General features: G+C 46.6%; 60 protein-coding genes, 1 tRNA gene and 1 pseudogene. 31 read left to right on the top strand and 31 right to left on the bottom strand.

What is annotated here, in order from left to right; genetic code table 11:
* The first annotated feature begins 96 nt into the window (after positions 1-96).
* Both PY479_RS05975 and PY479_RS05970 read left to right on the top strand, forming a co-directional pair.
* Complete coding sequence (locus PY479_RS05975) at positions 97-1,002, top strand: LysR family transcriptional regulator (protein WP_212594070.1); 906 nt, start codon at positions 97-99, stop codon at positions 1,000-1,002.
* A complete protein-coding gene (locus PY479_RS05970) occupies positions 996-2,213 on the top strand; it encodes a DUF819 family protein (protein ID WP_212594069.1) in 1,218 nt (405 codons plus the stop codon). The genes PY479_RS05975 and PY479_RS05970 overlap by 7 nt, the downstream gene beginning before the upstream one ends.
* On the opposite strand, the gene PY479_RS05965 is transcribed toward PY479_RS05970, so the two are convergent.
* The gene (locus PY479_RS05965; RefSeq protein WP_212594068.1) at positions 2,196-3,116 is read right to left on the bottom strand and encodes a 2-dehydropantoate 2-reductase; all 921 of its coding nucleotides are present in this window, start codon (positions 3,114-3,116) and stop codon (positions 2,196-2,198) included. The two genes, PY479_RS05970 and PY479_RS05965, sit on opposite strands and share 18 nt — an antisense overlap.
* The gene (locus tag PY479_RS05960; protein ID WP_275483188.1) at positions 3,113-3,478 is read right to left on the bottom strand and encodes a VanZ family protein; all 366 of its coding nucleotides are present in this window, start codon (positions 3,476-3,478) and stop codon (positions 3,113-3,115) included. Before PY479_RS05960 ends, PY479_RS05965 begins: the two co-directional genes overlap by 4 nt.
* Before the next feature lie 143 nt (positions 3,479-3,621).
* Between PY479_RS05960 and PY479_RS05955 the strand changes: the two genes are divergently transcribed.
* Entirely contained in the window at positions 3,622-4,107 is a 486-nt protein-coding gene (locus PY479_RS05955) for a YajQ family cyclic di-GMP-binding protein (RefSeq protein WP_275483187.1), read from the top strand.
* Positions 4,108-4,110: 3 nt separating this feature from the next.
* Here the strand turns inward: PY479_RS05955 and PY479_RS05950 are convergent, their stop codons facing one another.
* From PY479_RS05950 to PY479_RS05935, 4 genes are all read right to left on the bottom strand, one after another.
* Complete coding sequence (locus PY479_RS05950; RefSeq protein ID WP_212594065.1) at positions 4,111-5,514, bottom strand: MFS transporter; 1,404 nt, start codon at positions 5,512-5,514, stop codon at positions 4,111-4,113.
* A 113-nt stretch (positions 5,515-5,627) separates the two neighbouring features.
* Positions 5,628-5,954 carry a hypothetical protein gene (locus PY479_RS05945; protein WP_212594064.1) on the bottom strand — a complete coding sequence of 109 codons (327 nt, stop codon included), beginning with the start codon at positions 5,952-5,954 and terminating at the stop codon, positions 5,628-5,630.
* 67 nt (positions 5,955-6,021) lie between these two features.
* Positions 6,022-6,606: a peptidylprolyl isomerase gene (locus tag PY479_RS05940; protein WP_275483186.1), complete on the bottom strand. Its 585-nt coding sequence runs from the start codon at positions 6,604-6,606 to the stop codon at positions 6,022-6,024.
* A 19-nt stretch (positions 6,607-6,625) separates the two neighbouring features.
* Complete coding sequence (locus tag PY479_RS05935; protein WP_212594062.1) at positions 6,626-7,195, bottom strand: YajG family lipoprotein; 570 nt, start codon at positions 7,193-7,195, stop codon at positions 6,626-6,628.
* Positions 7,196-7,352: 157 nt separating this feature from the next.
* Here PY479_RS05935 and PY479_RS05930 point away from each other — a divergent pair, with 157 nt between their 5' ends.
* Positions 7,353-8,414, top strand: a complete 1,062-nt coding sequence (locus PY479_RS05930; protein WP_275483185.1) for a DUF2804 family protein — start codon at positions 7,353-7,355, stop codon at positions 8,412-8,414.
* An 80-nt stretch (positions 8,415-8,494) separates the two neighbouring features.
* Entirely contained in the window at positions 8,495-9,145 is a 651-nt protein-coding gene (gene grxB / locus PY479_RS05925) for a glutaredoxin 2 (RefSeq protein WP_275483184.1), read from the top strand.
* Positions 9,146-9,189: 44 nt separating this feature from the next.
* Here the strand turns inward: grxB and PY479_RS05920 are convergent, their stop codons facing one another.
* The 4 genes from PY479_RS05920 to PY479_RS05905 form a co-directional block, all read right to left on the bottom strand.
* Positions 9,190-10,617 carry a DUF3300 domain-containing protein gene (locus PY479_RS05920; RefSeq protein WP_275483183.1) on the bottom strand — a complete coding sequence of 476 codons (1,428 nt, stop codon included), beginning with the start codon at positions 10,615-10,617 and terminating at the stop codon, positions 9,190-9,192.
* Between the two features lie 107 nt (positions 10,618-10,724).
* Positions 10,725-12,113, bottom strand: coding sequence for an ATP-binding protein (locus PY479_RS05915; RefSeq protein WP_275483182.1), 1,389 nt, complete (start codon positions 12,111-12,113; stop codon positions 10,725-10,727).
* Positions 12,110-12,799: a response regulator transcription factor gene (locus tag PY479_RS05910; RefSeq protein ID WP_212594057.1), complete on the bottom strand. Its 690-nt coding sequence runs from the start codon at positions 12,797-12,799 to the stop codon at positions 12,110-12,112. Before PY479_RS05910 ends, PY479_RS05915 begins: the two co-directional genes overlap by 4 nt.
* Before the next feature lie 13 nt (positions 12,800-12,812).
* The gene (locus PY479_RS05905; protein ID WP_275483181.1) at positions 12,813-13,136 is read right to left on the bottom strand and encodes a PepSY domain-containing protein; all 324 of its coding nucleotides are present in this window, start codon (positions 13,134-13,136) and stop codon (positions 12,813-12,815) included.
* A 207-nt stretch (positions 13,137-13,343) separates the two neighbouring features.
* Here PY479_RS05905 and PY479_RS05900 point away from each other — a divergent pair, with 207 nt between their 5' ends.
* Positions 13,344-14,108, top strand: coding sequence for a choice-of-anchor H family protein (locus PY479_RS05900; RefSeq protein WP_275483180.1), 765 nt, complete (start codon positions 13,344-13,346; stop codon positions 14,106-14,108).
* A gap of 47 nt (positions 14,109-14,155) precedes the next feature.
* Here the strand turns inward: PY479_RS05900 and PY479_RS05895 are convergent, their stop codons facing one another.
* The 4 genes from PY479_RS05895 to PY479_RS05880 all read right to left on the bottom strand — a co-directional run bounded on the left by PY479_RS05895 (position 14,156) and on the right by PY479_RS05880 (position 17,304).
* Entirely contained in the window at positions 14,156-14,734 is a 579-nt protein-coding gene (locus tag PY479_RS05895; RefSeq protein ID WP_275483179.1) for a prolyl oligopeptidase family serine peptidase, read from the bottom strand.
* Positions 14,722-15,585 carry a hypothetical protein gene (locus tag PY479_RS05890; RefSeq protein ID WP_275483178.1) on the bottom strand — a complete coding sequence of 288 codons (864 nt, stop codon included), beginning with the start codon at positions 15,583-15,585 and terminating at the stop codon, positions 14,722-14,724. Before PY479_RS05890 ends, PY479_RS05895 begins: the two co-directional genes overlap by 13 nt.
* 87 nt (positions 15,586-15,672) lie before the next feature.
* Positions 15,673-16,068, bottom strand: a complete 396-nt coding sequence (locus tag PY479_RS05885; protein ID WP_275483177.1) for a hypothetical protein — start codon at positions 16,066-16,068, stop codon at positions 15,673-15,675.
* Between the two features lie 105 nt (positions 16,069-16,173).
* Positions 16,174-17,304, bottom strand: coding sequence for a methyltransferase (locus tag PY479_RS05880; RefSeq protein ID WP_275483242.1), 1,131 nt, complete (start codon positions 17,302-17,304; stop codon positions 16,174-16,176).
* Positions 17,305-17,414: 110 nt separating this feature from the next.
* On the opposite strand from PY479_RS05880, the gene PY479_RS05875 reads away from it, so the two are divergent.
* From PY479_RS05875 to dinB, 15 genes are all read left to right on the top strand, one after another.
* Positions 17,415-18,029 carry an alpha-ketoglutarate-dependent dioxygenase AlkB gene (locus PY479_RS05875; protein WP_275483241.1) on the top strand — a complete coding sequence of 205 codons (615 nt, stop codon included), beginning with the start codon at positions 17,415-17,417 and terminating at the stop codon, positions 18,027-18,029.
* An 83-nt stretch (positions 18,030-18,112) separates the two neighbouring features.
* Positions 18,113-18,412 (top strand): BolA/IbaG family iron-sulfur metabolism protein, encoded by a 300-nt coding sequence (locus PY479_RS05870; RefSeq protein WP_275483176.1) that lies wholly within the window; start codon positions 18,113-18,115, stop codon positions 18,410-18,412.
* 65 nt (positions 18,413-18,477) lie between these two features.
* Complete coding sequence (luxS, locus tag PY479_RS05865; protein ID WP_212594052.1) at positions 18,478-18,987, top strand: S-ribosylhomocysteine lyase; 510 nt, start codon at positions 18,478-18,480, stop codon at positions 18,985-18,987.
* Between the two features lie 564 nt (positions 18,988-19,551).
* Positions 19,552-20,886: a Na(+)-translocating NADH-quinone reductase subunit A gene (locus tag PY479_RS05860; protein ID WP_275483175.1), complete on the top strand. Its 1,335-nt coding sequence runs from the start codon at positions 19,552-19,554 to the stop codon at positions 20,884-20,886.
* Positions 20,883-22,082 (top strand): NADH:ubiquinone reductase (Na(+)-transporting) subunit B, encoded by a 1,200-nt coding sequence (locus PY479_RS05855; RefSeq protein WP_212594050.1) that lies wholly within the window; start codon positions 20,883-20,885, stop codon positions 22,080-22,082. Before PY479_RS05860 ends, PY479_RS05855 begins: the two co-directional genes overlap by 4 nt.
* Positions 22,075-22,860, top strand: coding sequence for a Na(+)-translocating NADH-quinone reductase subunit C (locus tag PY479_RS05850; RefSeq protein WP_275483174.1), 786 nt, complete (start codon positions 22,075-22,077; stop codon positions 22,858-22,860). The genes PY479_RS05855 and PY479_RS05850 overlap by 8 nt, the downstream gene beginning before the upstream one ends.
* The gene (locus PY479_RS05845) at positions 22,860-23,492 is read left to right on the top strand and encodes an NADH:ubiquinone reductase (Na(+)-transporting) subunit D (RefSeq protein ID WP_212594048.1); all 633 of its coding nucleotides are present in this window, start codon (positions 22,860-22,862) and stop codon (positions 23,490-23,492) included. The genes PY479_RS05850 and PY479_RS05845 overlap by 1 nt, the downstream gene beginning before the upstream one ends.
* Before the next feature lie 5 nt (positions 23,493-23,497).
* Positions 23,498-24,106, top strand: coding sequence for an NADH:ubiquinone reductase (Na(+)-transporting) subunit E (gene nqrE, locus PY479_RS05840; protein ID WP_275483173.1), 609 nt, complete (start codon positions 23,498-23,500; stop codon positions 24,104-24,106).
* A 44-nt stretch (positions 24,107-24,150) separates the two neighbouring features.
* Entirely contained in the window at positions 24,151-25,407 is a 1,257-nt protein-coding gene (nqrF, locus tag PY479_RS05835) for an NADH:ubiquinone reductase (Na(+)-transporting) subunit F (RefSeq protein ID WP_212594046.1), read from the top strand.
* A 182-nt stretch (positions 25,408-25,589) separates the two neighbouring features.
* Positions 25,590-25,814: a (Na+)-NQR maturation NqrM gene (nqrM, locus tag PY479_RS05830; protein WP_212596643.1), complete on the top strand. Its 225-nt coding sequence runs from the start codon at positions 25,590-25,592 to the stop codon at positions 25,812-25,814.
* Between the two features lie 212 nt (positions 25,815-26,026).
* On the top strand, positions 26,027-26,500 hold the full coding sequence (gene bfr, locus PY479_RS05825; RefSeq protein ID WP_212594045.1) for a bacterioferritin: 474 nt from the start codon (positions 26,027-26,029) through the stop codon (positions 26,498-26,500).
* A gap of 10 nt (positions 26,501-26,510) precedes the next feature.
* Positions 26,511-26,978 carry a bacterioferritin gene (gene bfr / locus PY479_RS05820; RefSeq protein ID WP_275483172.1) on the top strand — a complete coding sequence of 156 codons (468 nt, stop codon included), beginning with the start codon at positions 26,511-26,513 and terminating at the stop codon, positions 26,976-26,978.
* A gap of 118 nt (positions 26,979-27,096) precedes the next feature.
* On the top strand, positions 27,097-27,267 hold the full coding sequence (locus PY479_RS05815) for a hypothetical protein (RefSeq protein WP_275483171.1): 171 nt from the start codon (positions 27,097-27,099) through the stop codon (positions 27,265-27,267).
* Between the two features lie 126 nt (positions 27,268-27,393).
* Positions 27,394-29,400: a methyl-accepting chemotaxis protein gene (locus PY479_RS05810; RefSeq protein WP_275483170.1), complete on the top strand. Its 2,007-nt coding sequence runs from the start codon at positions 27,394-27,396 to the stop codon at positions 29,398-29,400.
* Between the two features lie 107 nt (positions 29,401-29,507).
* Positions 29,508-30,578 (top strand): DNA polymerase IV, encoded by a 1,071-nt coding sequence (gene dinB / locus PY479_RS05805; RefSeq protein WP_275483169.1) that lies wholly within the window; start codon positions 29,508-29,510, stop codon positions 30,576-30,578.
* Positions 30,579-30,588: 10 nt separating this feature from the next.
* On the opposite strand, the gene amrA is transcribed toward dinB, so the two are convergent.
* Both amrA and amrB read right to left on the bottom strand, forming a co-directional pair.
* Entirely contained in the window at positions 30,589-31,188 is a 600-nt protein-coding gene (amrA, locus tag PY479_RS05800) for an AmmeMemoRadiSam system protein A (RefSeq protein WP_212594039.1), read from the bottom strand.
* Complete coding sequence (gene amrB / locus PY479_RS05795) at positions 31,160-31,945, bottom strand: AmmeMemoRadiSam system protein B (protein ID WP_275483168.1); 786 nt, start codon at positions 31,943-31,945, stop codon at positions 31,160-31,162. Before amrB ends, amrA begins: the two co-directional genes overlap by 29 nt.
* Before the next feature lie 65 nt (positions 31,946-32,010).
* On the opposite strand from amrB, the gene amrS reads away from it, so the two are divergent.
* Positions 32,011-33,048: an AmmeMemoRadiSam system radical SAM enzyme gene (amrS, locus tag PY479_RS05790; protein WP_275483167.1), complete on the top strand. Its 1,038-nt coding sequence runs from the start codon at positions 32,011-32,013 to the stop codon at positions 33,046-33,048.
* Between the two features lie 166 nt (positions 33,049-33,214).
* Here amrS and PY479_RS05785 read toward each other — a convergent pair.
* The 7 genes and pseudogenes from PY479_RS05785 to rpsU all read right to left on the bottom strand — a co-directional run bounded on the left by PY479_RS05785 (position 33,215) and on the right by rpsU (position 40,169).
* Positions 33,215-34,403 (bottom strand): annotated as a pseudogene (locus PY479_RS05785) (IS256 family transposase).
* Between the two features lie 79 nt (positions 34,404-34,482).
* Positions 34,483-35,148, bottom strand: a complete 666-nt coding sequence (locus PY479_RS05780) for a hypothetical protein (protein WP_275483166.1) — start codon at positions 35,146-35,148, stop codon at positions 34,483-34,485.
* A 311-nt stretch (positions 35,149-35,459) separates the two neighbouring features.
* Positions 35,460-35,536, bottom strand: a tRNA-Ile gene (locus PY479_RS05775).
* Between the two features lie 175 nt (positions 35,537-35,711).
* Positions 35,712-37,565, bottom strand: coding sequence for an RNA polymerase sigma factor RpoD (gene rpoD, locus PY479_RS05770; protein ID WP_275483165.1), 1,854 nt, complete (start codon positions 37,563-37,565; stop codon positions 35,712-35,714).
* A gap of 136 nt (positions 37,566-37,701) precedes the next feature.
* Positions 37,702-39,420, bottom strand: a complete 1,719-nt coding sequence (gene dnaG / locus PY479_RS05765) for a DNA primase (protein WP_212594036.1) — start codon at positions 39,418-39,420, stop codon at positions 37,702-37,704.
* An 81-nt stretch (positions 39,421-39,501) separates the two neighbouring features.
* Entirely contained in the window at positions 39,502-39,945 is a 444-nt protein-coding gene (locus PY479_RS05760) for a GatB/YqeY domain-containing protein (protein WP_275483164.1), read from the bottom strand.
* A gap of 8 nt (positions 39,946-39,953) precedes the next feature.
* Entirely contained in the window at positions 39,954-40,169 is a 216-nt protein-coding gene (rpsU, locus tag PY479_RS05755; protein ID WP_006080725.1) for a 30S ribosomal protein S21, read from the bottom strand.
* Positions 40,170-40,373: 204 nt separating this feature from the next.
* On the opposite strand from rpsU, the gene tsaD reads away from it, so the two are divergent.
* Complete coding sequence (gene tsaD / locus PY479_RS05750) at positions 40,374-41,387, top strand: tRNA (adenosine(37)-N6)-threonylcarbamoyltransferase complex transferase subunit TsaD (RefSeq protein ID WP_212594034.1); 1,014 nt, start codon at positions 40,374-40,376, stop codon at positions 41,385-41,387.
* A 7-nt stretch (positions 41,388-41,394) separates the two neighbouring features.
* Here tsaD and plsY read toward each other — a convergent pair whose 3' ends face one another.
* On the bottom strand, positions 41,395-41,994 hold the full coding sequence (gene plsY, locus PY479_RS05745) for a glycerol-3-phosphate 1-O-acyltransferase PlsY (protein ID WP_267459527.1): 600 nt from the start codon (positions 41,992-41,994) through the stop codon (positions 41,395-41,397).
* A 231-nt stretch (positions 41,995-42,225) separates the two neighbouring features.
* Here plsY and folB point away from each other — a divergent pair, with 231 nt between their 5' ends.
* From folB to PY479_RS05730, 3 genes are read left to right on the top strand one after another with little or no spacing between them, the layout of a single operon-like run.
* Positions 42,226-42,576, top strand: a complete 351-nt coding sequence (gene folB / locus PY479_RS05740; RefSeq protein ID WP_275483163.1) for a dihydroneopterin aldolase — start codon at positions 42,226-42,228, stop codon at positions 42,574-42,576.
* Between the two features lie 10 nt (positions 42,577-42,586).
* Complete coding sequence (gene folK / locus PY479_RS05735) at positions 42,587-43,084, top strand: 2-amino-4-hydroxy-6-hydroxymethyldihydropteridine diphosphokinase (RefSeq protein ID WP_212594032.1); 498 nt, start codon at positions 42,587-42,589, stop codon at positions 43,082-43,084.
* A gap of 16 nt (positions 43,085-43,100) precedes the next feature.
* Positions 43,101-43,907, top strand: a complete 807-nt coding sequence (locus PY479_RS05730) for an undecaprenyl-diphosphate phosphatase (protein WP_212594031.1) — start codon at positions 43,101-43,103, stop codon at positions 43,905-43,907.
* A 118-nt stretch (positions 43,908-44,025) separates the two neighbouring features.
* Here PY479_RS05730 and PY479_RS05725 read toward each other — a convergent pair whose 3' ends face one another.
* Both PY479_RS05725 and PY479_RS05720 read right to left on the bottom strand, forming a co-directional pair.
* Positions 44,026-44,292 (bottom strand): Lpp/OprI family alanine-zipper lipoprotein, encoded by a 267-nt coding sequence (locus PY479_RS05725; protein ID WP_212594030.1) that lies wholly within the window; start codon positions 44,290-44,292, stop codon positions 44,026-44,028.
* A gap of 182 nt (positions 44,293-44,474) precedes the next feature.
* Positions 44,475-45,719 carry a multifunctional CCA addition/repair protein gene (locus PY479_RS05720; protein ID WP_275483162.1) on the bottom strand — a complete coding sequence of 415 codons (1,245 nt, stop codon included), beginning with the start codon at positions 45,717-45,719 and terminating at the stop codon, positions 44,475-44,477.
* A 160-nt stretch (positions 45,720-45,879) separates the two neighbouring features.
* On the opposite strand from PY479_RS05720, the gene PY479_RS05715 reads away from it, so the two are divergent.
* Together PY479_RS05715 and PY479_RS05710 are read left to right on the top strand one after the other, a co-directional pair.
* Positions 45,880-47,499 carry an ExeA family protein gene (locus PY479_RS05715; RefSeq protein ID WP_275483161.1) on the top strand — a complete coding sequence of 540 codons (1,620 nt, stop codon included), beginning with the start codon at positions 45,880-45,882 and terminating at the stop codon, positions 47,497-47,499.
* A complete protein-coding gene (locus PY479_RS05710) occupies positions 47,499-48,449 on the top strand; it encodes a general secretion pathway protein GspB (protein WP_275483160.1) in 951 nt (316 codons plus the stop codon). Before PY479_RS05715 ends, PY479_RS05710 begins: the two co-directional genes overlap by 1 nt.
* Positions 48,450-48,497: 48 nt before the next feature.
* Here PY479_RS05710 and nhaD read toward each other — a convergent pair whose 3' ends face one another.
* The 3 genes from nhaD to PY479_RS05695 form a co-directional block, all read right to left on the bottom strand.
* Positions 48,498-49,745 (bottom strand): sodium:proton antiporter NhaD, encoded by a 1,248-nt coding sequence (gene nhaD, locus PY479_RS05705; protein ID WP_275483159.1) that lies wholly within the window; start codon positions 49,743-49,745, stop codon positions 48,498-48,500.
* Between the two features lie 321 nt (positions 49,746-50,066).
* Entirely contained in the window at positions 50,067-51,350 is a 1,284-nt protein-coding gene (hemL, locus tag PY479_RS05700) for a glutamate-1-semialdehyde 2,1-aminomutase (RefSeq protein ID WP_275483158.1), read from the bottom strand.
* Between the two features lie 27 nt (positions 51,351-51,377).
* Positions 51,378-52,397 carry an aspartate carbamoyltransferase gene (locus PY479_RS05695; RefSeq protein WP_212594024.1) on the bottom strand — a complete coding sequence of 340 codons (1,020 nt, stop codon included), beginning with the start codon at positions 52,395-52,397 and terminating at the stop codon, positions 51,378-51,380.
* Between the two features lie 343 nt (positions 52,398-52,740).
* Between PY479_RS05695 and clcA the strand changes: the two genes are divergently transcribed.
* The 3 genes from clcA to erpA all read left to right on the top strand — a co-directional run bounded on the left by clcA (position 52,741) and on the right by erpA (position 55,669).
* On the top strand, positions 52,741-54,309 hold the full coding sequence (clcA, locus tag PY479_RS05690; protein ID WP_275483157.1) for a H(+)/Cl(-) exchange transporter ClcA: 1,569 nt from the start codon (positions 52,741-52,743) through the stop codon (positions 54,307-54,309).
* Between the two features lie 210 nt (positions 54,310-54,519).
* A complete protein-coding gene (locus PY479_RS05685) occupies positions 54,520-55,326 on the top strand; it encodes a DUF6776 family protein (protein ID WP_212594023.1) in 807 nt (268 codons plus the stop codon).
* Positions 55,319-55,669 carry an iron-sulfur cluster insertion protein ErpA gene (erpA, locus tag PY479_RS05680; RefSeq protein ID WP_212594022.1) on the top strand — a complete coding sequence of 117 codons (351 nt, stop codon included), beginning with the start codon at positions 55,319-55,321 and terminating at the stop codon, positions 55,667-55,669. The genes PY479_RS05685 and erpA overlap by 8 nt, the downstream gene beginning before the upstream one ends.
* Before the next feature lie 69 nt (positions 55,670-55,738).
* Here the strand turns inward: erpA and PY479_RS05675 are convergent, their stop codons facing one another.
* Together PY479_RS05675 and PY479_RS05670 are read right to left on the bottom strand one after the other, a co-directional pair.
* The gene (locus PY479_RS05675) at positions 55,739-56,152 is read right to left on the bottom strand and encodes a hypothetical protein (protein ID WP_212594021.1); all 414 of its coding nucleotides are present in this window, start codon (positions 56,150-56,152) and stop codon (positions 55,739-55,741) included.
* Positions 56,153-56,162: 10 nt separating this feature from the next.
* Complete coding sequence (locus PY479_RS05670; protein WP_212596639.1) at positions 56,163-56,504, bottom strand: DUF2750 domain-containing protein; 342 nt, start codon at positions 56,502-56,504, stop codon at positions 56,163-56,165.
* Between the last annotated feature and the right edge of the window lie 40 nt (positions 56,505-56,544).

Genomic DNA, 56,544 nt, shown 5'->3' with positions numbered 1-56,544 from the left:
TGTTTTTTAGGGGGTAGATGCATTCGTCGCATTGATCAAGGTTTGTCGGCAGATTTACAGGTAGGATCTGTCGACAAACAAATGTGGAAATGACTCATGAAAGTCACGTTAAAGCAGTTGCTAGTTTTTAAAACTATTTATCAAGAGGGGCAGATATCAAAAGCCGCCAAGCAACTGCATATGTCGGTTCCAGCAGTAAGCATGGCATTAAAAGAGTTGGAAAGCGTACTAGAGAGTCGCTTATTTCAGCGCACAGGAAGTGGTTTACAGCTTAATGGCCAAGGTGAACTGTTGTTGCCATATGCAAATGAAATGCTGACAACGGGAGAGAAAATGGAGCAAGTTTTCTCTGCTTCTGCATCTGGTGTCAGCGGAACATTGACCATTGGCGCCTGTAAGACGGCGGGTAACTACGCGCTTTCAAGGTTGTTGCCGGTATTTCATAAGCGGTTTCCATCTACACAACTGCGTTTAGTGATTAAAGATTCTAATAGTGTTGAACGAATGCTAGTAGAGCGCGAAGTTGATCTTGCGTTTGTTGATGCCAAGCCAAGTTTACCATCAATTGCGAGTGCGTTTTGGCTGAAAGATCGTATCTGTATTGTCTGCGGTGCAGCTAATCCATTGGCTCATAAGGTAATGACTACTGAGTTATTATCCCAGCAGGTTTGGTACCTTGATGAATCTGCCACTGTATCCCGTGTACGAGCAATTCAGCTGTTACACAGTTGCGGTATCGTGCCTTCGCAAAATATTACCATGACAACACTTGGCGCGATAAAAAGAGCGACTGCAACTGGTTATGGTGTCAGCGTATTGCCTTATATGGCTATTGACGCAGAACTTGCGCGAGGTGATTTAGTTGAGTTGTCACTCGACGGATGGGACTTTGAACGAAATTATTGGATGATTTGTCGGGCAGATGGACAGGTATCTCCGGTAAGCTGCAATTTTAAGGCGTTTGCTGTCGATAATTCAGATAATCTTCGCCAGTTATGTTAAAAATCACAACTGATTATCAGCTATTCGGCATTCTTAGCGTGATCCTTGGTGTTATCTTTTACACTTCAGGGATCAAGCGTCGATTTTTCATTACGTTATACAAAGTTATGCCAGTGATGGTGGCGTGCTATTTTCTGCCGTCACTCCTTAACACCTTCCATTTGATCCAGATAGAGAATTCTCAGTTGATCTATTTGGTGCGCGATTATTTAATGCCCTCCTGTCTTTGTCTCTTACTCTTAGGATTGGATATTCGCGCCGTTATTAGTAGCGGTGGTAAGTTATTTCTTTTGTTTCTGATTGGCAGTCTCGGGGTGTTTATTGGTGGGCCACTGGCATTGCTATTTGTCACTCATTTTTCCCCGTCAATGTTACTGGATCATGGCAGCAATAGTCTTTGGCGAGGCATGGCAACGTTGGCTGGAAACTGGGTGGGCGGTACCGCTAATCAAATGGCTATCAAACAGTTATTTAACGTAGGCGACAATATTTTTGGCGTTTTTGTTACCGTAAACGTCTTGTTGTCCGGGATTTGGATGTCGTTACTATTGTTTCTGGCACCTCACGAACCTCAAATTAATCGTTGGTTGGGCAGTCGTTCCCCAGCAATATTAACAAATACTGTCGCTCCGGCAGAACGTTTGCCCGACTTACGTCACCTGATGCTATTGATATGTCTGCCTTTGGTTCTAAGTGGTTTGGCTCACGCATGCTCTGGCTGGCTGGCAACATGGTGTTCCACTCTTTGGCCTGGGGCTTCTCAATATCAGCTACATTTGCCGTTTTTATGGAGAATTGTGTTAATCACCACTGGCAGCGTGATGTTGTCACTTAGCCCTGCGAGAAAACTTGCGATGTATGGCGCTGATAAAATAGGTACCGTATGTTTGTATTTTATGTTGGCAATTATGGGGTTAAAGATGAATATTGCCATGTTGCTATCATTGCCGTGGTATTTTGTGATAGGCGCTGTTTGGTTATTTATTCACATAATACTGATGTTGTTCGCAACTTGGCGTTTGCGCCTACCTTTCAGTTACATGGCTATCGCTAGCCAGTGTAATCTCGGTGGTGCAGCATCTGCACCTGTGGTGGCAAGTGCCTACAATAAAGCTTTGGTACCCTTGGCGGTTTTGATTGCAGTGTTTGGTTATGCTTGGGCGAATTTTGTTGCTTGGGCATGTGGACAATGGTTACAACGCATCAGCTAAGTGAGATAGCTGTTTAATCTTTTGGGTCAGCAACTGGTTCATTGGCGCCTCAATTCCATGCTGTTGGGCCAATTGCACGAGGTAGCCATTAATGGCATCAATCTCTGTCGGGCGACCATGTTGCAGATCTTGCTGCATGGAGGAATAGTTCTTGGCGGTGAGTTCGATAACCTTGTTCACTCGCAGCAGCAACTTGTCACAATGAAGTGATATCCCTTCCAAGTGAGCAATACTAACCAGCTCATTAATAACCATTTTGATGGTTTGTTGGTAGCGCTCCGCTGCTAGTGTGCCGTTTGGCACGTTATCAATCGCCGTTAGTGGGTTAATGGCAGCATTAACGGCCAGTTTTTCCCACAGCGCCTGCAAAATATCATCACACCACTCACTGTCAGGAATGGCTTTCAACAATAAAAGTTTTAATGGGGCTGACATCATGGGCCCGGCAATTGGGCCGAATTGTGTTAATCCTTTCCCGGTATGACGTATTTGTTGCGGGGTTTGCCTGAGTGCGCCTTGGCTGGTGGTACCGAGCGAAAGACCTCTACCATTGAGCAGCGGAATGATTTTACTGTGGGAGCCCAGCCCGTTGTGCAACAGCAGCACATGACAACTTAATGGCAGCTTAGGAAGTAATTCCGGCAATACCGTTGGAACTTGATAAGCTTTGAGCGTCACTATCAGTAGCTCAATTTCGCTGAATGCCTGGTTATCAGCGGTGGTGGACAGCCACTGAAAGGTATGCGCGCGGCGTTGCTGATCTGACTCAATATGATACGTGTCCTGTCCACGGCACGGTGTATGCTCCGGCCGCACTAGCAATAACGGAAACTCTCCGCAATCTGCCAATTGATGCGCGAGTAACTGACCGATTGCGCCAGCGCCTAAAATCGCTATTCTCATGCCTTGTTGCTCGATTGTCGCCTCTTACGCAAACCGCGCCAGCTTCCAAGTAGCAGATAGAATAGAGCGACCCCTGCCATATCGGCCATAAAATCTTTTACGTCGCAACTGCGGTAAGGCAGAAAGTATTGCACTGCTTCAATAATGAATCCGTAACACGCGAGTTCCAGTACAATCCAGTACCAGCGCGGACGGTAGGCCAGATAAGCTAGCCACGCCAGCAGGAAGAAGCTACCAACATGACCAACTTTGTCGATATTCGGGATATTCTGCGGATAACTGGGCTTGGAAAAAACCAGATAATTGATCAACAGTACTGCGGCCAGTAATGCTACCCGGAAAACTAGCTGTTTCTTAATCACATTCACTTCGGCGTCAGGGAAAATCTGCTCTCCATAATATGCAAAAGTACCTTAGGCTGTCATCCGTAAACACACTTCAGTTCAGCTGATCTTCAACATGCAGTAAACTCACAGACAGAATTAAGCCATGGTAAAGAAAAATTATGCCTTCATTTGATATTGTTTCTGAAGTAAATGCCGTTGAACTGCGTAATGCAACCGATAATAGCCGCCGTGAGCTGGATTCACGCTTTGATTTCCGTGGCGTGGAATACGATGTGGAGCTGAAGGATTTTGTCATAACGCTCTCATCAGAATCTGATTTTCAGTGTAAGCAAATGGTCGATATCCTGCGGACTCAGCTAAGTAAACGCAATGTGGATCCGAAGGCGATGGAGGTCGATGAAAAAATTATCCACACCGGAAAAACCTTTGCGTTGAAAGTACGCTTTAAGCAGGGCGTTGAGACTGAAACGGCCAAAAAGCTGGTGAAGCTCATCAAGGACAGCAAGCTAAAGGTCCAAGCCCAAATTCAGGGCGATTCCGTGCGGGTAACGGGCAAGAAGCGTGATGATTTACAAGCGGTAATGGCGCTAGCCCGAAATGCGGAGCTAGGACAGCCGTTCCAGTTCAACAACTTTCGTGATTAATCTTTATGGCTGTTCAGAGGCTTTGTCGTCTGCTGTAACTGTCTCCGCTAGCGCTGGTGGTTTGCGATCCACAAGTTTGATGAGCAGCAATACTGGTAAGCCAATAATGCTGGCACTGACAAAGAAATTTACATAGCCAAAGGCGTTAACCCATTCACCGGAGAATCCGGCGATGAATTTGGGAAATAACAGCATGATCGACGAAAGCAGCGCATATTGTGTCGCGCTGTAACCGGCCCCCGTTAGCCCTGATAAATAAGCGATAAATGCCGCTGTCGCAATACCACCACTGAAGTTGTCGGCAGAGATGGCCACCGTCAACAGCGGCACGTTATAGCCAACATAGGCTTGGAGGGCGAACAGCAGGTTAGTCGTAGCGACCAGAAACGCGCCAATGTAGAGGATTTTCATGGTGCCATAGCGGGCGACCAATAAGCCGCCAACACCGGAGCCTATCAGCGTCATAATCAGCCCGTAGACCTTGCTGAGGGTGGCAATCTCCTCTTTGGAAAATCCCATATCGACATAGAACACGTTAGCCATAATGCCCATCACTATGTCTGAGATGCGATAACAGGAAATCAGTAGCAATATGACAATGGCATGCGTGCCATAGCGACGGAAAAAATCAATGAATGGCAAGGCCACTGCGGCATAGAGCCAGGCAAGTAGCCCGGCAACCGGGCGTGAATGTTGTTGACGTAGGTGTTGCTTCATCCGAATTTCTTCACCACAGGCATCGCGTACATCTACGCAAGGTTCACTGGCAAAGAAGCTGGTGATGAGCCCGATTAACATCAACCCTGCCATCGCTAAGTAGGCCGTTTGCCAGCTATTAAGATCATAACCTTCAGGATTAGGTGAGATCCAGGCGGCAATGGTCAGTGCGCCAGCGGTCGCAATAATCATGGCACTGCGATAACCGACCTGATATGCCGCGGCTAGCGCGGCTTGCATACCTTCCGGGGCCGATTCAATGCGAAAGGCATCGATGACAATATCCTGAGTGGCGGAGGAAAATGCCACCAGTGCTGCAAATAGTGCTAAGTGCGTAAGGTCGCTACGAGGATCGCTGGCGGCCATGCCAAGAATGGCCATTATCAAGAGTGACTGCGAAAAGATCATCCAACCACGGCGGCGCCCGAAATAGTGACTGAGAAAGGGGAGCGGCATGCGATCAACTAACGGCGACCAAGCCCATTTAAACGCATACATCAGAGCAATCCAGCTGAAATAGCCAATTTCTGCGCGATCAACTCCTGCTTCTCGTAACCAGAATGACAGCGTGGAAAACACTAACATTAGTGGCAGTCCGGATGAAAAGCCAAGTAATAGCAATACCAATACCCGCCGATGCAGATAGATGCCAAAGGTATTTTTTAACGTAGATAGATGGCTTTTAGACATGACACGACAGCTGGAGAGGAAAGTCCCTAGCTTAAAAGTCTGGCGAAGTGACTGCAAGCAACAAGCGGCTTAATTACGCCGCTTGTATAGAAAAATGCGAAGCACTTGTTGGCTCAGGCCGCAGGACGAACACCTTGGCATCCTTGTGGATATAGGCCTTCGCCATCAAGAAAATCACAACATTGCTGCAGTTGTTTACGCAAATACTGATTGCCTCGTAACGCCCATTCAGGCCATTTATCGAAACTATAGAGCAGAAACCAAAAGACTTTTTCAATATCAGATTGCGCTTCGCCTTGTAGACGAAGCGTAAACCATTCTTCGAGGGTATCCCACAGATATAGTCGGAGTTCTGATAGTGGAAGTTGTTGTTGATAAAAGGCTTTTCCATAATTGGCCAATTGTGGTGCCTTTAACCGGATGAAGTCATCCGTTGTCATCAATCCTTCTCCTGAAGATTATTTTTGTTCTTAGTATAGTCACTGCTCCGAGCAGTGTAGCCCCAGATCAATTTGCTGGGAGCAATGTCGCCTTTTTCAGAATAATGGGCGTTAACGGCACATCTTCCCATTGCAATGCAGTATTCGGTCCAGTAGGTGCCTGTGCCATTTTTTGCAGCACCTCAAGCCCTTCGCTAACTTTACCAAAAACTGCATATCCCCAGTGTTTCGAGGAAGGGTCGAGCTTAGTATTGTCCGCCACATTGAAGTAAAACTGCCGCGTAGCCGTATGTGGATCTTTCTCCCGAGCCATGCCGATAGTACCTAACGTGTTGGATAGGCCATTACCCGACTCATTAACAATTGGCTTATCTTCCCGCAATGTCTTGAGCTGTGGATCATAACCTCCACCTTGAACAACAAAGTCTTTGATAATTCGGTGGAATACAGTGTTGTTATAATCGCCTCTTACCACATAAGTCAGAAAATTATCCACCGTGATAGGGGCCCGGCTACGGTCAAGATCTACCACAATTTTGCCCATTGTGGTGTCCAACTCCACGCGAGGAAACAGATTGTCTTTTTGAATGTCGAGCGCCAGTGCTAACTGACTGCACAGCAACAACGGCAAAACAATAATCCAACGGGTCATGGTGGTTTCCTTTTTAATGTTACTTCGCTTGTTTCAGAAACTGATTCAGCTCGGGATCGTTAATAATTTCCCCGGATAATTGGGTCAAAAGCTTATTAATATCCAGTTCCAACGTTGCAAAATCCGCACTGAAGGGGCCTTTTAATCGGCTGGTAGCGGAATAGCGTTTACTAAACGTGTGGCTGCTATTGCTGGCCTGCACACTAATAGCCAAATTGGTGATGGCCTCAAACCCCAACATGGAGTTCTCAACATCTGTCTGCAACTGCTCTAGACGCATATCTAATGTAGTGCCGCTGGCGGGGTCTATCTGATAACCGGCACTGGCAAAGCCTTTGCGGAAGAGTTGTTCAGTTACGCTACGCATATCTTGAAAAGTCCCCACCAACCGTTGCGGCTTGGTATCGACATAACGCACGACGTAATTTACGGTTCGCAGATCACTCGCTGTCAGCGCTAGTGGTGTTAGCTGGCTGGTTTGTACCTGCACTTGCGGCTGTTCCGGTCCCAGTGCAATTTTGTCAGGAGAGTGACTGGCACAACCCATCAGCAACGTGCTGACAGCCAGAAAGGTGACAATAATTTTCATTTTAACGGGTCATCCATTAAGACACAGGCGAACAGCATAACAGATTTCAGACATTGCTGAAGCACGGATGAACTGCTGGATTGATTGTGCTCTTTTCATGCTGGCGGTCCCGCGTTAGAGTGGCAGGGGCGTATAGTCAGTAACAGAGGTGGTACTGATGTGGACTGAAGAATCTTCCCCGGTTAAAAACCCTGCGAGCGGGGTTTTTACTCGTGAAGCACCGCCGACGCTCGTCGTGGGTGGTATGCCGGTATATGGGCATTTCGATGGTATGGTGCACTCGTTGGGGTTAAGAAATTTTCGCCTGACGGACGAAATGGATCGTCCCTTGTCTGGCTTGCAACAACGTATGCAATTCCGGCAACAGGAGTTTGTGTCGATTCATAGTCGTCGCTACATGTTGGGACTAGGCTTGATGGCTTCGGGCTTTGCTAACAGCGGCTTTTGTTATTTATACGATTTAGTGTCCGGCAAGCTGTACCACCAGCAATGGCAATGGCCTTTATCATTATCTGAAAATTTGGCCCACTCTCCCTGGCAGGGAACTAGCAGTGCCAAGGGCATCAAGATTAAACGAGAAAATGGCCTCTGGCATTTGACGTTGGCGTTATCAGTGCAGGGAGTAGAGATTTCTGCACAACTGTCTCTGGAACCTAGTGCGCTGAGTCTGCCAATGACTTTGTGTTGCCCCAATGGGTATAACGGCTGGGGTTATGCGCAGCAACACAGCGGTTTGAAACTCAAAGGCGCACTGTCTATTAATCACGAACCTCAGCCGTTGTCACGGGCTATGGGGGGCTACGGTTTTTGGGCGGGCTATGCGTCTGGACAAAACCGCTGGCGTTGGGCGTGCATTAATGGTGAACCTAATGGGGTTCCGATAGCATTAAATCTTGCCTGTGGCATTAATGACACCGGGTCCTGTCAGAATGTGTTGTGGCAGGACGGCGCACGTCATCTACTGACCCCCGTTCACTTTAATGTGGATCATCGCCCGGCTAGAGAAGGTCGCTGGCGGATCTGGTCTGAACGGGAAGAACTGGACCTATGGTTTACGCCTACTAACCATGTTCAGCATCGCCAAAAAGGGTTACGTACTCGCGTATTACGTCGTCATTATATGGGGGTGTTTGATGGCTGGGTTCGTGATGGTTCTGGGCAACAACAGCCAATCAAACAACAACTAGGTATCGCGGAAGACTTTTTTGCGCGCTGGTAATAATGCCGACCTCGTGAGCTTGACCACACACTTAGTTAAGCTGATTTTTTTGTGCCAAATTGGACATTATGGAGTATCCAATGAAGCTATTTATTTTTGACCACTGTCCGTATTGTGTCAGAGCCATGATGGTGACTGGACTTAAGCAGCTGGACGTTGAATGGGTTTATTTGCAAAACCAGGATGTGCAGGCACGGTTGGATAAAGTGGGAGCCAATCTGGTGCCAATTCTGCAAAAGCCTGATGGTAGTTATATGGCTGAGAGTCTTGATATTGTAGCTTTCCTCGATAAGCTTGAAGGTGCCCCTGTTTTACTGCCAGCAACACAACAGGAAGTGATTCAAAATTATCTTAAGGAATCATCCTATAGCACCAGCCGATTGCTGTTCCCACGAAATGTGAGGTTAGGATTACCGGAGTTTTCTAGTGCAGAAGCTATCGACTGGTTTACTCAAAATAAAACCGCGTTAATTGGTATGAGTTTCGAAGACGCGTTTGCTAATACTCAGACCTACTTACAAGGCTTGTATCAGTGCTGGTCGATGCTTGACGATGTTATCTTGCCGTCGGCCAGAGACAATCAGCTGAGTTATGACGACATTATTCTGTTTCCCGGACTACGCAATTTAACCATGGTGAAAGGGATAACCTTTAGCCCGCGTATGGTTAAGTATCTTGAGGAAGTGACCTCACTGACTAAGGTGCAGTGCTATACCAACATTGCCGTCTGACCGCCGCATTAAAAAAAGAGGCAGTATTCACTGCCTCTGTGTTATTAACGTTCCTTTTGGCGAACACCGTTATTGCTGTGTGTTCTCGATGAATTCTGAAAAGATCGAGACGGCTGTTCCTGGTGTTCTAGCCGATTAACCGGTTGACTTCGCTGCTGGGTCTGCGATTTGATTTCAGCCCTTGGTTGTTGCGCCCTTGTTGGCGTTACCGATTTGGTCGGCGCTATTTGCCGTTGTGGTTGCGCCTGATTGTGCTGGCGCTTGGCATTGTTACCGACAAAGTTAACGGTAGATGGCTGTTGTGGCTTAGCAATGCGATTGTTATTGCGCTGCTCCACTGCCAAGTTATTGCGATCGCGGTTTTGTTGCGTCCGAATCGCTGGTCTTTCTTTGTTAGTATTTAATGGCTTGTGTTCCGCTTTAGGACTTTCAGCTTTATGCGGTACACCTGTCTGCCCGGTAACTTTATTGCCATTGTGCTGGTAGTCTTGCGTGCGTTTCACTCCTTTATCCGTTGAGTGCTGCGGGCGATTTTGCAAAGAGTGCTGAACCTGCTCAAAACGGTTATTGTCGCGATCACGCCGATAGGCTGGCTCATATCGCTGCTGCAGGGGTTCATGCTGGTAACGCACACCTCGACGGTGTTCTGGACGATGAACCCAACGCTGGCCGCCACTGCTAATGGAAGTACGGTGCGGCACATACCGGTAGTGATTATGACCATAATCTACCCATACACTGCGCTCATGCCAGCGGAAGGTGCTGAAGAAAAAGTTGAACGAGATCCGAATACCCCCGTTATACCAGTAGAACAGGGTATGTGGAGCGATGACATAACCCGGAAATGGATCCCAGTAAAAGGGAGGGTAAGCGCTCCAGCGCCAAGTACCATAGATAATCCGAGGATCGTAATAGGGCACCCAAATGACTTGAGGATCGGCCGGAACGATAATAATGCGGTCGTTTTCCCGTGATGCCTGGATTTGCGCTACGTTTTTTAGATTGTCGGCATCATAGGCGGCCTGACGCAAATCCTGGATGCTATCCATCACCCGACCTTCATCGGCGACGAATGCTTCACCTAAATCAGAGGTCCAATTCAGATCCTGACTCATTTTGTTCAGAATATTGGGAAATGCCAACAACGCAACAACGCTGGGATCCCAGCCCTGCTTTGCCCCTTCAGTTGTCAGGCGATTATTACTCCAGTCGCTATGTTGTGTGCGCCAGCGTTGGGCTTCAACAACTTCAAGTGGATAGCTGCTGGCAATGAGCACATGGGTTAATAGGGTGTCTGGATACAAGGCGATAGGTGCCAACATTTGAGCTAACTGCGCATCACTATAGTATTTGCTGTTAACTTCCTCGGCACTCATCGCGCTATTGCTGTAGCCAACGACGGTGATTGCCAACATGAGTGGCAATGCTAAACGCGTTATGATGCGTTTTGCATATTGGCTGAGAGTGTTCATATCTGCCTCCGCTTTCAAGCCCGGAATGGCGAGTCCGCCATACTTTTCCGTTGTTGTGTTACAGCTTATAAAACACAAGATGAACATAAGCTGAAAGCCAATTTAGGTTATACCTCTGCCTGTCGATAATGTGGGAGGGTGACGCTAAACCGTGCTCCACCAAGGGTGGGTGAGGTGTCTATCTGCCAGCTACCCTGATAACTGTGCAGTAAATCTTTTACTATCGCCAATCCGATACCATGTCCTTGTTTATAAGTATCGGCGCGAACGCCACGTTGAAAAATCCGTTCACGTTGTTGGGCATCGACCCCTGAACCATCATCCTCGACCAGCAGCCTTAAACATTGCTTATCACTGACGATCGATACCGTTAGCTGATTTTTTGCCGCTTTAAAAGCATTATCGAGCAGATTTCCGAGGATCTCACTAAAATCAGCCTCGTCACCAAAAAATAGTGCCTCGTCGTCTGTGTGAAGATTTACCTGCAAGGACTTCTGCTGATGAATTTTCTTGAGCGTTCGCAATAATTTTTCTGCCAAAGGCGCCACATTCACACTCCGATACCAGGCGGAATTGCCTGCCGCCTGTGCGCGTTTGAGCTGGTGGCTGATATTGGTATTGATATTATTGATTGGCTCCTGTGCTTCTGCTGGCAATGATTTGATACTACTGAGGACTGCTAGCGGTGTCTTCAGACTATGGGCCAAATCAGATAAGGCGTTGCGATAACGTTGACGTTGATTTAACTCATTACTGATTAATGTGTTGAGTTGTTTAGCTACTTGCTCCAACTCAAGCGGGTAATGGCTGCCAAGACGTTGCTGTTTTCCCTGTTGTACGGCCAGCAGTTCGCTGCGAAAGCGCGCAAGTGGTTTTAGGGTCCACCATAACCAGCCGCCTTGGATCAACAGTAATGCCAGCATCAGTAATGCCAGCCAGCGCCAAAGTTGATGCCGGAACTCTTGTTGTGTCGCTTCAAAACTGTTGGTGGATTTCAATATGTGCACACAGAATGGAAGATCGCTCCCACCGGGAGAGGCAGATGCAAAACTCGCACTGAAACTCAAAATAAAATGAGGCTTGCCATTTAACATGATTTCACCAAACTGGCTTTCACCTAATGGCGGGGTAGGAAGATTATCCGGCAAGGAAAAGCCAATAAAAGATTGCGAGTGCCACAGAACATCATCCTGATCATTGTCGGTAATGATGGCGTAGAGTCCGGATTGATCCACATTAAACTGACTGTCTTGCAGCAGCTGTGGCAATTCAAGCTTTCCCTGCTGTACTTCGGTAAGTGCCAGAATGCCGTAGAGTGTCGCACTGAGTTCATCTTTTACAGCATCGGTCATCTGCACACGAAAGGCATCGGCCAGCGTGACGCCAATGAGCGGCAACAACACCAGATTTAACAACACAGCGCTGGCGATTAGTCTTGCTTTAAGGGAGCCTGTCAGCCATTGCCAATGTTGATGTTCGGACTTGGTGTCAGTCATTCCTTGACCTTATCGCCGACGCTATTCATTCGATATCCTTGACCCCGCAGCGTTTCTATCAAACCCAGTGCATTATCCGGATCGAGCTTACGACGCAAACGGCGAATGAAAACCTCTATGACGTTTGAATCCAAATCAAAATCCTGGTCATAAAGATGTTCAATCAATACCGTTTTAGACTGCACCGCGCCTTGATGTAACATCAGGTATTCCAATAGCCGATATTCCGAAGCACTCAGGTTAATCAGTTGATTGCTCAAACGTACTTCAGCGGCGCTGGTATTGATTGTGAGCGGGCCATTTTCTAATACAGGACTGGCTTTCCCCGCAGCTCGGCGAATGAGCGCTTTTACTCGTGCTAACAATTCTTGTGGGTGAAAGGGCTTGGTAAGGTAATCATCGGCACCGGCATCGAGTCCTTCGACTTTATCTTGCCAAGTGTCTCTAGCGGTAAGGATGAGAACTGGATAATCCCGTTGCTGTTGTCGCATCGCTTCAATCAGTTGGATACCATTGAGCTTGGGTAAACCCACATCGATGATAGCCGCATCATAGGGATATTCGCTGGCAAGAAATAAACCTTCCTCACCATCGGTGGCGCAATCGACACCAAAATTAGCCTCTTCCAGATGCTGTTTAAGATTGGCTTGCAGCGACACATCGTCTTCCACTAATAGCAAGCGCATAAACTCCTCCCTGTCAGTTATCGATGCGGCCGCTGGCGGCATTGACCGAAACATAAATGATACGGCCGTTTTCGGTCAGTAATTTCACTCGATACCCCGGATCTCCGTTCATCCTGGTTGACTCGACTTTTAATACTTTTCCGCCATAACGACTTTTCACTATTTGTGCCGCCTGATTATTACTACGAACCACAAGCTGATTTTGTGGTTTTCCCTGGCGGTTGTTATTGGGCTGTTTGGCGTGCAGAACTGGACTGGATAACGACAATCCAAGCAGCAATATCAGGCTGCCTAATAGCTTGATCTCTTTTGGATTGTTGCGTTTACTCAAACTCATATGATGGTCCCGTCTGAATCAATATGACCAGTTTAAAAGATCCTGTGCAGTGTGCAAACTTATGCTGTTGCTAAAATTTGTACAGCGAACTTGCGTTTTATTATCCGTGTTGAAGATGAACACTGGCTGACTGTTGTCATTCATGTTGTGTTCATCAAGCAATCGTTTTAATGATACCCAACAATTGTGTCATAAGAGGCCAACCTAATGACTAAAGTGAATGTAATTACCTCCATGGCGTTATTGCTGATATGGGCTGGAAGCAGTTATGCGGCGACCACCAAATCCGTTGATTACAAAGCGGTTGAGTCAGCTGATGAAGCGCAATTACGCGAAGAGGCTGTGAGTCAGTTACAACAGGCAACCGAGACCAACATTTTAGTACAGACCCGCGAGCAGATTATTGCGGCTAAAGTCGCTGACAATAACAGCGGCAGTAAATCAGCCCAAAAAATATCCTCGTTCAGTGCTCATAATTATTACCACGAATTTAGCTTTTATGATGTTGCGACCTATCTTTTAGCTGATGATAACTATGATGGCTTTTACCATAGTTTTTCTTTAGATATTGATGCGGATGTCTATGGTGCGGATGTTACTGAAAGCGTCCCGGTATATGCAGAGTTATATCTCAGCAGAAATGGCGGTGACTGGATGCATTTTTATACCACGGACGTATTTTATCTGCAGGGAGATAGTTCATACGACAGCTATCAAGTCACAACTTCATTGGAAACTGGCTATCCGACAGATCACTATGATGTGCTGATTGACCTCTATGAAGTGGGGTACAGTGATATAGTCGCTACTGTAAGCAGCTATGATCTGAATAGTCTCTATGCGTTGCCGCTGCAAAGTCGTGACCGGGATAATTACAATAATAATGGCGGGACATTTGTGACCGTTAATGCCGGGAGTATGTCTGCTGCGGGAGTAATTGTATTGGGGGTGCTTGCCTGGAGACGACGTTAATTGCAAACTAAAAGGCCTGACGATGTCAGGCCTTGGTTCATGAATTATCAGAGATATTTACTGAGAAACTCATCCAGCGCTTTAAATGTCGCCGTTCTACCAGTGGGGTCGTCTAAATAATGGGTGGTATCTTTAAGCTCAATATATTTAATATCAATTTTACGACGAGCCTTATCATAAAAATCAGAGGATTGGTGGTAGTTAACCTGAGTATCCTTGGTGCCATGAATTAATAGGATAGGCGCTTTAATTTCATCTATATGATTTATCGCTGATACATCTCCAAGTGCCGCTAAGGCATCTCGGCTTTCCTCTTTGATGATATTACCTACATAAACCTTCATTTTTTTCTCATGGGCGATATCGGCTTCTAAATCACTAATACCTGCGATACTGACGTAGCATTTATAACGATCTGGTTGTTGAAATGCTTCAGTTAAGGCGACATAGCCCCCATAGCTCGCACCTACCATACAGGCTTGGTTTTTCGATACTGGAAAGTTTGATACCACGTAGTCCATGGCATCGTCTACATCCCGCTGCATCCGTTTGCCCCATTCATAATATCCGGCAGTTTGATAAGCATTACCAAACCCTTCTGAACCACGAAAGTTTACTTGCAACACGGCATATCCTTTAGCCGCAAAAACTGCACAAATGGATCAAAATATTTATAGTCCCGGGAATGTGGTCCTCCATGGGGAAACACAACTAAAGGTGGCTTTTCAATATTAGCAGGTATTGTCAGATAGCCGTTTAGCTCCATGCCATCACTGGCCTTAAATTTGATGTTTTGTGGCACCGCAAGAGCTTCATGGTTTAACAGTGGGTATTTAGATAGCCAGGCCCCGGCCTTTTTAGTACGTAAATCCACATAAAAGTAAGTAGGTAGCTTTGAGGTGGACTCTGCCTCAATAATGAAACGCTGTTTATCGCGAGAGCTAGTGACTATTGAACTTTCCATCCCCGCTAACAGCTTTTTGGCGAGCATTGTTTGTTTAGCATCTGCATCAGAAAAATAATGTTGGCGTAAGTAGTCATCATAATAAAATACACCGGCTAATTCGCCTTCATTGTTAATTAGTGCTCCACGTAAATCATATTGGGGATTGCTATATACTTCCCGTTCAAATTTATTATTGGGAATATCATACAACCACAAAGACTCCCTATTGTTGATGCGATCACTTAATACATAGGCCTTACTACCATCATCATTCAAGCCCATGACATCAAACGTTTCTGATTTTCCAATAATTACCGTATGCAGTGCTTTCATTGGTTCACCATCTGCATTTCGATACCAAGTGGTGAATTTATGTTCGTCAGTGGATTTATCTTTTTCCCATTGCAGCCCAAGCCGCACCACACCGTGATTATCGGCATACCAGCTATCAATTTCATAATTGTTAACAATAATTTTATCAAAATCACTGTCCGCCAGATTAACTTTATAGACACTTATGCCTTTATCCAACTCATCATATGCAGATACCAGAATATGTTCTGGGTCATTCTTTAAAGCTGAGACAAGATTAAAGTTGACGTACTTATAGTAACTTTTTTAGGAGAAACGCTTATCCGTAAGTTCTCTGGTTTCTTTGGTTTCTAAATCAATACGATATAAACGGTTGATACGAAAGTAATCGCCAGTACTGTATTCTGGATAACTTAGCGCGACTATCAGATAGCGATTACCTGACCAGACAACATATTCGATGCGGTCTCTAGCCTTTTTTAGTTGAACTAGTGGGGTAAATTCCACGGATGGAAAATCCATTAATACCACTTGAGGCCCATTGGGTGTGTTATATATTGCAGCGAGTTTATTGCCATCTGGAGAAAGGCTGAGGTTTTCCATAATAGGCAATGATGCATATTTTTCATATAACTCCTGCCCATGAGTTGCAGAAGATATTATTAATAGCAGAAAGCAAAACGATAAAAGTAAAGAACGCATGTATGAAGCTCCTTTTCAGCGCTCGGGGGAAAACTGACAAAATACCAGAGATGGTTACATATTTGTAACGTTGTAATGTTTTTTTTGTAACAGTTTAAATGCGGATTATTTTACGGCTTGTAAGATCACAAACTTTTGATTGCTGGCAACCGTAGTAGAGTTGCCAAAAAGGCGCTTGAGTTTGACGTGATAGCCTAAATGGCGATTGCCGACGATTTGTAATAATCCTCCGGCTCGTAAACGTTGTTTAGCATCGACAAACATCTGCCAGGCGATGTGATCGGTAATCGCTTCCCCCTGATGAAACGGGGGATTACAGAGGATTAGGTCTGTCTCAATGTCCGCTGGCAGATTCGTCAGACAGTCATCCCAGTAAAAATGACCTTTTTCGGCGGCTAAATTATTCAATTGCCAGTTCTGCTGCGCTGAAGCAATTGCTTGTGCAGAGTCATCAACAAAATGAATGTGCGCCTGTGGAAACAACTGTGCTGCTCGTAACCCCAATATGCCATTGCCACAACCAAGATCGATAACCTGTTGGAAATTTCCCTGTGGCATGTGTTGCAGCATCAGACGAGCCCCTATATCCAATTTGTTGGCCGCAAAAACATTGCTCAAATTAGAAAGTTGCAGTTTATATTCCGGCACCGGCCAGCACTGTGGGGCAATTTCTGGTCGCAATTTACCATCAGCAACTGCCGTAATAACACGCGTTTTCTTCCAGGCCAGACTGGCACTTGCAGGGCCAAAACACTGGGCGATGAGTTGCAGCAGCGGTGGATTGATGGATTTTGCTTTGGCACCGATAAACAGCTCACTTCCCGCAGGTAACACTCTGGACAGTTGTGTGAGTTGCCAGGCGAAATAATTGAGGTTTTTCGGTAATTTCATCAAGGTCAATTGCTTGCTATCGATTTTTTCAGGCGCTTCTACCAGCCACTGAATATCCGCAGTCGGCAGGCAATTTTGACTGAGATTCTGGGCCGCACCGTAGTGGGATGTGGCTGCATCGGAAATCCACAGACAGCGTAAATCTGATTGTCTGGATTTTAATGCGCACAACAGTGCACCAAAATTATCATTTAGCATCATGACTGATGCCGGTAGGGCTCGCTCATCCAGCATATGTAACAGGTGTTCGTCAGCAGCATCCCATGCTTGCAGGTTGGTCTGCTGATTAGTGGGATAGCGTTGTAGTTCCAGTACCTGGTTTGCAAATGAGAACTGAGCCATTATAAACGTTGATTCACCGAAAAATTGTCGCGAATTATCGCAGAAGCCTCTGTGAATAGCGACTTCCTTATATGGAATCGACAGCTATGGCGAAAATACCCCAGCAATCAGAGATGTTGTTCGATGGTGCTGGTGAGCGGCAGCGGGAGACTTTCAATGCCCCCCCGATGTTGTTGGTGCGGGGCTACCTTAGTCAGGCACAACAGCAAATTTTATGGCAAGAAGCGCTCATGTACCCATTACAAAAGCCCGTGGTAGAGGTTTTCGGGAAACCGCATCCGATCCCTAGAACTCAGGTTTGGTTTGGTGATCTAGGATGTGACTATCTGTATTCCGGTATGATGGTGAGAGCACTTGCTTGGCCAAAGTATTGTCAACGTTTACGGCTGATGTTACAGCGTGATTTCCAGTTTCAGAGCAATGGTGTGCTGGTAAACCGATATGCGGATGGGCGTGACTGTATGGGCTGGCACAGTGATGATGAGCCAGAGCTGCAACCGGGGAGCGATATTGCTTCAGTAACAATTGGTGCCGCCCGAGATTTTGATATTCGTTCCCGGCAAACACATGAGAAAATACGGTTACAGTTGGAAGGTGGCGATTTGCTTATAATGCGTTGGCCAATGCAGCAGCAATGGCAACATGCCTTACCTAAGCGCTTAAAATTACAAGAGCCGCGCATTAACTTCACCTTTCGTCAGTTAATTCCGTACTTTCACAGTCAGTGAATCAGTCATTATTCTTTGTAGATTGATCTTTGTATCCTGAGCAAGTAACCTGCCGCCATTCAAGGAGTCATTGGGAATTACTTATGTCAGTTGCAGATACTATCCAGCAGAAATTGCAGGCTGAACTCAAGCCTGAACACATTGAAGTACTCAATGAAAGTCATAATCATCATGTGCCTCCTAATTCAGAAACCCATTTTAAGGTCGTGCTGGTGAGCTCCACCTTTAAGGGGCTACGATTACTAGCTAGGCACCGTAAAGTGAATGAAATTCTGGCGTATGAATTAGCCAATGGGGTGCATGCCCTGTCTATGCATACCTACACCCCTGACGAGTGGCAAGCATTAGCGGAAGTCCCTTCATCGCCAAAATGTCGTGGCTGAGACTGGACCAATTACCTCAACCATCGCACTAATGCGGTGGTCAAAGAATTAACAAGGGAGGCATTATGCCGTTGTTAGATAGTTTTACCGTAGATCATACCCGGATGCATGCGCCAGCCGTGCGGGTCGCTAAACAAATGACCACACCTAAAGGTGATGAGATAACCGTGTTTGATTTACGCTTCTGTGTTCCGAATAAAACCATTCTCAGTGAACGTGGTATCCATACCCTGGAACATCTGTTTGCGGGTTTTATGCGTGATCATTTAAATGGTAATGGCGTAGAAATCATTGATATTTCGCCTATGGGATGCCGAACCGGTTTTTACATGAGCTTAATCGGAACGCCTGACGAGCAACGTGTCGCCGATGCTTGGTTGGCAGCAATGCAGGATGTATTACAGGTTAAAGATCAGCACGCAATCCCAGAATTGAATGAATATCAGTGTGGTACATATACCATGCATTCATTAGAACAAGCACAGCAGATTGCACGAGATGTTATTGCTGCCGGTGTTAGTATCAATCACAACGACGAGCTGAAACTGAGTGATGAAATTTTGCATCAACTGTAACTGCTATTAGTTTCGTCTTACTTTTTAGAAACGACATGAATGCCAATTCATGTCGTTTTTTTATGCAAGAAATGCCATCACTTACTAAAGTTTAATAGCAATGGTAATACCAATTGCACTATGGTGTACGGTATTGTTAAGTCATTGCTGATTTGCTTCTGCTGATGCAAGTGTGATGACTGAGAATTTTGTTGATCATTAATTGTGATCAAACGCAAAGTTATTTTTTCTCTACACTAGAAGTCACAAAAATAATTCTTTTTAAAAGAAGGATGTAGTTCATTAATGCAGCATTGGCAGGTTGTTGCATTATGTTGTCAATAAAATGATAAAAATTTGTTGGTTAAATTGTTGATCATGGGATGATTGTGGGCACAAAAATACTACAATTTTCGTGGCTATAGCATTTCAATTGGGTTAGAATGCCTGCCGAACAACGTGATTGCGATCGCATTTCTGAGAAAAATCTGCGCTAACTCAATGCTTGGCATATTGGTTGTGTGATGCCCTGGATTGGCAGGAACGCGGCGCATTGTCTTTCCTTCAACCGTAGTGCATGTGGATATGATTACAATCAAGAAAGGATTGGACTTACCTCTTGCAGGTAAACCAAAGCAAGTTATCCATGATGGCCCAGCCATTAAACACGTTGCTACATTGGGTGAAGAGTATATTGGCTTACGTCCAACGATGAAAATCAAAGTGGGCGATAAAGTAGCGAAGGGCCAGGTTCTTTTTGAAGATAAAAGGAACCCCGGCGTAAAATATACCGCTTTTGCCAGTGGCACTGTTGTAGACATCAACCGCGGCGCCCGACGAGTTTTGCAGTCGGTCGTGATTGAAGTAGAAGGGAGTGAATCCGTCTCTTTTGCCAAATACGAACCTGCAACGCTCAACACTATCGCTGCCTCTGACGTCCGAAAAAACCTGATTGACTCAGGGTTATGGACGGCATTTCGTACTCGACCTTTCAGTAAAGTCCCGGCCGTAGAATCTTCTGCTGCTGCCATATTTGTTACTGCTATCGATACACAGCCACTGGCTGCTGACCCTCAGGTAATTATTGCTGAACATAAAGATGATTTTGTGAATGGCCTGAAAGTAATTTCTCGGCTTTCTGACAAGGTTTTCTTATGTAAAGCGCCTGGAGTAGATATCCCTGCGGCCGACACTCAGGTGGAAGAGTTTGCCGGTCCTCATCCGGCAGGATTACCTGGCACGCACATCCATTTCCTGATGCCAGCATCTTCAAAGCGTACCGTATGGCATATAGGCTATCAGGACGTTATTGCCATCGGTCAGTTGTTTACTACTGGTGAGCTTAACTGTCAGCGCGTAATCGCCATCGGCGGACCAAAAGCAAAATCTCCACGGCTAGTTCGTACTTTATTGGGGGCAAGTACTGACGAGTTGTTGGCGAACGAAAAAGCTGATGGTCAGGTGCGGGTGATTTCCGGGTCTGTGCTGTATGGGGAAACCGCAACCGGGCCACATGCTTATCTCGGTCGGTATTCTTTACAGATCTCTCTAGTTGAAGAAGGTACTGAGAAAGAGTTCTTCGGCTGGGTGATGCCTGGTGCTGACAAGTTCTCTATCACTCGTGCTTTCCTGGGTCATTTAACACCTTCTCGTTTATTCAATATGACCACCAGTACAGGCGGTTCTGAACGCGCGATGGTGCCTATCGGTAACTACGAACGGGTCATGCCACTGGATATTCTGCCAACTATGTTGTTGCGGGATTTGGTGTCTGGCGACACCGACAGTGCTGTGGCATTGGGTGCGCTGGAATTGGATGAAGAAGACCTGGCGCTCTGTACATTCGTTTGTCCCGGTAAGTATGACTATGGCTCCTATCTTCGAGACTGCCTGGAGACCATTGAGAGGGAAGGCCTATGAGCTTGAAAGATTTTCTTGAGCGTATTGAACCGCAGTTTGAAAAGGGCGGGAAATACGAAAAGCTGTATGCGCTTTATGAGGCTGCAGCGACCATTTTATACACTCCGGGTAAAGTAAACACAGGGCGAACCCATGTGCGTGATAACCTGGACCTGAAACGGATGATGATTACTGTCTGGGCCTGTACTTTCCCGGCAATGTTTGTGGGCATGTACAATATTGGTCTGCAAGCGCAGTTGGCGTTGGTTGCAGGTCATGGTACTCCTGATGTTTGGCAAGTGGGTTTGTTTCATCTGTTCGGTGCTGAGTTAACCGCGAATGCCGGTTGGGCCACTTTGATGTGGTACGGTGCGTGTTTCTTTCTGCCTATCTATGCTGTCACCTTTGCTATCGGTGGTATTTGGGAAGTGTTATTTGCCACTGTGCGTGGGCACGAAGTTAATGAAGGTTTCTTTGTAACTTCCATCCTGTTCGCACTGATCCTGCCACCGACAATTCCATTGTGGATGGTTGCCTTAGGGATCACCTTTGGTGTCGTAGTTGCCAAAGAAGTCTTTGGTGGCACCGGGCGTAACTTCCTCAACCCGGCATTGGCAGGACGTGCATTTTTGTTCTTTGCTTATCCGCTCAATATGTCCGGCGACACTACCTGGGTAGTCGCAGATGGGTATTCTGGCGCAACCGCGCTGAGTCAAGCTGCTGCAGGGAAATTGAGTTATGCCTTTGACCAGAGTTGGTGGAATGCTTTCCTTGGTTTTATTCCAGGCTCTACCGGTGAAGTTTCGACGTTAGCAATTCTCATTGGTGGATTGATCATCATCTACACTCGCATCGCATCATGGCGCATTGTTGGTGGTGTGATGGTCGGAATGATCGCTGTATCGCTGCTGCTGAATGCTGTTGGTTCCAACACCAATCCTATGTTTGCCATGCCTTGGTATTGGCATTTAGTGTTGGGTGGCTTTGCCTTCGGGATGATGTTTATGGCAACGGATCCAGTGTCTGCATCCTTTACCAACAAAGCTAAATGGGCTTACGGTATTTTGATTGGTGCAATGGTGGTATTTATCAGGGTAATCAACCCAGCCTTCCCAGAAGGGATGATGCTGGCAATTCTGTTTGCCAACCTGTTCGCACCGTTGTTTGACCATTTTGTGGTACAGGCAAATATTAAGCGGAGGATTGCTCGTGGCTAAGAATAAAGATTCATTTGCCAGTACTCTGTTTATCGTTGTCGGTTTGTGTCTGATCTGCTCCATATTTGTATCGACCGCGGCCGTTTTGCTGAAGCCGACCCAACAGGAAAACAAGTTGCTGGATAAGCAAAAATACATTCTTGAAGCTGCCGGTCTGATAGACCCTCAGGCAAAGCTGAACAAGAAAGAGATCCTGAACACATATAAAAAATACGTACAAGCCAAAGTGGTAGATCTGAAAACTGGCGATATGGTGCCCGGCGTTGACGGTGATACCTATGATCAGAAAAAAGCATCTCGCGACCCATCGACCTCGTTTGTGCCGGAACACGATATCGCATCTGTTAAGCGGGTTGCTGACAATGCGGTCGTTTATCTGGTGCATGATGAAGCCGGAAAACTTGTTACGGTAATCATGCCTGTGCATGGCTACGGCTTGTGGTCAACCATGTATGCCTTCCTGGCAGTAAAACCTGATATGAACACGGTGCAGAATCTGGTTTATTACGATCAGGGGGAAACTCCGGGACTTGGCGGTGAAGTGCAGAATCCGAAGTGGAAAGCGAAGTGGGACGGCAAAAAGCTGTTTGACGAAAATGGCAATATCGCGATTAAAGTGACCAAGAATCCTGCAGTGGCAGCATCAGAATATGGTGTCGATGCTCTGTCTGGCGCGACATTGACTAGTAACGGCGTACAACACACTTTGACGTTCTGGTTGGGTAATGAAGGTTTCGCCCACTTCATTGAAAAAGCACGCAATGGAGGACTGAGCTAATGGCTGATACCAAAGAACTGAGACAGGTTCTGACCGGACCTATTCTCAATAATAACCCAATTGCGCTGCAAGTCTTGGGTGTCTGTAGTGCCTTGGCAGTAACCAGTAAACTGGAAACAGCATTGGTGATGGCGCTTGCGCTTACTGCAGTAACCGCGTTTTCTAACTTGTTTATCTCGTTGATTCGTAACCATATCCCTAGCAGTGTTCGTATTATTGTGCAGATGACGATTATCGCTTCGCTGGTAATCGTGGTTGACCAGTTACTGCAAGCTTATGCCTACAACGTGTCTAAACAGTTGTCGGTGTTTGTGGGGTTGATCATCACCAACTGTATCGTAATGGGACGCGCTGAAGCATACGCCATGAAGTCACCACCATTGATGAGTTTTATGGATGGTATCGGTAATGGTCTGGGCTATGGCGCAGTGCTGATGACCGTCGGTTTCTTCCGTGAACTGTTTGGCAGTGGCTCCTTGTTCGGGGTGCAGATCCTGCAGAAAATTTCTGATGGTGGCTGGTACCAGCCCAATGGTCTGCTGTTGTTACCCCCCAGTGCCTTCTTCCTGATAGGTATGCTGATTTGGGTAATTCGTACTAAGAAACCCGAACAGGTTGAAGCGAAAGGATAAGCATCATGGAACACTATTTAAGTTTATTGATCCGTTCGATTTTTATCGAAAACATGGCGCTGTCTTTCTTCCTGGGGATGTGTACATTCCTGGCAGTGTCTAAAAAAGTCAAAACCGCCATGGGGTTGGGTATCGCAGTTGTGCTGGTGATGACAATTTCAGTGCCAGCTAACCAGATCATCTATCAAGGTCTGTTAGCTCCGGGGGCATTGGCATGGGCTGGTTTCCCCGACGCTGACCTGAGCTTTCTGAAGTTCATCACCTTTATCGGGGTGATTGCTGCTTTAGTTCAGATACTGGAAATGGCATTGGATAAGTACTTTCCACCACTGTACAACGCATTGGGTATCTTCTTGCCGCTGATTACGGTGAACTGTGCGATTTTCGGCGCGGTGTCCTTCATGGTAGAACGTGATTACACACTGGGTGAAAGTACGATATTTGGTTTCGGTTCAGGAATGGGCTGGGCATTGGCCATTGTGTTGATGGCTGGTATCCGTGAAAAACTCAAATATGCGGATGTGCCTGCAGGACTGCGTGGTTTGGGAATTACCTTCCTTACCGCTGGCCTGATGGCATTGGGTTTCATGTCGTTCTCTGGTGTGTCGCTTTGATGCGGCCAGTGGCTTCCTGAATTGGACCTTCTAAGGATAAGTTAATGGATATTCTTGGTATTTTTAAGTCCACTCCACTTGAGGTTTACCTCGGTGTGAGTATGTTCACCGCCATTGTACTGGTGTTGGTATTGGTGATTTTATTCGCCAAGTCCAAACTAGTGTCCAGCGGTGATATAACAATTTCAATCAATGGCGATCCTGATAAGGCCATTAAAACCTCGGCTGGTGGTAAGTTGCTGGGCGTGCTGGCGGATAATGGGATCTTTGTGTCATCTGCCTGTGGTGGCGGTGGCTCATGTGGTCAGTGCCGGGTGATTGTCAAATCCGGCGGCGGCGATATTTTGCCTACCGAACTGAGCCATATTAATAAAGGTGAAGCGCGTGAAGGTTGTCGCCTGTCATGTCAGGTGAACGTTAAGAACGATATGGAAATCGAACTGGACGAAGCCATTTTTGGTATCAAAAAATGGGAATGTACAGTCATTTCTAATGACAACAAAGCGACCTTTATTAAAGAATTGAAGCTGGCTATTCCTGACGGCGAATCGGTACCATTCCGTGCTGGTGGTTATATCCAGATTGAGGCTCCAGCTCATCACGTATACTACAAGGATTACGACATTCCTGAGAAGTATCGTAAGGACTGGGATCATTTCGGGTTCTTCAAACTCGAGTCTAAGGTTGATGAGCCTGTAATACGTGCTTACTCAATGGCGAACTATCCAGAAGAGTTCGGCATCATCATGCTTAACGTTCGTATCGCAACACCTCCACCACGTAATTTGAGCTTGCCGTGCGGTAAGATGTCATCTTACATCTGGAGTCTCAAAGCGGGTGACAAAGTCACAATATCGGGTCCTTTTGGTGAATTTTTCGCGAAAGATACCGATGCTGAGATGGTGTTTATCGGCGGTGGTGCTGGTATGGCACCAATGCGTTCTCATATTTTTGACCAGCTGAAGCGTATAAAAACTAAGCGTAAGATGAGTTTCTGGTATGGCGCCCGTTCTAAGCGTGAAATGTTCTATGTTGAAGATTTCGATATGCTGGCCAAAGAAAACGATAACTTTAATTGGTACGTCGCGCTCTCTGATCCGCAGCCTGAAGATGATTGGAACGGGTACACCGGCTTTATTCATAATGTGCTGTACGAAAATTACCTGAAGAGCCATGAAGCGCCGGAAGACTGTGAGTTCTATATGTGTGGACCTCCAGTAATGAACGCCGCTGTTATTGCGATGCTGAAAGACCTAGGCGTCGAAGATGATAACATCCTTCTGGATGACTTCGGTGGCTAATGTAACTATCTGGCACAGCGTTCGCTGTGCCATTTTTTTACCTTGTTGAGGTTAATTCTGTTGATGAGTTTGCTAGCGGACAGCAGTCTGTGGCTAGCAGGACAATCACTGAAAAGATGAATTGCTTTAAGGTATAATACGGATATCAGTTATTAAGATATCCGAGAGCAAGAGGAATCATGATGAGTACATTCATAGCCGCTTTTCTGTTTTTGCTGGTGTTTTTTCTGCTGATGTCTATCGGTTATCTGATCAAGCGCAAAGCCGTTCAGGGAAGCTGTGGTGGACTTGGTGTTTTAGGCATTGAAAAGGCTTGTGATTGCGATGAGCCATGTGATCGTCGAAAAGCTAAAGATGCCAAAGAGAAAGCCAGGCAGGAGCGACTTGCTCAACACCGTATTATCTAATTGTCATTGATAATAAAAAAACGGCGCTAAGCCGTTTTTTTTATCAGTATTTTCCGTAATTTCCATCCATCCACTTATAATTTAGATTGATAATAGTAATCATTTTTTTTATTAAATAACTGAAATTAAGAGGTAATTTGATATTTTTAATATCTGAGGTTAGGCTTTAAACATTGATATAGATCAAATTGTCGCTATCAAGGAATTATGCCATGAAAGGTCAACCGAATATTGTTATGCAGCTCAACAAGGTGCTGACATGTGAGCTCACCGCGATCAACCAGTACTTTCTTCACGCCAGGATGTTTAAAAACTGGGGCCTCGAAGGACTGAATCATCGCAGCTACAAGAAATCGATTCAGGATATGAAGCATGCGGATAAGTTGATAGAAAGAGTGCTATTTCTTGAAGGCTTACCGAATCTACAGCAACTGGATAAATTGAGGATTGGTGAACACAGTGAAGAGATGCTGTCTTGTGACAAGTTGATGCTTGAAGAGCAGCTGCAATTACTGCGAGACTCTATTGTCATATGTGAAACTGAACAGGATTACGTTAGCCGTGATTTGCTTGAAGATATTCTTGAGGATGAAGAAGAGCATCTCGATTGGCTAGAGTCCCAATTTGAGCTAATCCGGATCACAGGTATTCAAAATTACCTTCAATCTCAAATGAGCGAAGCATAAGGAGTTGCATATGAAAGGACATCCGCAAATTCTTGCCATGCTGAATAAGCAATTGACTGGCGAACTCTCTTCGATGGATCAGTATTTTGTTCATGCACACATGTACGAAGACTGGGGATTGACTGAGCTCTATGAACGAATAAACCATGAGTCACTGGATGAACGAGGACATGCAGCAAAGCTTATCTCTCGTATTTTGTTTCTTGAAGGTAAGCCTGACATAGAAAGCCGGGAAGCATTAACTATTGGCAGCAACGTAGAAGAGATGCTTCACAACGATTTGCAATATGAATACAAAGTTGCGGACTCCTTGCGTCAGGGCATCGCCTTATGTGAGCAACTCAATGATTATCAGACGAGGGAAATTCTCGAGGTATTACTGGAAGATACCGAAGCTGATCATATGTACTGGTTGGAAAAACAGTTAGGCTTGATTAAGAAAATTGGACTACAAAATTACCTGCAGTCAAAGATGTAATTTATGTAATGATAATATTAGTTATCGTTTACACTATTAGAGGATAATTTACGTAAGCGTTCAGTGCATATTCAGTGTGATCTGATTATTATTTAATCAGTAACAAAAGGAAACGCTTATGAACGAAATATCCAGTAACCTGCATTTGGCAACGCGGACTTCCCCGCGCAAACGCCCAGAGGTCTTGCCAGATAAAGTGGTTGTCAAAAAGACAACCACTTGTGACAATCCGCAACAACCTCTTGTTAGTAAAGAAGAACTCGCCTACATATTTTCGCTGTTTCGCTAATCATCATTGAATTTGCCCATATCGCTGCCTTTTAACACTTTGTTACGTAATTTTTAACTAAAAGAGTACTGGCACATTTGGTACATTGACGGCTCCTTAATAAGAAAAGCAAGAGTGGGAGCCCTGATGTTGCAAATAAGACGTTCATTGAGTCTACAATTGGTAGTGACAATTGCCGGTGCTTTGGCAATTTTGCTCACTATCGTCGCTGCGGTCGTGGTCAAAACTGATAGTAATGAGACAAGAGTCCGTATCGACAGTGATATTTCATCCATGTTAGATCTGAAGGCGCAAGAAATTGGCAGTTACTTCTACGCCAAAGGTCAGATCATCCATTCGATCTTTTCTAATCCTTGGGTTGTCCAATGGTTTGCTGATTACAAACAGCGTGGCTCTGATTTGTCTGATGATCAGCAATACCATCAATTAATTAAATATTTTCATTTTTTCTCCGAGCGAGACAAAGATATTAAGTCAGTATTTTTGGGCTCAGCCAATACTTTCGAATATTTTGATTTGAATGGCCGTTATGATGGCGATCCTAATTACTACACCAATAAGCGTCCATGGTGGCAGGAAGCTATTGATAAAAATGGTCTGTTTGTGGCTGATCCAGCAGTTGATGCCAATGATGGTACGGTATCAGCTACGGTAAAGACGGTCGTTAAGGACAGTTCTGGAAAGCTGATCGGTATCGGGGGGATGGACATTCTCATCGACACCATAGGTAAAAATCTGCTTTCGCCTATCAAATATCAGGGACAAGGTCAGGCATTTTTGATGACAGAACAGGGTAAATTGGTCTATTTCCCTGGCTTTAATAAAGCTTTTACGCCTGGGACAGACATTACTCAAGTTGACACCTTAAGTAATGACAATGCTGGCTTCGCTGCACTGAAGCAAACCATGCGGTCAATGGGTGAAGGTGTGTCTGAAGTCACTTATCAGGGCCAGCGGCAACATGTGAGTTACGTGAGCATTGATAGCGATTACCCAAAAGTGCGTTGGTACTTGGGGTTTATGTTACCTGATGCGGTATTCATGGCACCGGTAGAACATAAGTTTTGGCAGACCAGTGGGATGGCAATCGGGATCATTTTGTTGGTGGTTGGGCTGATTTCGATTGTGCTGCAACCTTTTCGTCACCATTTAAAGGAATTATTACTGGCGATGGAAGACATTGCCGACGGCGATGGCGATCTATCTCGTCGCATTGAGATGTCACGCGATGATGAATTAGGTCGACTCAGCGCTGCGTTCAATAAGTTTGCCGCTAAAGTCGAGGATATGCTTAAGGAAACGCGACAACTCACAGATGAGGTCGACCGCGGTGTGGATGGTTCTGTTGCTGTCTGCGAGCAAGCATTAAGTTCTGTTAGGGCGCAAAAGCAACAAATTGCCTCGGTAGCAACTGCGGCAACAGAAATGGCACATACCAGTCAGGAGATGGCCGCCGGGGCCCAACGTACGGCAGACTCTGCAGACGCGGCTCATAGTCAATCGTTAGCTGGTGTTGAAACGGTGCAGAAGGCTGCTAACGGCATGTATGCGCTGTCTGAACAGGTTAACTCCGCTGCGAGCGTGATCCGTGAACTGAAGACCAGTTCAGAACAGATCGGCGAGGTCTTAAGTGTTATTCGAGCCATTGCCGAGCAGACCAACCTGTTAGCGCTAAATGCTGCAATTGAAGCGGCCCGTGCCGGTGAACAAGGACGTGGGTTCGCTGTAGTTGCTGACGAAGTTCGAACCCTTGCTTCGCGGACTCAGGACTCAACCAGTAATATTCAAGATATTATTCAAACTTTACAGTCACAGGCACAGCAGGCCCAACAGGTGATGGAAAACGGTGTTAAGCAGGCGGATGCTGGGCGGGCGTTGACCGTGCAAGTTGAAGCAGTGTTAGATGAGATCACTACGGCAATTAATGAAATTCAGCAGCAGACGGCAGAAATGACCTCTGCCATTGGTCAACAAGCAGTCGTATCGGAAGAAGTGGCACGCAATATTGAAGATGTGCGAGAACGTTCTGACGAGTCATTGACTGCGAGTGAAGCTCTGGTGGAACAGATGAAAGCGTTTCGGACAGTAAGTAAAGCGCTATCAAATAATATCAATCGATTCCGTATTAGCTAAATCGGTCTCGCTTGAACAGGGAGCTCAGGCTCCCTTTTTTGTTTGCTTTACATTTATACTGTTTTTATATACAGTATTTGTGCGTGTGAGTGCCAAGGTAAAGTAAAATGAAGAAAATCATTCATGTGGATATGGACTGTTATTATGCAGCTGTAGAAATGCGTGATTTTCCAGAATATCGGGGAAAGCCGCTGGCCGTTGGTGGTAGTCGTGAGCGCAGAGGTGTTATCAGTACCTGTAACTATGAAGCGCGCAAATTTGGTATTCATTCAGCGATGGCTACCGGTTATGCGCTAAAGCTGTGTCCCGCACTCATCTTGCTTCCTGGCCGAATGGAAGTTTATAAAGCCGTGTCTCGGCAGATCCATACTATTTTCGAACGCTACACCGATAAGATTGAGCCATTGTCTCTGGATGAAGCGTATTTGGATGTGTCGGATTGTCAGCTGCATCAAAGTTCTGCCACCTTGATTGCCGAAGCTATTCGTCGCGATATTCTGGCTGAAACCGGACTCACTGCTTCTGCTGGTGTTGCCCCGGTAAAATTTCTGGCTAAAGTGGCGTCGGATATTAACAAACCTAACGGGCAATATGTGATTACTCCGGAGTCATTGCCTGACTTTATTGCGGCGCTGCCTTTAGAGAAAATTCCCGGGGTTGGTAAAGTTACCGCGAGTCGTTTAGCAGAGATGCAGCTATTTACCTGTGCCGATGTGCAACGTATACCGCAACATCAGTTGGTCGAGATATTTGGCAAGTTTGGTCAAGTGTTGCACCAACGCGCATTTGGTATTGATGCGCGGGAGCTCAATCCTAATCGCATACGCAAATCGATAGGTGTTGAAACAACATTAGCCCGCGATATTTATAGCGCTGAACAGTGTCGACAAGTAATGCAGCATTTACTGAAAGAGCTGGCTGGCAGATTTCAGCGACATGCGCGTGAGCAGCAGATTGGCAAATTGGTGGTAAAGCTGAAGTTTGCGGATTTTCGCCAGACGACTATCGAAAGCCGTGCGGCAGAATTATCGCCACAACTGTTTGATAACTTGTTAACGCAAGCGTGGCTGCGAGCAAATGGTCGAGGGATCAGGTTAGTCGGCATCGCTGCGGGGTTAAGTGCGGCAGTTACCAAAGAACCCAATACGAATGGACGTCAGCTGACACTGAATATCTGAAGGCATTTGGTTAAGTTGAGTGGTGAGTTGCATAGGCGTCTTTTGCCGATGTGACAGTAAATATGTCAACTCGCATCATTGCATTCCAATAGGTGCTCGGCCATCCGCCCTTTAATTTGAGTTGATGCAGGAATGCTTCCGGCTCAGGCAATTGTTCCCATACTTGTGGCAGAAACACTGCTCGGCGCACACCATCACTTAAAATCACACCAACGTGATGATTGCCAAGATAGTTCAGTAAGGTCTGTTCATCTTTAATCGCTAGTCTTTGTGGTAATGATAACACTGATACTTCAATGGTTAATTTAGCAAGTTGGGATGCTTCTAATGGTTGAAAACGTGGGTCCTGACAAGCGGCTGCGTGCGCTTTATCATAAACCTCTTCAATGAGCGGGGCGTTAGCTATGATGCTACCAATACATCCTTGTAACTTTTGTGCCACTTCTAAGGTAACGAAACAGGCCCCTATTCGGCATAAATCTGCATCGAAATGGCCCAGTTGAGGCTTCTGATAAATTCCGGAACAATAGTCGTTAATTGCTTGTCTTGCGACCGCAAGTAACTGTTTTATTTGCTTATGGTTATATGTCGGTGACGATGTAACTGGCATAACCCACTACTCTTGATTTATCCCCGGCAGAATCACCGGAATTAATTCGTTGAAGCAGTCGCAGTTGGTAATGGTGCTTTGCCGCGAGTATTAGCAACGCATTGACTCCTGTGGCACCACACGCTTCTTCAGGTGAGATTGAGGCTTGAAAGTGCTCAATTTTATCGCAGGTATGTTGATCGATTTCATTCGCCTCAGCATAGGAATGATAATGGCTGAGGTCGCTACTGATCACTAACAGCGTATCCTCCTGCCAAAGTGGAGCAATAACTGTGGCCAGTGCCTCGGCGGAGATATTACTGGTCACAATCGGGGTTAATTGAAAGCGGTTAAGACAACTTTGTAAAAATGGCAGCTGAACTTCCAGACAATGTTCGTTTTGATGAACCTCATCGGAAAAAATTACTAGTGGTACATGTTGTAGTTGTTGTCGATGTTCCTGGCAAATAACAATCTGACCTAAAGGCGTACCGAATTGTTCGCAAACCGGCAACGCGCAGCCGTCAAAGTAATAATGATGAGAAGGCCCTACCAGAATTACCTTATTGAACCTACTTTTTTGCCGATTTATCAGTGAATAAGCTAATGCCGCTGTCGTACCGGAATAGATATAACCGGCATGTGGGACAAGTATGGCTTTGATGGACTTCGATTCATGTAATTCATTATTCAGCCAGCGCTGAATTTGAGAACGCAGCTGTACAGGATCGCGTTGATAAAAATGTCCGGCAACGGCCGGCAGACGGATGTTCATCATTCAACCAATTTCACTAATTGCACTATTATTGAGTATAGGATCTGCACAACGTTGAGAGATGGCGTGTGGGAACAACAATCGAAAAATTTAAAACACAGTACTGGCACCGTTTAGACGACGGGCGGGTTGTGTGTGATGTTTGCCCGCGACATTGTGCTTTACGTGATGGTAAGAAGGGCGCTTGTTATATCCGGGAAGCCTCTGATGGAGAAATCGTGCTGACCAGCTATGGCTTAGCCAGTGGTTTTGCCATTGATCCGATAGAGAAAAAGCCGCTGAACCACTTTTATCCTGGAAGCCACGTGTATTCCTTCGGTACTGAAGGGTGCAATTTAGGATGTAAGTATTGTCAGAATTGGAATATCAGTAAAACGCGAGAACGGTCAATTCTTTCTGCTGAAGGTTCTCCAGAGAATATTGCTCGCAGGGCGCTGGCACTTCACTGTAAAAGTGTCGCCTTTACTTACAATGACCCAGTGATCTTTTTTGAGTATGCGCGAGATACTGCCATTGCCTGTCATGAGCTTGGACTGCAGGCTGTTGCTGTCAGTGCCGGATACATGTGCGAAAAACCTCGGCAAGAGTTTTATCACTATATTGATGCAGCCAATATCGATCTTAAAGCGATGTCAGATCAGTTTTATCGCAAGGTATGCAGCGGTAATTTAGCTCCAGTGTTAGACACCTTGCTGTATCTAAAACATGAAACTGATGTTTGGTTGGAAATCACCACACTGCTGATCCCTGGCTATAATGACAGTTCAGAAGAACTGCAAAAGCTATCCTCATGGATTGTGGATAATCTTGGGCCGCAGGTGCCTCTTCACTTCAGTGCGTTTCATCCGGATTTCAAAATGATGGACGTGCCGCCTACACCACTGGCGACCTTGCTTCGGGCACGAAATATTGCGCTAGATGCCGGGATTCAATTTGTCTATACCGGTAATATTCAGCATGATGATAGTGAAAATACCTATTGCCCCCATTGCCAGCATGTCGTCATACGTCGACATCGCTATCAGTTGCTAGAATACTCACTGAATGCTAAAGGTGAGTGCACGAATTGTCTGACCAAGATCCCAGGAAGGTTTGAGGTGTGCTAAATGGTAAAAATATGGTGACTGCCTTTATAACTATAGCCATCCGAAAAGAGTTGATTTCAGAAAGCACAAAGGCTTAGTCCAATTTAAATAAAAAATAGGACAGAGAGTGAATTAGCTCCCTATCCTTAAATGAGGGCGTTCAGAATTCTGTGTCAGCTAATTAGGGCTAAATATCTAAGAGCTCGTCTAGGCGCCCTTCAAAGTGAATTGCCAATTGCGACAATGTCATATTCCAATTCTGAATGGGCATTGTCCATTTCTTAGAGGCGTTCAATATCCCAGCGTACAGAAGCTTAAGCAAGCTGTTTTCGTTCGGGAAACCACCCTTCGTTTTAGTCAACTTACGGAATTGACGGTGTACCGCCTCAATGGCATTCGTTGTGTAGATGGCCTTACGTAAGTATTCTGGGTACTTGAAGTAAACGGATAGATTTAGCCACTTATTTCGCCAGGAGTGTAGCACGATTGGGTACTGGTGACCCCATTTCGATTCTAAGTGTTCCAGCGCCATCTCCGCAGCCTCTTTGCTTACGGCGCGGTAGATTGGTTTTAGATCTGCCATGAACTCCTTCTGGTGCTTCGAGGCTACATATTTCATTGAGTTACGCAGCTGGTGAATGATGCACTGCTGAACTTCTGTATCTGGATAAATCGTGGAAATGGCTTCAGGAAAGCCAGTTAAGCCATCCACGCATGCAATTAGGATATCTTTAACGCCTCGGTTATGTAGATCGGTCAGCACTGAAAGCCAATAGTTAGCCCCTTCAGACTCAGACAGGTAAAGACCCAGCAGTTCCTTTTTGCCGTCAATGTTCACCCCTAAAATGGTGTATATCGCTTTGCTAACGTAGCGACCTTCTTCTTTGATTTTATAGTGGATTGCGTCGAGCCAGACAAAAGGATAAATACCATCCAGAGGCCGTTGCTTGAGGTATCAAACTGTCGGTAATGCTGGATATCGTGGCTTCAGAAACATCTACGCCATACATATCTTCGACATGCCCCCGAATATCGCGGTAGCTCATGCCCAGTGAGAACATGGATAAAATCTTACGGTCAATTTCGTCGGTCAGTTTAGTCTGGTTCTTCTTAACTAATTGAGGCTCAAATGAGCCACTGCGATCACGCGGCGTATCGAGTTCGAATGTACCGACAGATGACTTAACGGTTTTCTTGGTGGAGCCATTCTTACGGTTAGGCTGGTCGTCACTTTCCAGATGTTGTTCCAGCTCTGCTTTTAAGGCAGCTTCGGTGATCTGCTTGATGAGAGGGGTTAAGAAACCATCTTTGCCTGTTATATCTTGTCCAGACTGAAGTGCTTTAATGGCTTGTTCTAAGTCGAAGTTGGTTGTCATGTGTCATTCCTGTTTTATACATAATACTGAAATGACACAGATTTCTAAACACTACCCCTTAAATTTATGCTAAAAATTATTAAGGTGCTGATACTATAGTATCACTATTATCGAGCCAAGGAGTGCCTTCTACTTTTGGATATCCTTCAATGAAACTGATGCTAGTGTGCCCATCTTTTGCAATTTGCTTAACCACATCAAGGAAGGTCTTCTCTGTCCACTCTTCTGGAGTTCCAACCATGGCACTAGCTGCAGCACGACTTAATTCCATTAAGCCTCCTTCCTTTTTAGTAAAAACGGCGTACATGTCTAAGTGATAGCCACCCTTATATTCAAAGAGACATGCATCTAAATTTAACTTAGATTGCCCCGCTATTTCCCTTACCGCTTTAGCAACCCATACCGCACCTTCACAACTCACAACTTTTGTTCCTAACCCTCCATTAGACGCAGCCATTAATGCTGCAAGTTTGCTTCCTGCAAATGGGTTTATTAAAGCGAATCTACCTGGTTTTTCAGGCAACTCGGCAGATGACGGTATTGGACGGGTTTCCGTTGCATCATTTACATTTCTTCCTAGCCCGTTACTTGCAGCATCCGCAATACTGTAACGATCCATATCAGTTTTGATGTCGAAGATTCTGTAATATTCGATGGTTTTTGTTTTTTCTACCAAAGCATTATTCATACTTCCACAGCCAAATAAAAGAAATGTCGCTGCGGAGATGAAAACAAAATTTTTCATTATTATTCCTTTAATTAATGTTAAACAGGGTGGTAATCAAATACTTCAAAATATGTACGTTTCATTTACATTTTAATAAATGAAAAATATCTTAATATTGATTTAAATCAAATGGATGTAATGATGTAAAGTCATTGGAATGTGGGGGGCGGACGTAAGCTTCTTTCTGAAGAAATTGAATTGAAGTGTGTCAGCCTATTAAATAATCTATTTTTATTAACCAGGGCCGGAGCATACTTTGAGTGCAAATTAACACAGTAGGGCCACAAAACAAAAAAGCCTGTAAAAACAGGCTCTTTCGTTGAATTTTATGGTGGCCCCTCACGGACTTGAACCGTGGACCTAACGATTATGAGTCGTGTGCTCTAACCGACTGAGCTAAGGGGCCGTGCCGACGGTGCTTCCGTCAAGCGGGAGTGAGTATACGAACTTTGCTCCGGCTTGTCACCCGTGTTTTGGTGCTTATTGAACTGCTTCGCTTTCAATTGGTTATCTGTTACGCACTGAGTAGCCAATGGGCAATAAAAAACCCCGCATAAGCGGGGTTTTTGGAAGCATAATGGCTATTCATCCAGGAACGACTTCAGAATTTCTGAGCGGCTTGGGTGACGCAGTTTACGCAGGGCTTTAGCCTCAATTTGACGGATACGTTCACGAGTTACATCGAATTGTTTACCCACTTCTTCCAATGTATGGTCCGTGTTCATGTCGATACCAAAACGCATACGCAACACTTTCGCCTCACGAGCAGTTAAGCCTGCTAGTACTTCGTGAGTGGCCTGTTTCAAGCTTTCACTAGTGGCGCTATCCAGCGGCAGTTCCAGCGTAGTGTCTTCAATGAAGTCACCCAAATGCGAATCTTCATCATCGCCGATAGGTGTTTCCATGGAGATTGGTTCTTTAGCAATCTTCAACACCTTACGAATTTTGTCTTCTGGCATCATCATCCGTTCAGCCAGCTCTTCTGGTGATGGCTCACGCCCCATCTCTTGCAGCATCTGCCGTGAAATACGGTTCAGCTTGTTGATGGTTTCGATCATATGTACCGGAATACGAATTGTCCGAGCCTGGTCAGCAATAGAACGCGTGATGGCCTGGCGGATCCACCATGTCGCATAAGTGGAGAACTTATAACCGCGACGGTATTCGAATTTATCCACTGCTTTCATCAGACCGATGTTGCCTTCCTGGATCAGATCCAGGAATTGCAAACCGCGGTTGGTGTATTTTTTCGCGATGGAAATTACCAGACGCAGGTTAGCTTCTACCATCTCTTTCTTGGCACGGCGCGCCTTCGCTTCACCGATACTCATGCGGCGGCTGATGTCTTTAATCGCAGTGATTGACAAGCCAGTTTCCACTTCAATTGCGGCAAGTTTGGCGTGGCAGCGAACAACATCTTCTTCTACAGCTTTTAACGCTTCAGAATATGCTTTAGATGCGGCCATTTCTTTCTGGAACCAAGTGATATCGGTTTCGTTGCCACCGAACAACTTAATGAAGTTCTTCTTAGGCATTTTGGCCTGTTCAACGCATAATTTCATGATCAGACGTTCTTGGACACGTACTTTGTCCATCATTGAACGCATGCTTTTCACTAAGCGGTCGAACTGTTTAGGTACCAGACGGAATTCTTTGAAGATCTCACCGATTTCGAATAAGGCACCAATTGCATGTGGGTGATTTCTGCCTTTTTCTTCGATGATTTTCAGTGAGTTTTCGTATGCAGCGCGCAGCTGTGCGAAACGTTCACGAGCTTCTTCAGGATCAGGTCCTTTTGAACCGTCATCATCCTCGTTATCGGAGCCTTCGCCATCTTCGTCATCATCATCGAGATCATCTTCATCGTCTAAATCATCATCAGACAGTTCGGAACCGATATGAGTGGCGGTAGGGGCCATGTCATCTTCATCAGGATTTACAAATCCAGAGATAATGTCAGACAGACGCAACTGATCAGCTTCATATTGATCATATTGTTCCAGGATCATTGAAATAGCTTGTGGATATTCAGCCACAGAACCCTGGACTTCGTTAATCCCTTCTTCGATACGCTTAGCGATCTGGATTTCACCCTCGCGGGTTAACAGTTCTACGGTACCCATTTCACGCATATACATGCGCACAGGGTCAGTAGTGCGTCCCAGTTCGCTTTCAACAGAAGCCAGCGCGGCAGCTGCTTCTTCTGCGGCATCGTCGTCAGTATTGTCTTCAGACATCATAATGTCATCGGCGTCAGGTGCTTCTTCAAACACCTTGATACCCATGTCATTTATCATCTGGATAATATCTTCGATCTGGTCAGAATCGACCATGTCGGCAGGTAAGTGATCGTTCACTTCTGCATAGGTTAGATAACCTTGCTCTTTACCTTTTGCGAGCAACAGTTTAAGTTGCGACTGCGGAGTATGATCCATAGATATCATCCAATTTGGTAACTGTTACAACGATAAGCAACGACAAATCTAATGTGCCGTGCAAACCATCAATTATAACCATTTGCACAATACTGTGCCAGCCCGAGGCGGGATCTGAGAGTGGAAAAATCTTACGTTATAACCGCTTCATCGCGGCGATCAGCTTCTTGAGCTGTAACTTTTCGTCTTTACTCAGATCTTGCTTCAGACTTAATTCCTGGTAACGCTGTTCAATATATTGATTATTCAGCCATACCAGTGCTGTTTTAAACTCTTGCTGAACATTTTCATCCGCCACTTGATGATCCCATTGGGTCAATTTAGTTAAGACCGGGTAATCTTCCGTATCTCGATAATATTCAAGTAGTTGTGCGCTGTTCAACGTTTCAGTTCGAGTTAATTCCAATAAGCGAACCAGCAGTTCTACGCCGGTCATTTTTAAAAACTGTAATGCCGGTTGGGGCATTAACTTAAACCCCAAGCGGGGATCCTGTACGAGCAGAGCTATCGCCAGTCTAAGTGGGGTACCTCTACCTTTTAATGTTTGCTGTTGTTGAAGCTGCGCTGCAGTTTTAGCCTGGAATCCCAGACGTCGTTTCATCTCATCAACACTGCCCATACGCAGCCGGTAGGTGAGGTTTTCCAACAACAAATTTTGTAACACGCTGTCCTGTATACGTTCAATTAGCGCTATCGCTTGCTTCGCAAGAGAGGCTTTATCGCTGCCATTACGTTCTGTCAGCGTTTCAAATAGAAACTCTTCCAATGACTGTGCTTGTTCGATGAGCTGTTCAAATGCTTCTTTACCTGCTTTGCGAACCATCGAATCTGGATCTTCAGTTTGCGGTAAGAACATAAATCGCACCGTATCACCAGGTTTGAGCATTGGCAGCGCCGTTTCCAATGCTCGCCAAGCCGCTTCACGTCCGGCGTTATCACCATCGTAACAACACACTACTTCTTTAGCGCTGCGCAACAGCAATTGAAACTGCTCAGCCGTGGTGGACGTTCCCAGCGATGCGACGGCATAATCAATTCCAAACTGAGCGAGCGCCACGACATCCATATAACCTTCAACAATCAACACGCGTTCAGGATCACGGTATTGTTGCCGCAGTTCATAAAGACCATAGAGTTCATTGCCTTTATGAAATATGGGCGTCTCGGGCGAATTCAAGTATTTCGGCGTACCATCCCCGAGGACGCGTCCACCAAATGCAATGACACGTCCGCGACGGTCACGGATTGGAAACATTAAGCGGTCGCGAAAGCGGTCATAGCGACGACCTTGCTCATTGTTAATCAGCATTCCCGCTGTCAGCAGTTTTTCCTGTAACTGAGGCTTCTGGGCATAGAGGCTCATCAGGTTATCCCAGCCATCTGGTGCATAACCTATGCCGAACCGTTCCACAATGTCTTCGGATAAGCCGCGCTTTTGCAGGTAGTCAAGTACTCGTTGTTTTTGTGGGTGACTACGGAGCTGCTTTTGAAAATAGCGGCCAGCTTCTTCCATCAATTGATACAGGTCTCGACTGACACTTTCATCTGCACGATTGCCAGATTCTCTAGGAACTTCCAGCCCGAGTTGGCCGGCAAGCTCGCCGATAGCATCCAGAAAGTCTAGTCGCTCATACTCCATGACAAAATCAATCGCATTGCCATGCGCGCCGCAACCGAAACAATGGTAAAACTGCTTGTCGCGGCTGACGGTAAAAGACGGGGATTTTTCACTATGAAATGGGCAACAGGCAGCATAATTCTTGCCTGCTTTTTTCAACGGCACTTTGTGGTCGATGAGATCGACAATATCGGTTCGAGCAATCAGCTCGTTGATAAAATCTCTAGGTATTGCCATGTGTTTTCAGTCTTTGCCCTTAGACCGATGTAAACAAACAAGCCGCGCTGAAGCACGGCTTGTTCGTGAAACAACACCAGATTACTGAAGTTTGGCTTTTATGTGAGTGCTTACTGCACCCATGTTAGCCCGACCTAGTACCTGGTTTTTGACTAAACCCATTACTTTGCCCATATCGGCTATGGACGACGCACCCGTGGCTTTAATCGCAGCATCGATGATCTGATGAAGTTCATCATCAGTCAAAGGTTGCGGCAGAAATTCTTTCAGTACCAGAACTTCTGCTTCTTCTGCAGCGGCTAACTCAGGACGTCCAGCGGCTTGATACTGCTCGATTGCATCGCGCCGTTGTTTCACCATCTTGGTCAGCACAGCTATTACCTGCTCATCTGTCAGGGTCTCGCGGGTGTCCACTTCAACCTGCTTGATAGCAGCAAGCGCCATACGAATAGTGCTAAGGCGCGCCTTTTCTTTGGCGACCATCGCTTGTTTCATCTGCGCTTTAAGCTGTTCTGTTAGGCTCATAACAGGAATTAGTACAAACGTACGCGACGAGCGTTTTCGCGAGAAAGCTTCTTAGCCAGACGTTTTACCGCAGCAGCTTTGGCACGTTTACGAGCTGTAGTAGGTTTTTCATAAAACTCACGAGCACGTACGTCCGCCAGAATACCGGCTTTTTCGCAAGAGCGCTTGAAACGACGCAGAGCAACGTCGAATGGTTCATTTTCACGTACTTTAATAATTGGCATACGCCATCACCCCTTAGGTGTTATTTGTATTGCGCCACCGAAGTGACTCAAGTCAGATTAAAAATGGTGCGGAATTCTAAACCGATTACCCCTCGCTTGTAAAGGGGGACACCCTGTTAGTTTATGGCATTCTGGTTGGATATTCCTGGGTAATCACAGTAGAATTAGCGCCCATTGTAGTTGTTGGATTTTGTAGTAAGCATCATGCGGGTATTAGGTATTGAAAGTTCCTGTGATGAGACAGGTATCGCCATTTATGACGACAAGTTGGGATTGCTCTCCCATGCGTTGTACAGCCAAGTAAAGCTACATGCCGATTATGGTGGTGTGGTACCGGAACTGGCGTCCCGTGATCATGTCCGTAAAATAGTGCCGCTGATTCGTGAAGCGCTGACAAAAGCGGACACGCGTATTGAGGATCTGGATGGTATTGCCTACACCAAAGGTCCTGGGCTTATCGGTGCATTGTTGGTTGGTGCCTGTGTCGGCCGTTCGCTGGCATTTGCTTGGAACAAGCCTGCCGTTGGTGTTCATCATATGGAAGGGCATTTGTTGGCCCCAATGTTGGAAGACGATGCGCCTGAATTTCCCTTCGTGGCATTGCTGGTGTCTGGTGGGCACTCAATGCTGGTGGATGTGCAGGGTATCGGCCGCTATGAAGTGTTGGGTGAGTCGATTGATGATGCTGCGGGTGAAGCCTTCGATAAAACTGCCAAGTTGATGGGGTTGGATTATCCCGGTGGGCCACGGTTGTCAAAGTTGGCCGCTAAAGGTGAGGTAGCAGACTATAAATTCCCGCGGCCAATGACAGATCGCCCTGGGTTAGACTTTAGCTTTTCCGGGCTGAAAACTTTTGCGGCCAACACTATTGCGGCTGAACCCGATGATGAACAAACTCGTGCCAATATCGCTCGGGCTTTTGAAGAAGCAGTTGTTGATACCTTAATGATCAAATGTCGGCGTGCGTTAGAGCAGACCGGATATCAAAGGTTAGTGATTGCTGGCGGTGTCAGCGCTAATCAGCGGTTGCGGGGCGCATTGGCAGAGCTGATGCTGCGTCGTCATGGCAAAGTTTATTATCCGCGCGGTGAGTTCTGTACTGATAATGGTGCCATGATCGCTTATGCCGGATTACAACGGCTGAAGGCCGGGGAAACAGAAGCGTTGTCCGTCAAAGCACAACCTCGATGGCCGTTGGATTCATTAGCGGCCATTTAAAAAATATTCAGCGTTTTTTACGATGGAACATCTTTGACTCTTCACCTTTAAACAGGCGTCGAATGTTGTCTTTGTGACGCCAGATAATCAGGGCAGACAACATGGTGACGGGTAAGGTGAAGCGGTCATCAAACCACAGCGTATAAATTGGTGCCATCAGGCATGTGATAATTGCCGCAAGAGAAGAATAGCGGGTCAGGATAACCACTAACAGCCAGGTGCACATCAGGCTGACGGCCATATTACTAATCGGTGCCATGGCTCCCAGTGCGGTCGCGACACCTTTACCACCCTTGAACTCAAAGAATAACGGAAACATGTGGCCCAAGCAGGCCGATATCGCAATCACCCCCAGCCATATACCGTGAACCCCTAGCAGGTACGCACCATAGGCGGGTAATGCCCCTTTCACCATATCAAAAAAGAACACCAGCGCAGCTGCCCAGACACCGCCCAAACGTAATACGTTGGTGGCTCCTGGGTTTTTTGAACCTTTGCTTCTCGGGTCAGGTAAGCCTTTCAGACGACATACCAAAATGGCGCTGGAGATGGAGCCGAGTAGATAGGCTATGGCTATCATAACAACGATCAGCACTACGCTATTCAAATTGGTTTCCTTACTCGTCTTAAGGTATTATCGCGCACACGAAAAAGGCGACTCTGTGGCGTTGATGGTCTGGGTTTCTGTCAGTGCATCAGGTTATCCATCAATGTCTTATCCTACTGAAACTTGTTTCAGGTAGAAAGAGGCGAACATTAATATCAAGATGTCGGACGCGGATTATAGCGGTATTTTAGCGTACGGCTTATCTGACCTCCGATACATGCAAGGAATATTATGGACAAAGTCCTGATCCAAGGGTTGCAGATTGAGACCATCATCGGCATTTACGAATGGGAAAAGAAGCTGCATCAAACCCTGAGTCTTGATCTGGAAATGGCCTGGGATAATCGTGCTGCAGCGGAGCATGATGATTATAGCAAGGCCCTGTGCTATGAAACTGTCAGTCGGCGTCTGACACAGCTTATCTCAGAAAAACCTATTGAATTAATTGAGACTGTGGCTGAACGTGTCGCTACCTGTCTGTTGGACGAGTTTCAGGTTCCGAGGGTAAGAGTCAGAGTAATGAAACCTGGTGCGGTGCCGGCAGCCAATGCCGTTGGCGTTGAAATCGAACGTAGCAGGTAGCTTTGAAACTATGGCAAAGATATACATAAGCCTGGGTAGCAATATTGAGCCGCAACGCTACCTGCTGGCTGGACTGCAAGAGCTGCTGACGATATTTGGCGATATTTCCTGTTCTCCCGTCTATGAAAGTGAGTCGGTGGGTTTCAAAGGCGACAATTTCCTCAATATGGTGGTGTCCGCACATACTTTGTTGCCGGTGGAAGCGGTGATTGCCAGTTTTAAAGCAATTGAATTACAGCATGGGCGTCTGCCCGGGGCGAAAAAATTTGCCTCACGGACGTTGGACTTGGATTTGCTATTGTATGACGACTTGATCTGTAATACGCCCGTTATTCTCCCGCGACCAGAAATTCTCACTAATGCCTTTGTTTTATGGCCGCTAGCGGAACTTGCGCCAGCCTTGGTGCATCCAACTGCGGGTAAGTCTTATGCCCAGCTGTGGGCCGAATATGATAAGTCGCGTCAGAAACTCTGGCCGGTAGCTATAGATTTTGGCTTGTTAGCCTGATATTTCAAGGAGTTGTATGGATACGTTACAAGTGGTCATTCTGGCGCTTATTCAGGGCTTGACCGAATTTTTACCAATTTCCAGTTCCGCACATTTAATTTTGCCATCTCAATTATTGGGTTGGCCAGATCAGGGCTTATCGTTTGATGTGGCTGTCAATACCGGCTCTTTACTGGCGGTCATCATCTATTTTCGGGTTGAGCTATACAACATGGCCAAAGCCTGGTCGCTCAGTATCATCAAGCGCGAAAGCGATGACGAAAGTAAACTCGCCTGGTGGATTATCTTGGCGACATTGCCTGCGGTTTTTTTCGGGTTTCTTGCTAAAGATTTTGTGGAAACTTATCTGCGCAGTGCTGAAGTCATTGCCTTTACCACGATTGCCTTTGGTTTGCTGCTTTGGTGGGCCGATAAAACTTCACGTCTGGAGTTAACGGAATATCAATCTGGCTGGCGTAAATCCTTGCTTATCGGCTTTGCACAAGCACTGGCATTGATCCCCGGTACCTCGCGTTCTGGTATTACTATGACTGCAGCGTTGATGCTTGGCTTACAACGTGAGGCGGCAGCTCGCTTTTCTTTTCTGATGTCGGTGCCCGTGAGTTTGGGGGCTGCTATTTTGGTGGGTAAAGATCTTGCTGAAAGTCCCGAACCATTAGATATGCATGCTCTGGTGTTGGGAACCTCTATTTCATTTGTAGCCGCTTATGCCTGTATCCATTATTTTCTGAAAATTATCAGCAAAATGGGGATGACACCGTTTGTGATTTACCGATTGCTGTTGGGCGCGGGATTAGTGGTATTCATTGCATTACATAACTGAGGTGATGATGCGCGTTCTTGAACATGCTGTTTGAGAATTCTGCAGCGCTACTCGCGGATAAAAAAAATCGGCAACACCTTGGTGTTGCCGATTTCTCTGGTGTATATAACCACCATTATTACTTTTTGTAGCGAGTAGCTACGTTGTCCAGACGGTCGTTAGCGCGTTTAGCTTCAGCCTGAGCGTCCATAGCAGCTGCTTTAGCGTCTTTCACGTCAGCAGACAGTTTGCCCTGGTCAGCTTTCAGAGAGCTAACTTCGGCAGACAGTTGGTCAACTTTGTTACCCAGGTTGGCAACACTTTCTTCCAGAGCAGTGGTGTTTGCACAGCCACCCAACAGAGCAGTCATTGCTACGCCAGCAATCATCAGTACTTTTTTGTTCATTGAAGAAATCCCTTTTGAAGGTTTGGTTTTTAGTCGTTCGGCTGATGCTCAACCGATTCGTGCTTATTATCTCATAGCCAAATTAATTTGCTATGGGTATTAACAAAAAGTCCTTTTACCTTATCCGATATGATCAGAAATGCAAGTTTCAGGGGCAAATTCTGGATTTCTATACGAAATTGCTAACAAATGGGGTTACTTTTTGCATGCTTCTCTTTAACAAGCCTGATTTGTTCCAGTCGCTGCAGGTTAAGTTGTTGTCGTATTGCTTGTCCTTGGTACCCAGCGTTGATAATTGGCTGCACATTTACTGCTACGGCAGCATCAAACAACTGTTGCAGCAACTGTGCCTGAGGATATTTTTGTTGCTCTAATCCTAGGCGTCCGGTTGCATCAGCCTGACAAATTAACGCAAGCTGTCTTAATCTGGCGGGTTTGCGCCAGAAGTCGGCTTTATCAAACAGTTTTAGTATGGTTTCGGCTCTCAGCTCATCCAGAATATGAATGTTCTGGTGTTGGTCGCTTGCCAGCAAGGCAAGGTCCCGGTATTCAGCCGGAATTCTCAAGCGTTCACATAATTGGCGAATCGGAACCAGTCCCCGTTGCCCGTGACCATGATGTTTGGGCAGCAGTTCTTTGGGGGTAAGTGCTTTCCCCAAGTCATGTACCAGCGTGGCAAAGCGCACTTGAGTATCGCTGGTCAGTCTGGCCGCTTGTTTCAGTGCCATCATAGTGTGAATGCCGGTGTCAATTTCAGGATGCCATTTCGCTGGTTGTGGGATACCAAACAGTGCATCCAGTTCTGGCATTAATGGCTGTAGTGACTGGCTGGCACGTAACACCTCAAAAAACACTTGGGGTTCATCGCATTGCAGCACCTTTTCCAGTTCCTGCCATACGCGTTCGGCCGTTAACGCTTGCAGCTCACCACTGGCAGCAATCTGTTGCATCAGTGCTAATGTCTCATCGGCAACTTTGAATCCAAGCGGTGCGTAGCGGGCGGCAAATCTGGCCACTCTCAGCACCCGTAGCGGATCCTCGATAAACGCTGGCGAGACATGGCGCAATAGCTTCTGTTGCAGATCCCGCTCACCGTTGAAGGGATCGTATAAATGACCATCATCGTCAAGTGCCATGGCATTAATGGTCAGGTCGCGTCGTAACAGATCCTGCTCCAGCGTGACATCTGGACTGGCATAGCAACTGAAACCGCCATAGCCACGGCCGGTTTTTCGTTCGGTACGTGCCAACGCATATTCTTCTTGTGTTTTGGGGTGCAGAAACACCGGGAAATCTTTACCCACTTGTCGATAGCCCAACTCCAGCATTTGCTGCTCTGTTGCGCCAACAACGACATGATCTCTGTCTTTGATTTCCAAACCTAATAATTGGTCACGCACCGCACCGCCAACCAGATATATCTGCACTTGCCTTAAATCCTTAATCGAATGGATGTGAACAGAATAACACGGCCGGCGTATGCTGTGGACTTCTCGGATGATCACACAATTCATGTTAGGGGGTTTTGACAATCACTGCCCTTGTCTTAAACTGAACTGTCTCTTTCAACCAAGGATTGCCGAGCTCATGTACAAGGCGTTTTACGGACTGAGTGATAACCCGTTTTCCATTGCTCCTAACCCCACTTACCTGTTTTTAAGTGATCGTCATCGGGAAGCGTTAGCACACCTCAAATATGGTCTGGGCGAAACCGGTGGTTTTGTGCTGCTGACTGGCGAAGTTGGTACAGGCAAAACGACAGTTTCTCGGTGTCTATTGCGGCAGTTGCCTGAGAATACCGACACCGCGTTTATTCTGAATCCATCGCTGACGGAGGCAGAACTGCTAGCAACCTTGTGTGATGAGCTGGGGATTCATTACGGCGAGTCGCCCTCCCTGAAACAGCTGACGGATCTCATCAGTGGTTTTCTGCTTAACAATCATCAAGCGGGCAGAAATACCGTGATGATTATTGATGAAGCGCAGCATTTACGTCCGGAAGTACTGGAACAACTGCGGCTGTTGACCAATCTGGAAACCGACACCAAGAAGTTGTTACAGGTGATCCTTATCGGCCAGCCAGAATTACAGCAGTTGCTGAAACGTCAGGAATTACGCCAGCTTGCACAGCGTATTACCGCCCGTTATCACCTATTGCCGCTGACAGAGCAGGAGGTGGGGTTATATGTGCAACACCGATTGCAGGTTGCTGGTCGAATGGAGCCATTGTTCAATAAAGGCGCTATTCGGGCACTGCATCGTTTTAGCGGCGGTATCCCTCGTATTATTAACTTGCTTTGTGAACGAGCGCTGATGGCGGGTTACGGCCAGTCAAAAACGCCGATAGATCGTAGGATGGTGAATGCTGCCGCGGCGGAAGTGCTGGGGGACTTACCTAAGCAGCGTAACTGGTGGTTGCCGGTTTCGGCATTAACGGCGTTGGTTCTTGCATTTGGTGGCGGTTATTATGGGCTGAATTACTACCAAGGATTTAACTTAGCGCAGGCTTCGGAACATACCACCACAGCAAGCAGCCAACCGATTGAGATAACACCAAAGTTACCTGATGCGCCGGCTAAAAAGGAAGACCTGACTGCAACAGTGCTGACGACCGCTATCAATCAGAGCCGTAATATCGACACGGCTTTCGCCTCATTATTTGGACTTTGGAATAAAGCACCCTACGCGGGCGTGTCAGCATGCCAGTCGGCCAGCCAATTAGGACTGGCTTGTTATCAACAACAGGGGAATCTGGCTGCATTGCTGGCGTTGAATTATCCGGCCGTGGTTTATTTGACTGATGAAGCCGGAAAATTGTTTTATGGCACCCTGGTATCCAGCAGTTCAGATCAATTATTACTGCAACTCGATGAACAACAGTTCTGGGTGACGAAAGAATGGTTTGAACAACACTTCAGTGGCATGTACGAAGTTTTATGGCAGCCAACAGCATCAGCGCAGCAACCGATCACTGCATCCTCCAGCCTGACCAAAGTCCAATGGCTTGAGGATGCTTTAGCCAAAGCAGGAAAGCGCCAGTCTCGGGTAATGAGTTATTTTGACACTGAACTTGAGCAGGAGTTAAAAGCGTTCCAGCAAACTCATGGGTTACCGCAGGAAGGCGTGGCCTCCCTGGCAACGTTGACACAGCTGAGTATTTACCAGCATCTTTCCGGTCCGGTGCTGCAGAGTGAGGAAATTCGCTGATGTCAATTTTATTGGATGCAGTTACCCGGGCGAAACAGCAACAGTTAGACGACGCATTGGATCCGGTATTGGCACCTCGAATGCCTCAGGAAGCGCCGCGTTCATTGCCTTGGAAACCGGCATTAGTGGTCGTTGCTGCCCTCGTTGCTGGCGGTGCGATGGCATACGGTTGGCAGCAATGGCATGTTCCGCCCCAGCCGCTAGCGGCAGTCATCCCAAAGTCAGAGCCTGCGGTGAAAGTTGCACAATCTGAACCGGTAAAAACTGAACCAAGTGTCAGAATGGCGGGCAGGGCAGCTTTGCCGATTGCGCAGCCATTGCCAGCACCACAAGTTAGGACAACTGTTGAGTCCTCGCCGCCGGAAGCCTCTGACGTTAATGTCGGGACTCAACCCCAGACTCAGCCCCAAACTCAAAGCCAAACCGAAAGTCCGGCAACGACTGCTCATAATGATGCCGACGAAGGTAATGAACCCATCATCTTGGGGGCTCAACCGAATCAACGCGGTTTGCAGGCGCTGAAGGAATTGAAAGGAGCGGTGCAGACAGCGGCAGATGAAAGTGGTATTGAAGATCAACCGCAACCTGCCACGGATGATCAACAAGCGTTGATCGCCAAATTTCAGGCCGCATTGAGCGAAGTTGAGCGGCGCAATGCTATCGATAAGCCCGCTGCCCTGCCGGATGAGCCCAAACCAATGGAGCCGCCTGCCCAGTTGCCGTATCCATCCTATGGTAACTTACCGGCGAGTCTGCAATTACAAGTCCCTGAGTTTAATATTACCGCGCATATGTATGCGACAGATCCGGCTAAACGTTGGCTTAACGTGGATGGTAAAGAGTTGCAGCAAGGCGACAAGATTAAAGGCAAACTCACGATCATTGAAATCCGCCCTCAGGATGTGGTGCTAGAAATCCAGGGAACGCGATTTAAGGTTCCGGCGATTTAGCCATTTTGGTAATAACTAAGGCACCCGTGGGTGCCTTAGTTATTACTGTCATTGGTTAAGGGTGTGTCCTAACCACAATGTGAGTCCATAACCGATACAGTAGGACAACATTAGCGGTGGTACATATTTCAGGTAGGAGACGAACGTCAGCTCCTTAACCTTACTCATGGCAACAATACCGGAAGCTGAGCCAATCACGAGTAGTGAACCACCAACACCTACCGAATAGGTGAGTCCTAACCAGCCGGAAAGCTGCAGTTGTGGGTCGGCTTTCAGCAGTGCTGCGGTCAATGGCACGTTATCTAACAATGATGACCCCATTCCGGTGACAAAGTTGGCAATATCGGGATTATGTGCTGCATACACTTGTGCCAGTTGATCCAATACACCAATCTCTTTCAGCATTCCCACTAAAAGTAATATGCCAAGGAAAAACAGCAGCGTGTCATATTCCACCTGTCGAATATACTCCAGAATACGGATCTCTTCGGTATCAGTATGCACTGTCTTTCCTACCAGAAACATCACTGACAGGCCGGTTAAAAAAGTGAGTACCGGAGGAATACTAAACAGAATATTGAGCACCATGGTCAGGATGATGGTACTGATGAATATCAATCCAATGATCAAATCAACGGTTTCATAATCCTGCTTTGCCGGGAGTGCGGTAACTGTACCTTTGGCATTTAGTGAGAACAGCGTTGCTAATATAATGACGGCTGTCGCTGCCGGAAGCACTAACAACAATAAATCGGCCATATGGACATGACCACTGAGGAAGATCATCAGTGTTGTGACATCGCCAGTAATTAATGAAACCCCACCAGAGTTAACCGCAAAAATAATTAATACGGCCATCCGCTGTTTGAGATGACTGTCGAGCTGAAAGGTCGTCAACAGTCCAAGTGATACCAAGGTTGCCGTGACATTATCACAGATGGCGGACAGGCCCAGCGAGAACAGTGCTACCTGGAGCATCAACATCCGCACCGTTATCTGCTTTGGAAACAGCTTTCCTACGATAATCTGGATCATCCCTTTTGCATTGAGGTAAGCAACGAAAGTCATGGTCGACATCAAAAATAGCCAGAGCGTGGCAATGTCTAACAGGTTTTCAGACAGTCGGCCCTGCATCAATTTTTGATGACCGCTGTCGCCAGCAGCAATAAACAAGGCTATCCAGGAGATACAACCCAAAAACAGGGTGGTTTTAGCTTTGTTGATGTGGGTGACTTCTTCAAAAATGATACTGAGCAGTGCCAGCACTGCCAGAATAAGCAAAAAAGTATGCAGCATGAGCTATTCCCGCCAGAAATCATGACGCTTAAGCTCGAAACTGCCTGGGAGCTAACCATCAAGCTTCAATTAAGGTTTATGTGATGAAGCGCACAGATCTGACCACATCATCAATCTTGATGCAATGCGCTAAAGCCCTTGAATTGATGGGACCTTAGTCGGGGTGGTATTGACTATTTCGGCTGTTATATGCTGTAGCGTTGGCGTCGTTGTATGTGTTGGTGCTACGACTCAAACGTTATTGCCGTGTTGATAACCCCCCGAGTTTGAAGGGCAATAAAAAACGGGACACAAGGTCCCGTTTTTGATGTAGATACCGACTTATTTCATGCTGGCAAACACTTTGTCTGCCGCTGCCAAGGTCGCTTCAATCTCTGTTTCGCCGTGAGCCAACGACAAGAAACCTGCCTCGAACGCACTAGGTGCCAGGTACACACCTTCATTCAGCATGCCGTGATAGAACACTTTGAACTGTTCAACATTGCATTTGGTAACTTGAGCGAAGTTAGTCACTTCGGGAGCATCGGTGAAGAAAAGGCCGAACATGCCACCGACGTAGTTAACAGCCATCGCAATACCGTGTTTGGCCGCTGCCGCCTTGATGCCTTCGGCTACACGTTTGGTCTTTGTTGCCAGCGCTTCGTAGATCCCTGGTTCACATAGCGCTTCCAGTTGCGCCAGTCCGGCACTCATTGCTATGGGGTTACCAGAAAGCGTGCCTGCCTGATAAACCGGCCCGGTTGGCGCAATGTATTGCATCACATCTTTACGACCGCCGAACGCACCAACGGGCATACCACCACCAATCACTTTACCCAAAGTGGTGAGATCGGGTGTCACGCCATAATAGCCTTGGGCGCCACCTTTGGAGACGCGGAAACCTGTCATCACTTCATCGATGATCAACAGTGCTTGGTAGTCATCACAGATAGCACGCAATCCTTGCAGGAAGCCAGGCTGTGGTGGTACACAGTTCATGTTCCCGGCAACGGGTTCAACGATGATACAGGCGATTTCATCTGGGTACTTTTCAAACAAGGCTTTTACTGAATCGAGATTATTGTACTCGGCAGTCAGCGTATGCTTGGCAAAGTCCTCTGGGATACCAGGGGAACTTGGCTGGCCCATCGTCAGCGCGCCAGATCCGGCTTTTACCAGCAGGCAATCCGCATGGCCATGGTAACATCCTTCAAATTTGAGGATTTTGTCGCGTTTGGTAAAACCACGCGCCAGACGAATAGCGCTCATGGTAGCTTCGGTGCCTGAACTCACCATACGTACTTGTTCAATGGATGGCACCATTTCACGGACTTTCTGCGCCATTTCCACTTCCAGTGCAGTTGGGGCACCGAAAGACAGACCATTTGCCACAGCATTCAATACCGCTTCACGGATCTTGGGATGATTGTGACCCAGAATCATCGGTCCCCATGAGCCCACATAATCCACATAAGCCTTTCCGTCCGCGTCATAGATATATGCGCCGTCGGCTTTGTCGATAAACAGTGGGGTGCCGCCAACGCCGTTGAAGGCGCGCACCGGTGAGTTAACACCGCCGGGAATAGTTTGCTTGGCCTGTTCAAACAGGTCTTCAGAACGGGTCATATCATTTCCTTACAGTTGATAGCCGACTTATCTGTCGGCCTTACGTGAATACCAGTTAACCGGACACTCATATTTTTCCAGTTGATCGGCAACTCCGAGTGTCAGGGCGAACAGCGCCATACGGATCAACAAGCCATTGTCTGCCTGACGGAAGATCGCCAGATAGGGATGATTGTTGAGGTCGTTATCCAGCTCATTTGCCTGCGCACGGGAATCGCGAGGCAGCGGATGCATGATAACGGTATTGGACTTACAGTTTTTGGTATAGATGGCACTGTTCAAACGGAATTTACCACGATACTTATCGGCTTCGTCCTGAGACGGGAAGCGCTCTTCCTGGATCCGTGTTAGATACAGAATATCAGCATCATGTAAATTACCTTCCAATTGATCGGTAATTGTGACGCGATGCCCGGCATTTTCAATGTCGGCGATCACAGAGTCTGGCATCGCCAGTTCTTTTGGTGAAATCAGAGTAAAGCTGATGTTTTTGTACATGCACAGCAAACGCGACAGTGAGTGCACGGTGCGGCCAAATTTTAGATCGCCTACCATCGCAATGTGCATGCCATCAATGGTCAGGCCATTACTGTTCAACTCTTTTTTGATGGTGAACAGATCCAGCAGTGCTTGCGTTGGATGTTCGTTGGAGCCATCACCGCCATTAATCACTGGTACGCGCGAACCTTCAGCAAACTCTTTCACTGAAAATGACTGCGGGTGACGCATGGCAATCACATCGGAGTAGCTGGACAGCACCCGGGCTGTATCGTACAGCGATTCGCCTTTAGATAAGGATGAGTTAGCCATACCAACGGTTTCAGCTACACGCCCACCAAGCAGGTCGAAGGCGCAGCCAAAGCTGACACGAGTACGAGTACTGGGTTCAAAAAACAGGTTGCCCAGAATCGCTCCATCCAGCACACGGGTACGCTTTTCCCGCAATGCATATGGCGTCATACGTTTAGCAACTTCAAAAATGGTTTGAATGGCATCCAGATCTAACTGGTTTACAGACAGGATGTGTGATCCCTGGAATTGGTTCATCAGCCTTGTTTCCGTGTAGGGTGTGTCGTTAAAGACACAATGGTTAGAGGGTGTTTGGCTGAGGCGAAACTATAACAGATGCCCCTAATCAATAAAATGATCTGTCTCTGAAAATTACAGAAAGATACCCAGATAATAACGGCGATTTTGCTATTAGGCTCATCGGCAATATTTTCCAGCAAATGGTCTTTGACGCGACATTGCCAAGGGTTTTGCTGATGGCTGTGGACCAAATATAACAGCGGCTGGGCCTGAGTATGTTGCACATACCACAGAATACTAATGTATTCTTAAAAAACATGGAGAAATGCGGCAGTATGTCATAGCATTAGCCCGCTGCTAAATGACAGCGAAAGCCACGTTTCCGGCAATTTCACTAACCGTTAAAGTACCCAATCAGATGCCCAAGTTTCCAGACTTTCATTTTCACCCGGGGACCCAACTAAGACTACGTCTTAGTTCTAACTATTTTACCACTCATCCGGATTATCTGGTGTTACTGGCATTGTCAGCGCTGGTGGGGGCAATTGCAGGTTTAATTGTGTCCATGTTTGAAATTGCCATTCATTTTATGACGGATTACCGCATCCATTATTTTGATTATTTAGGATTGCCAGCCTGGATTACCGCAATTTTAGTCATTCTTGCCGGTGCTGTTATTTCCGCCTTAGGTTTCTGGATGACAGCGCGTATTGCACCAGAAACGTCAGGCAGTGGTATTCCTCATGTTGAGGGCGCCTTAGACGGATTGCATGATATCCGTTGGTGGCGAGTGTTACCGGTTAAATTCATTGCCGGGGTTTGCACTATCAGTTCTGGCATGGTGTTAGGACGCGAAGGCCCTTCCGTGCAGATCGGTGGGGCGGTAGGGCGCATGTGTGCTGAAGCGGCTAAACGTTTTCAGTACGCACCCCATGTGTTGACGGCATCCGGTGCGGCGGCTGGTCTGGCGGCGGCGTTTAATGCGCCGTTGGCAGGCATATTATTTATCGTGGAAGAGATGCGACCACAGTTTCGCTACAACTTCACTTCGTTTAAATGCATCACTCTGGCAACACTTACCGCAACCATTGTATTACGATACTTCCGCGGTCAAGAAGCGGTGATGGATATTCCCACCTTTAAGGTACCGCCTCTGGCCTCCCTATGGTTATTTTTAGCCCTGGGGATCATCTTCGGTATCGTCGGCATCTACTTTAACCGTTGGATTTTAAAGGCCACCGCAGCGTTTAAGCGCTATCACAATAACCGGTTGTTGAAAGTAACGATTACCGGGGCACTATTTGGTGGTGTGTTTGCGTTCTTCCAGTTATATGTGCCTGATATGGCAGGTGGGGGGATTGCGCTGATCACCACTTTTGTGCGGGAACCGATGGCCTGGGTGGTTCTGGTGATTCTATTTGGTCTCCGAGTGCTGGCCACCATTGGCTGTTTTGCGTCGGCTGCACCGGGTGGTGTATTTGCCCCTATGCTGGCATTGGGCACCTTGCTAGGGCTGGCTTATGGCATTATTGCAGCGGGTTTGTTCCCTGATTTAGTTGCTGAACCAGGTGTGTATGCCGTGGCTGGCATGGGCGCGTTGTTTGCCGCGACGGTGCGCGCACCGGTAACGGGAATTGTGTTGGTGGTTGAAATGACGGATAACTACCAGTTGATCCTGCCATTATTGGCAACTTGTCTGGGCGCGACCTTCATCGCGCAAGCACTTGGCGGCAGTCCACTGTATTCTGCGCTGTTACAACAATCATTGGCGGCTAAGGCTGCAGAAGTTAATGGCGCGGAAGCCAATGCGTCAACTAATGCGGCAGCTGTTGACGCTGCGATTCCTACCGAAGGCGCTAGTGTGTCACCCGCCAGTACTGATACCGAGGCCAGCGCAGAAGCCCAGGATAAACCTTCGCCATCAGTTTAACCGTGGTCAGATTTCAGGTTAACGGCTGGCGATGCTGAACGAAACTTGACGATTGTGCGTCATGTGCTCGCCAGCAAGGTGTTAAGTCCGTAGAATCCAACATTTGTGTCCATAGCTGGCTATGGTGCCTTATTTATACATTGCTTCCGGTGGCGTCGCCGGTGCCTGTGTATCTTCCCACTAACAATTGCATAAAGGGGCAGTAAGATAATGGCAAACTATCACCGTTGGTTACTGCGTTTGCAGTTACTGGAACGTAGTATCAGGCCTTCATCTCTGTATCTGCTGGGATTGTTGCTGGTAGCGTTTGCTGTCGGTGCGCTGTCACTGTCATTGTGGCAAGACAACAGTCCCACATCGAATAAATCTAATGTTAAGAAGATCAATCAATTAACGTCAGAATTGAATAGCCAGTCACAAATATTGGCGAGCCGTAATCTTGAATTACAGTTGGCAAAGGAGTCCAATAAAGAGATGCAGGAGATGTTCGCCAAGCAACATCAAAAGCAGCAGGATCTTGAACGGGAATTGGCCTTTTACCGCAGTATTATGGCGCCCGAAAACAACGTTGATGGCGTCGCTATTAATGGTATTGAGTTGCAACCCGGGCACAAAAAACGGAGTTATCGTTTGCGGATAGTGCTCACCCAGTTGCAGAAACGAAAACAATCGCTGACTGGTCGCGCTGAGGTCTCTTTGCAAGGACTGAAGTCGGGCAAAGAAAACGAGATCCAACTTGAGTCTTTGATTGGTAAAGACAAATTGGGTTTCAGTTTCAAATATTTTCAAGTGCTAGAAGTCGAATTTGTCCTGCCGGAAGCGTTTGAACTGCAGCGACTCTCTGCCAAAGTTATTGTTCCGGCAAGTCGATGGAGCAAAGGTGGCGAGACCGAACAAAGTTACAGTGTGCCGGAATTACTGACCGGAGAAAAAGACTCCGGGATAATACTTGAACAAGAAAGTCAGGTATTAGATAATCCGCCACAGCAATCAGATGTAAGAGGTAGTAATGACTGAACAAGCTGAATCAGTGATGCCCATTCGTTTTACCGATGCGGCCGCTGCAAAAGTCAAAGCTTTGCTGGAAGAAGAACAAAACAGTGCACTTAAACTGCGAGTTTATGTGACTGGTGGCGGCTGTTCAGGATTTCAGTATGGCTTCACCTTCGATGAAAAGGTTAACGATGGTGATTTGACAGTAGAGAAACAAGGGGTGCAGCTGGTGGTTGACCCAATGAGCCTGCAATATTTAGTTGGTGGTGAAGTGGATTATACTTCCGGTCTGGAAGGTTCTCGTTTCTTTGTGAAGAATCCCAATGCCAAGACCACCTGTGGCTGCGGTGCCAGTTTTTCCGTGTAACGCTAAAGCTGCATAACAAAAAACCGCCGAATTAGGCGGTTTTTTGTTAACTATTCATAGCATTAAGCATCACTGCATAATGTTGAAATTAATATTCCGCTCAAAAACAGCGCCAACTTTAGGTGTGAATACGACCCAAAGTTGCAGCATGGTCAGCAAAATCAACACGGCGATAATCGACCATCCAGGGATGTTGGCCAGGTAAGGCCATATCCGTGATTGCTGAAGTTGTTGCAGCAGTTGCGGATTTAAATCTAGGACATAAGGCAATAAACTGCTGCTAACCAGTCCGAAAATGGCATATCCCCTTAACAGCCATAGCCCAGCCTTGTGGCGTGCCATGATGGCCATCAACATCATTATCGTCAGCATCGCGAACATTACGGCAAAACCACCGATGAAACAGGTTAATGACAGCAGAGCATATACCAGCATCAGCAACAACAAGCGTTTTGGAAAGGGGGATTTTGTTGTTGCAGTCATCGTCAATGCCTCAGTGAGACTTTTTGGGTGACAGACTGTTGTCGAAGTCGTAAGGCGATACCACCACGCCTAAATCATCTACTTGCGGGAATACCGCAACCAACAGCTCATCATCTGCCATGCCGGGTGTCCAGCGATCCTGCCAATCCTGCAAACTAACCGCTAATGGCTGACAATCTGCCCAATCTTCCTGCGCCCATTCTCTGGCTGCATCTTCACTGGGCCATACCGGAATGCAGTCTTCATCGTCGGTGGTGAGCATCACACAGCCAGTATCATCATGCAGTACCCACAGCTCTTTTTGCTCGCGGACCTGCTCAATCATGTAATCAAAGCGTTTTTCGGGTGACATCTTTTGCTGCTTTTTAGTCGGAGATTCAGCGTTCACTGCA

The sequence above is a fragment of the Shewanella sp. A32 genome (assembly GCF_029167175.1).
GTDB classification, from domain to species: domain Bacteria; phylum Pseudomonadota; class Gammaproteobacteria; order Enterobacterales; family Shewanellaceae; genus Shewanella; species Shewanella yunxiaonensis.
Note: the sequence above shows the minus strand (reverse complement) of the source record. Positions and strands in the feature narration are given on the sequence as shown.

Coding starts and splice junctions, on each gene's coding strand:
- clcA (WP_275483157.1), top strand. CDS start 52,741: ATGACAGCGAAAGCCACGTTTCCGGCAATTTCACTAACCGTTAAAGTA.
- PY479_RS05685 (WP_212594023.1), top strand. CDS start 54,520: ATGGCAAACTATCACCGTTGGTTACTGCGTTTGCAGTTACTGGAACGT.
- PY479_RS05905 (WP_275483181.1), bottom strand. CDS start 13,136: ATGAGTTTGAGTAAACGCAACAATCCAAAAGAGATCAAGCTATTAGGC.
- PY479_RS05935 (WP_212594062.1), bottom strand. CDS start 7,195: ATGAAAATTATTGTCACCTTTCTGGCTGTCAGCACGTTGCTGATGGGT.
- nqrF (WP_212594046.1), top strand. CDS start 24,151: ATGGATATTCTTGGTATTTTTAAGTCCACTCCACTTGAGGTTTACCTC.
- PY479_RS05675 (WP_212594021.1), bottom strand. CDS start 56,152: ATGACTGCAACAACAAAATCCCCCTTTCCAAAACGCTTGTTGTTGCTG.
- PY479_RS05725 (WP_212594030.1), bottom strand. CDS start 44,292: ATGAACAAAAAAGTACTGATGATTGCTGGCGTAGCAATGACTGCTCTG.
- nqrE (WP_275483173.1), top strand. CDS start 23,498: ATGGAACACTATTTAAGTTTATTGATCCGTTCGATTTTTATCGAAAAC.
- PY479_RS05975 (WP_212594070.1), top strand. CDS start 97: ATGAAAGTCACGTTAAAGCAGTTGCTAGTTTTTAAAACTATTTATCAA.
- rpoD (WP_275483165.1), bottom strand. CDS start 37,565: ATGGATCATACTCCGCAGTCGCAACTTAAACTGTTGCTCGCAAAAGGT.
- nhaD (WP_275483159.1), bottom strand. CDS start 49,745: ATGCTGCATACTTTTTTGCTTATTCTGGCAGTGCTGGCACTGCTCAGT.
- PY479_RS05965 (WP_212594068.1), bottom strand. CDS start 3,116: ATGAGAATAGCGATTTTAGGCGCTGGCGCAATCGGTCAGTTACTCGCG.
- PY479_RS05780 (WP_275483166.1), bottom strand. CDS start 35,148: ATGAAAAATTTTGTTTTCATCTCCGCAGCGACATTTCTTTTATTTGGC.
- PY479_RS05845 (WP_212594048.1), top strand. CDS start 22,860: ATGGCTGATACCAAAGAACTGAGACAGGTTCTGACCGGACCTATTCTC.
- PY479_RS05815 (WP_275483171.1), top strand. CDS start 27,097: ATGAACGAAATATCCAGTAACCTGCATTTGGCAACGCGGACTTCCCCG.
- hemL (WP_275483158.1), bottom strand. CDS start 51,350: ATGACCCGTTCTGAAGACCTGTTTGAACAGGCCAAGCAAACTATTCCC.
- erpA (WP_212594022.1), top strand. CDS start 55,319: ATGACTGAACAAGCTGAATCAGTGATGCCCATTCGTTTTACCGATGCG.
- PY479_RS05810 (WP_275483170.1), top strand. CDS start 27,394: ATGTTGCAAATAAGACGTTCATTGAGTCTACAATTGGTAGTGACAATT.
- PY479_RS05950 (WP_212594065.1), bottom strand. CDS start 5,514: ATGTCTAAAAGCCATCTATCTACGTTAAAAAATACCTTTGGCATCTAT.
- PY479_RS05870 (WP_275483176.1), top strand. CDS start 18,113: ATGTCAGTTGCAGATACTATCCAGCAGAAATTGCAGGCTGAACTCAAG.
- rpsU (WP_006080725.1), bottom strand. CDS start 40,169: ATGCCAATTATTAAAGTACGTGAAAATGAACCATTCGACGTTGCTCTG.
- folK (WP_212594032.1), top strand. CDS start 42,587: ATGGCAAAGATATACATAAGCCTGGGTAGCAATATTGAGCCGCAACGC.
- PY479_RS05855 (WP_212594050.1), top strand. CDS start 20,883: ATGAGCTTGAAAGATTTTCTTGAGCGTATTGAACCGCAGTTTGAAAAG.
- PY479_RS05715 (WP_275483161.1), top strand. CDS start 45,880: ATGTACAAGGCGTTTTACGGACTGAGTGATAACCCGTTTTCCATTGCT.
- PY479_RS05915 (WP_275483182.1), bottom strand. CDS start 12,113: ATGACTGACACCAAGTCCGAACATCAACATTGGCAATGGCTGACAGGC.
- PY479_RS05760 (WP_275483164.1), bottom strand. CDS start 39,945: ATGAGCCTAACAGAACAGCTTAAAGCGCAGATGAAACAAGCGATGGTC.
- luxS (WP_212594052.1), top strand. CDS start 18,478: ATGCCGTTGTTAGATAGTTTTACCGTAGATCATACCCGGATGCATGCG.
- PY479_RS05730 (WP_212594031.1), top strand. CDS start 43,101: ATGGATACGTTACAAGTGGTCATTCTGGCGCTTATTCAGGGCTTGACC.
- PY479_RS05670 (WP_212596639.1), bottom strand. CDS start 56,504: ATGTCACCCGAAAAACGCTTTGATTACATGATTGAGCAGGTCCGCGAG.
- dinB (WP_275483169.1), top strand. CDS start 29,508: ATGAAGAAAATCATTCATGTGGATATGGACTGTTATTATGCAGCTGTA.
- amrB (WP_275483168.1), bottom strand. CDS start 31,945: ATGATGAACATCCGTCTGCCGGCCGTTGCCGGACATTTTTATCAACGC.
- bfr (WP_275483172.1), top strand. CDS start 26,511: ATGAAAGGACATCCGCAAATTCTTGCCATGCTGAATAAGCAATTGACT.
- PY479_RS05885 (WP_275483177.1), bottom strand. CDS start 16,068: ATGCGTTCTTTACTTTTATCGTTTTGCTTTCTGCTATTAATAATATCT.
- grxB (WP_275483184.1), top strand. CDS start 8,495: ATGAAGCTATTTATTTTTGACCACTGTCCGTATTGTGTCAGAGCCATG.
- PY479_RS05955 (WP_275483187.1), top strand. CDS start 3,622: ATGCCTTCATTTGATATTGTTTCTGAAGTAAATGCCGTTGAACTGCGT.
- amrA (WP_212594039.1), bottom strand. CDS start 31,188: ATGCCAGTTACATCGTCACCGACATATAACCATAAGCAAATAAAACAG.
- dnaG (WP_212594036.1), bottom strand. CDS start 39,420: ATGGCAATACCTAGAGATTTTATCAACGAGCTGATTGCTCGAACCGAT.
- PY479_RS05900 (WP_275483180.1), top strand. CDS start 13,344: ATGACTAAAGTGAATGTAATTACCTCCATGGCGTTATTGCTGATATGG.
- PY479_RS05910 (WP_212594057.1), bottom strand. CDS start 12,799: ATGCGCTTGCTATTAGTGGAAGACGATGTGTCGCTGCAAGCCAATCTT.
- PY479_RS05875 (WP_275483241.1), top strand. CDS start 17,415: ATGTTGTTCGATGGTGCTGGTGAGCGGCAGCGGGAGACTTTCAATGCC.
- tsaD (WP_212594034.1), top strand. CDS start 40,374: ATGCGGGTATTAGGTATTGAAAGTTCCTGTGATGAGACAGGTATCGCC.
- nqrM (WP_212596643.1), top strand. CDS start 25,590: ATGAGTACATTCATAGCCGCTTTTCTGTTTTTGCTGGTGTTTTTTCTG.
- bfr (WP_212594045.1), top strand. CDS start 26,027: ATGAAAGGTCAACCGAATATTGTTATGCAGCTCAACAAGGTGCTGACA.
- PY479_RS05945 (WP_212594064.1), bottom strand. CDS start 5,954: ATGACAACGGATGACTTCATCCGGTTAAAGGCACCACAATTGGCCAAT.
- folB (WP_275483163.1), top strand. CDS start 42,226: ATGGACAAAGTCCTGATCCAAGGGTTGCAGATTGAGACCATCATCGGC.
- PY479_RS05970 (WP_212594069.1), top strand. CDS start 996: ATGTTAAAAATCACAACTGATTATCAGCTATTCGGCATTCTTAGCGTG.
- PY479_RS05860 (WP_275483175.1), top strand. CDS start 19,552: ATGATTACAATCAAGAAAGGATTGGACTTACCTCTTGCAGGTAAACCA.
- PY479_RS05940 (WP_275483186.1), bottom strand. CDS start 6,606: ATGACCCGTTGGATTATTGTTTTGCCGTTGTTGCTGTGCAGTCAGTTA.
- PY479_RS05695 (WP_212594024.1), bottom strand. CDS start 52,397: ATGAACCAATTCCAGGGATCACACATCCTGTCTGTAAACCAGTTAGAT.
- PY479_RS05710 (WP_275483160.1), top strand. CDS start 47,499: ATGTCAATTTTATTGGATGCAGTTACCCGGGCGAAACAGCAACAGTTA.
- PY479_RS05920 (WP_275483183.1), bottom strand. CDS start 10,617: ATGAACACTCTCAGCCAATATGCAAAACGCATCATAACGCGTTTAGCA.
- PY479_RS05930 (WP_275483185.1), top strand. CDS start 7,353: ATGTGGACTGAAGAATCTTCCCCGGTTAAAAACCCTGCGAGCGGGGTT.